The 56,142-nt window shown below is 64.0% G+C and carries 51 protein-coding genes and 2 pseudogenes (2 of these 53 only partly in view); 21 read left to right on the top strand and 32 right to left on the bottom strand.

Going from position 1 to position 56,142, the window contains the following annotated elements; all coding sequences use genetic code 11:
• A protein-coding gene (recJ, locus tag ACP2YP_RS19325; RefSeq protein WP_426426025.1) for a single-stranded-DNA-specific exonuclease RecJ crosses the window boundary here: on the bottom strand, positions 1 to 274 show its start. Its footprint begins 1,568 nt before the window's first position; only the first 274 of its 1,842 coding nucleotides appear in the window; it begins with the start codon at positions 272 to 274; its stop codon lies off the left edge, out of view.
• Positions 275 to 559: 285 nt separating this feature from the next.
• Between recJ and ACP2YP_RS19320 the strand changes: the two genes are divergently transcribed.
• Complete coding sequence (locus tag ACP2YP_RS19320) at positions 560 to 1,633, top strand: methyl-accepting chemotaxis protein (protein WP_426426024.1); 1,074 nt, start codon at positions 560 to 562, stop codon at positions 1,631 to 1,633.
• Between the two features lie 221 nt (positions 1,634 to 1,854).
• Positions 1,855 to 2,352, top strand: coding sequence for a bleomycin resistance protein (locus ACP2YP_RS19315; RefSeq protein WP_426426023.1), 498 nt, complete (start codon positions 1,855 to 1,857; stop codon positions 2,350 to 2,352).
• Here the strand turns inward: ACP2YP_RS19315 and ACP2YP_RS19310 are convergent.
• Positions 2,349 to 3,335, bottom strand: coding sequence for a helix-turn-helix domain-containing protein (locus tag ACP2YP_RS19310; RefSeq protein ID WP_426426022.1), 987 nt, complete (start codon positions 3,333 to 3,335; stop codon positions 2,349 to 2,351). The genes ACP2YP_RS19315 and ACP2YP_RS19310 overlap by 4 nt on opposite strands.
• A gap of 498 nt (positions 3,336 to 3,833) precedes the next feature.
• On the opposite strand from ACP2YP_RS19310, the gene ACP2YP_RS19305 reads away from it, so the two are divergent.
• From ACP2YP_RS19305 to ACP2YP_RS19295, 3 genes are all read left to right on the top strand, one after another.
• Positions 3,834 to 4,859 (top strand): formylglycine-generating enzyme family protein, encoded by a 1,026-nt coding sequence (locus ACP2YP_RS19305; RefSeq protein WP_426426021.1) that lies wholly within the window; start codon positions 3,834 to 3,836, stop codon positions 4,857 to 4,859.
• Positions 4,860 to 4,880: 21 nt separating this feature from the next.
• A complete protein-coding gene (locus tag ACP2YP_RS19300; protein WP_426426019.1) occupies positions 4,881 to 6,986 on the top strand; it encodes an adenylate/guanylate cyclase domain-containing protein in 2,106 nt (701 codons plus the stop codon).
• A gap of 263 nt (positions 6,987 to 7,249) precedes the next feature.
• A complete protein-coding gene (locus ACP2YP_RS19295; RefSeq protein WP_426426017.1) occupies positions 7,250 to 7,993 on the top strand; it encodes an SDR family oxidoreductase in 744 nt (247 codons plus the stop codon).
• A gap of 39 nt (positions 7,994 to 8,032) precedes the next feature.
• On the opposite strand, the gene ACP2YP_RS19290 is transcribed toward ACP2YP_RS19295, so the two are convergent.
• The 7 genes from ACP2YP_RS19290 to ACP2YP_RS19260 form a co-directional block, all read right to left on the bottom strand.
• Entirely contained in the window at positions 8,033 to 9,040 is a 1,008-nt protein-coding gene (locus ACP2YP_RS19290; protein WP_426426015.1) for a L,D-transpeptidase family protein, read from the bottom strand.
• 91 nt (positions 9,041 to 9,131) lie between these two features.
• A complete protein-coding gene (locus ACP2YP_RS19285; protein ID WP_426426013.1) occupies positions 9,132 to 10,136 on the bottom strand; it encodes a 4-hydroxythreonine-4-phosphate dehydrogenase PdxA in 1,005 nt (334 codons plus the stop codon).
• Positions 10,133 to 11,671, bottom strand: coding sequence for a tripartite tricarboxylate transporter permease (locus ACP2YP_RS19280; RefSeq protein WP_426426012.1), 1,539 nt, complete (start codon positions 11,669 to 11,671; stop codon positions 10,133 to 10,135). The genes ACP2YP_RS19285 and ACP2YP_RS19280 overlap by 4 nt, the downstream gene beginning before the upstream one ends.
• 10 nt (positions 11,672 to 11,681) lie before the next feature.
• Positions 11,682 to 12,164, bottom strand: a complete 483-nt coding sequence (locus tag ACP2YP_RS19275; protein ID WP_426426011.1) for a tripartite tricarboxylate transporter TctB family protein — start codon at positions 12,162 to 12,164, stop codon at positions 11,682 to 11,684.
• Positions 12,165 to 12,355: 191 nt separating this feature from the next.
• Positions 12,356 to 13,348 carry a Bug family tripartite tricarboxylate transporter substrate binding protein gene (locus ACP2YP_RS19270; protein ID WP_426426010.1) on the bottom strand — a complete coding sequence of 331 codons (993 nt, stop codon included), beginning with the start codon at positions 13,346 to 13,348 and terminating at the stop codon, positions 12,356 to 12,358.
• A gap of 54 nt (positions 13,349 to 13,402) precedes the next feature.
• Positions 13,403 to 14,662, bottom strand: coding sequence for a CaiB/BaiF CoA transferase family protein (locus ACP2YP_RS19265; protein WP_426426009.1), 1,260 nt, complete (start codon positions 14,660 to 14,662; stop codon positions 13,403 to 13,405).
• A 9-nt stretch (positions 14,663 to 14,671) separates the two neighbouring features.
• The gene (locus ACP2YP_RS19260; RefSeq protein WP_426426008.1) at positions 14,672 to 15,466 is read right to left on the bottom strand and encodes an enoyl-CoA hydratase/isomerase family protein; all 795 of its coding nucleotides are present in this window, start codon (positions 15,464 to 15,466) and stop codon (positions 14,672 to 14,674) included.
• A 115-nt stretch (positions 15,467 to 15,581) separates the two neighbouring features.
• Here ACP2YP_RS19260 and ACP2YP_RS19255 point away from each other — a divergent pair, with 115 nt between their 5' ends.
• A complete protein-coding gene (locus tag ACP2YP_RS19255; protein WP_426426007.1) occupies positions 15,582 to 16,247 on the top strand; it encodes a GntR family transcriptional regulator in 666 nt (221 codons plus the stop codon).
• Positions 16,248 to 16,258: 11 nt separating this feature from the next.
• Positions 16,259 to 16,360, top strand: a pseudogene (locus ACP2YP_RS19250) (glutathione S-transferase family protein); the annotation flags it as partial.
• Positions 16,361 to 16,401: 41 nt separating this feature from the next.
• Here the strand turns inward: ACP2YP_RS19250 and ACP2YP_RS19245 are convergent.
• Together ACP2YP_RS19245 and ACP2YP_RS19240 are read right to left on the bottom strand one after the other, a co-directional pair.
• A complete protein-coding gene (locus ACP2YP_RS19245) occupies positions 16,402 to 19,479 on the bottom strand; it encodes an Ig-like domain repeat protein (RefSeq protein WP_426426006.1) in 3,078 nt (1,025 codons plus the stop codon).
• A gap of 279 nt (positions 19,480 to 19,758) precedes the next feature.
• Positions 19,759 to 19,884 (bottom strand): annotated as a pseudogene (locus ACP2YP_RS19240) (haloacid dehalogenase type II); the annotation flags it as partial.
• 79 nt (positions 19,885 to 19,963) lie between these two features.
• Between ACP2YP_RS19240 and ACP2YP_RS19235 the strand changes: the two are divergent.
• Entirely contained in the window at positions 19,964 to 20,611 is a 648-nt protein-coding gene (locus ACP2YP_RS19235) for a glutathione S-transferase family protein (RefSeq protein WP_426426005.1), read from the top strand.
• Positions 20,612 to 20,689: 78 nt separating this feature from the next.
• On the opposite strand, the gene ACP2YP_RS19230 is transcribed toward ACP2YP_RS19235, so the two are convergent.
• Positions 20,690 to 21,616 (bottom strand): LysR family transcriptional regulator, encoded by a 927-nt coding sequence (locus ACP2YP_RS19230; RefSeq protein ID WP_426426004.1) that lies wholly within the window; start codon positions 21,614 to 21,616, stop codon positions 20,690 to 20,692.
• Between the two features lie 88 nt (positions 21,617 to 21,704).
• Here ACP2YP_RS19230 and ACP2YP_RS19225 point away from each other — a divergent pair, with 88 nt between their 5' ends.
• Complete coding sequence (locus ACP2YP_RS19225) at positions 21,705 to 22,580, top strand: ABC transporter substrate-binding protein (RefSeq protein ID WP_426426003.1); 876 nt, start codon at positions 21,705 to 21,707, stop codon at positions 22,578 to 22,580.
• 19 nt (positions 22,581 to 22,599) lie between these two features.
• Here ACP2YP_RS19225 and ACP2YP_RS19220 read toward each other — a convergent pair whose 3' ends face one another.
• The 3 genes from ACP2YP_RS19220 to ACP2YP_RS19210 all read right to left on the bottom strand — a co-directional run bounded on the left by ACP2YP_RS19220 (position 22,600) and on the right by ACP2YP_RS19210 (position 24,473).
• Positions 22,600 to 23,358 carry a sulfite exporter TauE/SafE family protein gene (locus ACP2YP_RS19220; protein WP_426426002.1) on the bottom strand — a complete coding sequence of 253 codons (759 nt, stop codon included), beginning with the start codon at positions 23,356 to 23,358 and terminating at the stop codon, positions 22,600 to 22,602.
• 298 nt (positions 23,359 to 23,656) lie between these two features.
• Positions 23,657 to 24,130: a hypothetical protein gene (locus ACP2YP_RS19215; RefSeq protein ID WP_426426001.1), complete on the bottom strand. Its 474-nt coding sequence runs from the start codon at positions 24,128 to 24,130 to the stop codon at positions 23,657 to 23,659.
• A gap of 16 nt (positions 24,131 to 24,146) precedes the next feature.
• Entirely contained in the window at positions 24,147 to 24,473 is a 327-nt protein-coding gene (locus ACP2YP_RS19210; RefSeq protein ID WP_426425999.1) for a hypothetical protein, read from the bottom strand.
• 102 nt (positions 24,474 to 24,575) lie between these two features.
• Here ACP2YP_RS19210 and ACP2YP_RS19205 point away from each other — a divergent pair, with 102 nt between their 5' ends.
• On the top strand, positions 24,576 to 25,508 hold the full coding sequence (locus ACP2YP_RS19205) for a LysR family transcriptional regulator (protein ID WP_426425998.1): 933 nt from the start codon (positions 24,576 to 24,578) through the stop codon (positions 25,506 to 25,508).
• Between the two features lie 9 nt (positions 25,509 to 25,517).
• Here ACP2YP_RS19205 and ACP2YP_RS19200 read toward each other — a convergent pair whose 3' ends face one another.
• The 5 genes from ACP2YP_RS19200 to ACP2YP_RS19180 form a co-directional block, all read right to left on the bottom strand.
• A complete protein-coding gene (locus tag ACP2YP_RS19200) occupies positions 25,518 to 26,237 on the bottom strand; it encodes a haloacid dehalogenase type II (protein WP_426425997.1) in 720 nt (239 codons plus the stop codon).
• 126 nt (positions 26,238 to 26,363) lie between these two features.
• Positions 26,364 to 27,365: a class II fructose-bisphosphatase gene (gene glpX, locus ACP2YP_RS19195; RefSeq protein WP_426425995.1), complete on the bottom strand. Its 1,002-nt coding sequence runs from the start codon at positions 27,363 to 27,365 to the stop codon at positions 26,364 to 26,366.
• A gap of 80 nt (positions 27,366 to 27,445) precedes the next feature.
• Complete coding sequence (locus ACP2YP_RS19190; protein ID WP_426425993.1) at positions 27,446 to 28,762, bottom strand: homoserine dehydrogenase; 1,317 nt, start codon at positions 28,760 to 28,762, stop codon at positions 27,446 to 27,448.
• A 28-nt stretch (positions 28,763 to 28,790) separates the two neighbouring features.
• Complete coding sequence (locus ACP2YP_RS19185) at positions 28,791 to 30,011, bottom strand: LL-diaminopimelate aminotransferase (RefSeq protein ID WP_426425992.1); 1,221 nt, start codon at positions 30,009 to 30,011, stop codon at positions 28,791 to 28,793.
• Between the two features lie 246 nt (positions 30,012 to 30,257).
• On the bottom strand, positions 30,258 to 30,533 hold the full coding sequence (locus ACP2YP_RS19180; RefSeq protein WP_426425991.1) for a hypothetical protein: 276 nt from the start codon (positions 30,531 to 30,533) through the stop codon (positions 30,258 to 30,260).
• Positions 30,534 to 30,786: 253 nt separating this feature from the next.
• Here ACP2YP_RS19180 and ACP2YP_RS19175 point away from each other — a divergent pair, with 253 nt between their 5' ends.
• Together ACP2YP_RS19175 and ACP2YP_RS19170 are read left to right on the top strand one after the other, a co-directional pair.
• Positions 30,787 to 32,607 carry a PHA/PHB synthase family protein gene (locus tag ACP2YP_RS19175; RefSeq protein ID WP_426425990.1) on the top strand — a complete coding sequence of 607 codons (1,821 nt, stop codon included), beginning with the start codon at positions 30,787 to 30,789 and terminating at the stop codon, positions 32,605 to 32,607.
• Between the two features lie 57 nt (positions 32,608 to 32,664).
• A complete protein-coding gene (locus ACP2YP_RS19170) occupies positions 32,665 to 33,063 on the top strand; it encodes an MAPEG family protein (protein ID WP_426425989.1) in 399 nt (132 codons plus the stop codon).
• 146 nt (positions 33,064 to 33,209) lie between these two features.
• Here the strand turns inward: ACP2YP_RS19170 and argC are convergent, their stop codons facing one another.
• From argC to ACP2YP_RS19150, 4 genes are all read right to left on the bottom strand, one after another.
• Positions 33,210 to 34,199, bottom strand: coding sequence for an N-acetyl-gamma-glutamyl-phosphate reductase (gene argC / locus ACP2YP_RS19165; protein WP_426425988.1), 990 nt, complete (start codon positions 34,197 to 34,199; stop codon positions 33,210 to 33,212).
• The gene (locus ACP2YP_RS19160; protein WP_426425987.1) at positions 34,196 to 34,861 is read right to left on the bottom strand and encodes an FMN-binding negative transcriptional regulator; all 666 of its coding nucleotides are present in this window, start codon (positions 34,859 to 34,861) and stop codon (positions 34,196 to 34,198) included. The genes argC and ACP2YP_RS19160 overlap by 4 nt, the downstream gene beginning before the upstream one ends.
• A 261-nt stretch (positions 34,862 to 35,122) precedes the next feature.
• A complete protein-coding gene (locus ACP2YP_RS19155; protein ID WP_426425986.1) occupies positions 35,123 to 37,810 on the bottom strand; it encodes a DUF3857 domain-containing protein in 2,688 nt (895 codons plus the stop codon).
• Positions 37,811 to 37,905: 95 nt separating this feature from the next.
• Entirely contained in the window at positions 37,906 to 38,436 is a 531-nt protein-coding gene (locus ACP2YP_RS19150; RefSeq protein WP_426425984.1) for a DedA family protein, read from the bottom strand.
• A 274-nt stretch (positions 38,437 to 38,710) separates the two neighbouring features.
• On the opposite strand from ACP2YP_RS19150, the gene parE reads away from it, so the two are divergent.
• The 4 genes from parE to ACP2YP_RS19130 all read left to right on the top strand — a co-directional run bounded on the left by parE (position 38,711) and on the right by ACP2YP_RS19130 (position 43,242).
• A complete protein-coding gene (gene parE / locus ACP2YP_RS19145) occupies positions 38,711 to 40,759 on the top strand; it encodes a DNA topoisomerase IV subunit B (RefSeq protein ID WP_426425982.1) in 2,049 nt (682 codons plus the stop codon).
• Positions 40,760 to 41,187: 428 nt separating this feature from the next.
• The gene (locus ACP2YP_RS19140; protein ID WP_426425980.1) at positions 41,188 to 41,973 is read left to right on the top strand and encodes an outer membrane protein; all 786 of its coding nucleotides are present in this window, start codon (positions 41,188 to 41,190) and stop codon (positions 41,971 to 41,973) included.
• 291 nt (positions 41,974 to 42,264) lie between these two features.
• The gene (locus ACP2YP_RS19135; RefSeq protein WP_426425978.1) at positions 42,265 to 42,450 is read left to right on the top strand and encodes a hypothetical protein; all 186 of its coding nucleotides are present in this window, start codon (positions 42,265 to 42,267) and stop codon (positions 42,448 to 42,450) included.
• Positions 42,451 to 42,471: 21 nt separating this feature from the next.
• Positions 42,472 to 43,242: an SDR family NAD(P)-dependent oxidoreductase gene (locus ACP2YP_RS19130; protein ID WP_426425976.1), complete on the top strand. Its 771-nt coding sequence runs from the start codon at positions 42,472 to 42,474 to the stop codon at positions 43,240 to 43,242.
• 97 nt (positions 43,243 to 43,339) lie between these two features.
• On the opposite strand, the gene ACP2YP_RS19125 is transcribed toward ACP2YP_RS19130, so the two are convergent.
• From ACP2YP_RS19125 to ACP2YP_RS19115, 3 genes are all read right to left on the bottom strand, one after another.
• Positions 43,340 to 44,110 carry an outer membrane protein gene (locus ACP2YP_RS19125; RefSeq protein ID WP_426425974.1) on the bottom strand — a complete coding sequence of 257 codons (771 nt, stop codon included), beginning with the start codon at positions 44,108 to 44,110 and terminating at the stop codon, positions 43,340 to 43,342.
• 179 nt (positions 44,111 to 44,289) lie between these two features.
• A complete protein-coding gene (locus ACP2YP_RS19120; RefSeq protein WP_426425972.1) occupies positions 44,290 to 45,546 on the bottom strand; it encodes an FAD-dependent oxidoreductase in 1,257 nt (418 codons plus the stop codon).
• A 78-nt stretch (positions 45,547 to 45,624) separates the two neighbouring features.
• The gene (locus ACP2YP_RS19115; protein WP_426425970.1) at positions 45,625 to 47,145 is read right to left on the bottom strand and encodes a caspase family protein; all 1,521 of its coding nucleotides are present in this window, start codon (positions 47,143 to 47,145) and stop codon (positions 45,625 to 45,627) included.
• A gap of 191 nt (positions 47,146 to 47,336) precedes the next feature.
• Here ACP2YP_RS19115 and ACP2YP_RS19110 point away from each other — a divergent pair, with 191 nt between their 5' ends.
• From ACP2YP_RS19110 to fabA (ACP2YP_RS19090), 5 genes are all read left to right on the top strand, one after another.
• Positions 47,337 to 48,299: a helix-turn-helix transcriptional regulator gene (locus ACP2YP_RS19110; protein WP_426425968.1), complete on the top strand. Its 963-nt coding sequence runs from the start codon at positions 47,337 to 47,339 to the stop codon at positions 48,297 to 48,299.
• A gap of 280 nt (positions 48,300 to 48,579) precedes the next feature.
• The gene (locus ACP2YP_RS19105) at positions 48,580 to 50,115 is read left to right on the top strand and encodes a DEAD/DEAH box helicase (protein ID WP_426425966.1); all 1,536 of its coding nucleotides are present in this window, start codon (positions 48,580 to 48,582) and stop codon (positions 50,113 to 50,115) included.
• Between the two features lie 128 nt (positions 50,116 to 50,243).
• Positions 50,244 to 51,311, top strand: coding sequence for a GGDEF domain-containing protein (locus tag ACP2YP_RS19100; RefSeq protein WP_426425965.1), 1,068 nt, complete (start codon positions 50,244 to 50,246; stop codon positions 51,309 to 51,311).
• A gap of 119 nt (positions 51,312 to 51,430) precedes the next feature.
• Positions 51,431 to 51,961, top strand: a complete 531-nt coding sequence (fabA, locus tag ACP2YP_RS19095; protein ID WP_426425963.1) for a bifunctional 3-hydroxydecanoyl-ACP dehydratase/trans-2-decenoyl-ACP isomerase — start codon at positions 51,431 to 51,433, stop codon at positions 51,959 to 51,961.
• Positions 51,962 to 52,080: 119 nt separating this feature from the next.
• Positions 52,081 to 52,611: a bifunctional 3-hydroxydecanoyl-ACP dehydratase/trans-2-decenoyl-ACP isomerase gene (gene fabA, locus ACP2YP_RS19090; protein ID WP_426425962.1), complete on the top strand. Its 531-nt coding sequence runs from the start codon at positions 52,081 to 52,083 to the stop codon at positions 52,609 to 52,611.
• A 78-nt stretch (positions 52,612 to 52,689) separates the two neighbouring features.
• On the opposite strand, the gene ACP2YP_RS19085 is transcribed toward fabA (ACP2YP_RS19090), so the two are convergent.
• The 5 genes from ACP2YP_RS19085 to sufD form a co-directional block, all read right to left on the bottom strand.
• On the bottom strand, positions 52,690 to 53,115 hold the full coding sequence (locus ACP2YP_RS19085; protein WP_426425960.1) for a TfoX/Sxy family protein: 426 nt from the start codon (positions 53,113 to 53,115) through the stop codon (positions 52,690 to 52,692).
• A 191-nt stretch (positions 53,116 to 53,306) separates the two neighbouring features.
• Positions 53,307 to 53,648 (bottom strand): HesB/IscA family protein, encoded by a 342-nt coding sequence (locus ACP2YP_RS19080; protein ID WP_063203306.1) that lies wholly within the window; start codon positions 53,646 to 53,648, stop codon positions 53,307 to 53,309.
• A 118-nt stretch (positions 53,649 to 53,766) separates the two neighbouring features.
• Complete coding sequence (locus ACP2YP_RS19075) at positions 53,767 to 54,138, bottom strand: SUF system Fe-S cluster assembly protein (protein ID WP_426425959.1); 372 nt, start codon at positions 54,136 to 54,138, stop codon at positions 53,767 to 53,769.
• Positions 54,135 to 55,382 carry a cysteine desulfurase gene (locus tag ACP2YP_RS19070; RefSeq protein WP_426425958.1) on the bottom strand — a complete coding sequence of 416 codons (1,248 nt, stop codon included), beginning with the start codon at positions 55,380 to 55,382 and terminating at the stop codon, positions 54,135 to 54,137. The genes ACP2YP_RS19075 and ACP2YP_RS19070 overlap by 4 nt, the downstream gene beginning before the upstream one ends.
• On the bottom strand, positions 55,379 to 56,142 hold the 3' portion of the coding sequence (gene sufD, locus ACP2YP_RS19065) for a Fe-S cluster assembly protein SufD (protein ID WP_426425957.1). It continues 541 nt past the right edge of the window; the window shows 764 of its 1,305 coding nt (coding positions 542-1,305); its start codon lies beyond the right edge, outside the window — the gene reads right to left on this strand; its stop codon occupies positions 55,379 to 55,381. Before sufD ends, ACP2YP_RS19070 begins: the two co-directional genes overlap by 4 nt.

Genomic DNA, 56,142 nt, shown 5'->3' with positions numbered 1-56,142 from the left:
ACGCGGCTCCCATCTCCGTCACCGTGAACGGGTCCGGCAGCAGCTTTCGAATGGTCGGATCGAGGAAGTCGGGCACCGCGTCGATGTCGACACCGCGCCCCGCAAGCACCCGCGCCAGCAATTCCGGCAGCTGGTGGCGCTGCACGATGGCGAGCGCCGTCGCGGCGCCGCGTGCGTCCAGCCGGTTGCGCCAGAGCTTGTCGGTGAGCGAGCGCGCCACGCCCAGGAAGGCCTGGGGCATTTCGACGGGCAAGGCGGTGGCGGGCGGCGTCATGACCGGAAGTCGACTGTTGGGAACTCGGGGCCCGGACAATCGGGGATGTCCGGTCACTGGCTGAAAGCGATTGGCCGGCAATCCCTCGGGATTTGCAACGGCCGGCGCGCACAAAGCGGTGGATGGCTGCCTACCCGGCGGGAGTGACTACCATTTAGGCATTCCGCCGAACAGGAAAATTAAGCAGGCGTTAGGTTGAATCCTAGAAAAAGACTCGTATTCGATCTGTGAGTCGTTGTTCCCAGTTCATTGCAGATCAGGCCTCATTGCCAAGGGAAGTCCCCGATGTCTGCTGCGCTGGGTCTGAAAACCAAGCCGATCACTACCGAACCCGACGACGATTCCGACATCTCCGCGCTGATCAACCGCCTGACCGCGGAGGTCAACCAGATCGCGGTCGACAAGACCAAGTCGATCCAGCAGATCACCAACCAGATGAAGATGCTGGCACTGAATGCGCTGATCGAGAGTTCGCGGGCCGGCGCGCAAGGCGCGGGCTTCGCCGTGGTGGCGCAGGAGGTACGCGGCGTCGGCCAGCAGGTCGAAACCATCGCGCGCGAGCTCGAGACGCAGCTGACGAAACGCACCGGCGATCTCGTCGCCTCGATCGAGCGCATGAGCCAGCGTTCGCGCGGCGAGCGCATGATGGATATATCGCTCAACGCGGTCGAGCTGATCGATCGCAACCTCTATGAGCGTACCTGCGACGTGCGCTGGTGGGCGACCGATTCCGCATTGGTCGATTGCGCGGCCTCGCCTGCGCCTGCCGCGGTCACCTACGCCTCGCAGCGGCTTGGCGTCATCCTCGGCGCCTATACCGTCTATCTCGACCTCTGGCTCTGCGACCTCGACGGCAACGTCATCGCCAACGGCCGCGCCGACCGCTTTCGCGTCGTCGGCCAGAACGTCGCCCACACCAAATGGTTTCGCGAGGCGAAAACCTTGCGCTCCGGCGACGACTATGTCGCCGGTGACATCGAGAACCAACAGTTGCTCGGCAACGCCCAGGTCGCGACCTACTGCGCCAGCGTCCGCGCCGGCGGCCAGGCCAACGGCGCGCCGATCGGCGTGCTCGCCATCCATTTCGACTGGGAGCCGCAGGCGCGCGCCATCGTGCAAGGCGTGCGCGTCGGCGACAACGACAAGGCGCGCGTGCTGCTGGTCGACTCGCATTTCCGCGTCATCGCCGCCTCTGACGGCCATGGCATTTTGAGCGAGCGCATCTCGCTGTCGCTCAACGGCCAGCGCTCCGGCTTCTACCACGACCGCTCCGGCACCATGATCGCCTTCCATGCGACGCCGGGCTACGAGACCTATCGTGGGCTCGGCTGGTACGGCGTCATCGTCTGCGCGGCTTAAGGCGGAAGCCGGTCTGCCCGGCTGTCCATTCCAAATCGTAGAAACAACCCCATGCACAGTAGCAGGAGGGTTGTTTTCATGATGGTTTTCGTTCCCGATCCGGCGGGACGAAAGCGAGCCCGCAATTTTCGCGTGTTGCCGTTTGACACGTCGGGCAAAACACCGGCATTCTGCGACAATGGCGTCGTTCGCAAGCGAGGCTGACGACTGGCGCCGCCGCAATGTCCAAACCTCCGCTTTCAGACCCGACCTCGCGCGCCACCTCCGACAGCACGGGAGGCGCACCACGCGACGGCTTCGCCGATCTCGTGCCTGAGCTCGGCGTCTTGAACATTCACGCCAGCCTGTCGTTCTGGCGAGACCTGCTCGGGTTCGACCTCGCCTATGACCGCCCGGACGCGCGATTTGCCTATCTCGTCAGGGGACGCTTGCAGGTGATGCTGTGCGAGCTGAATGGACGCTGGGAGACCGCAGAGATGCAGCTTCCGTTCGGACGCGGCATCAATTTTCAGATGGTCGTCGACCGCATCGCACCGATCCTGAACGCACTCGACGAAGCGAAATGGCCGCTCTACGAGCCACCAAACGAAGCCTGGTATCGGGTCGGTGATCACGACGTCGGGCAGCGTGAGTTTCTCGTCCAGGATCCCGATGGCTATTTGATCCGCCTCGTCGAACGCTTGGGGACACGCGCACCGTCGTCATCCCAAGGGCGCTAGGCTTTGGCGATCCCCTCCCCGACCTTCTGCAATGTTGCAAGTCCAAGGGTCTGCGACGGTCGCTCTCCGAACATCGCAAGGTAATATTGCGAGAACCGGCCGAGCTCGTAGAACCCCTGCTGCATGGCGACGGCTGCCACGGTCGTCGAACCGGGCGCGCTATCGCGCAGGATGGAATGAACCGCGCAGAGACGCTTGTGCCGGAGGAAGCTGACCGGACCGAGACTGAATACCTCCTGAAAGGCACGGTGCAAGGTGCGCCGCGATACGCCGAGCGCCGCGCAGATCTCCGACACATGCACCGGGCGCGTGCCGGCCTCGTCAAGATACTCCTCGACCCTGCGGATCAGCCGTCGCGCCGAAGGCAGCCAGCCGGTGTCGTCGGGCGGCAACGACGACATCACGTTGGCCGCCATGCATTCAACGATCGATCGCTTCCAGAAATCGGCGGTCGACGGCGTCAGGCTGCCATTGCGGGTGCGCAGATGCGACATGATCCGGACCAGGCGGCGCGTGGCGATCGCGCCGGTTTCGAGATCTGCCCGGAAATGGCCGCGGCTGCGCCAGGTGTCGGGGTCGCTCAGCTGCGCCTCGCCGCCAAACAGCGAGGTGACTTCGCTGAGATCGAAGCGCATCGCGGCGTAAGCCGAGGCACCGTGGAAAACGCCGTCATGCTCGAGCAGCGGCGGAATCACGAGCACGTCGTTGAGCTGCATGTCGAACGACCAGTGAGCAACGCGATCCTGGGCCGCCAGCAGCATTCCGATGATCAGCTTGTCGTCGCTGGAGACACGCTGCGTGCGCATGCCGACGTTGAACGTGCCGATGCTGAGTGAGAAATCGCCGATGCCAACGTGAGACAACGTCCCGCGCAACCGGCCGCGGCCAAGCTGCATCACGTCGACATGCGAGCCGTGGACGGCCTGGTGAAGTCCTTCGAAACCGTCCAGCTTGCGCGAATCAACCAGAAGGAATTTCCCCATGGCTGTACCCTGTTACTGAAGCGCGACAATTCTGCGGCAGGCAGCGGTAAAATACCACTACAACGCGAGGTGGGTACGACAAACCAACTTCGTGTTTTGAGGCAAACGCGATCGAAATCCTGCAGGCAAAATCTGCTGCATTGCGCTGCATTTTGAGGGATTTGCGACATGGGGCATTAAGTCTCACGGGCCGCCCGTGTGTACTGGCACAAACTGCACATCACAGCCGGCCAATCTTCGGATACCGTTTGCAACCTCAGCGATATCAATCAAATGCGCTCTGCGGGTGGCAGGGCGTACGCGGCAAAGTTTGTCGCGTGCTCGAAAGCTGCGCGCAAAGGAAAGAGATGTTGACGCAATGCCGCGTCCAACTCTCCGAGCGCCAAAAAAGAGGGGACCAGACAATGCGTCCAACGTACCGGGCAATGCGCCGTCGTCGAAATCTGCTGAAGTCGGAGCTGTAGTGCCAGGTGGAATACGCTTATCGGAGTTTCCACCATGTTGCGGGCGGATATGGATCACTGCGAGTGGTTGCCGGATGATGTGAAGACCGGCGAGATGGTCTTCATTCCCGGCGGAACCTTTCGCATGGGATCCGACCATCATTATCCCGAGGAGGCGCCGAGCCATCGCGTCGCCGTCGATGGTTTCTGGATTGATCGCACGCCGGTCACGAACCGGCAGTTCAAGCAATTCGTCAACGACACCGGCCATATCACTGAAGCGCAGATCGTTCCCGACCCGAAAGACTATCCCGGCGTGCTGAAGGAGATGCTCTACGCGGGATCGCTGGTGTTCTCGCCACTGCCGCGCATCACCGATCTCACCGATTGGAGCCAGTGGTGGTCCTTCATGCGCGGCGCCAATTGGCGCCACCCTTACGGGCCGGGCAGCAACATCAGGGGCCTCGACGACCACCCTGTCGTGCACGTCTCCTATAGCGATGCGGCGGCCTATGCCCGCTGGGCCGGCAAGGATCTGCCGACCGAAGCCGAATGGGAATTCGCCGCGCGCGGCGGCCTCGAGGCTGAGGAGTTCGCCTGGGGTGACGCGCTGATGCCCGGCGGGAAGCACATGGCCAATATCTGGCAGGGTAACTTCCCTGTCCAGAATCTCGGCGAGGATGGGTATGAGCGCACCTCGCCGGTCCTGGCCTTTCCGCCGAACGGCTACGGCCTCCACGACATGATCGGCAATGTCTGGGAGTGGACTGCTGATTGGTGGTCGTCAAAGCGCGTCGCCGATGCAAAAAAAACCTGCTGCATTCCCCAAAATCCCCGCGGCGGCCGCGAGGACGCAAGCTACGACCCTCGCCTCCCCGACATCAGGATTCCCCGCAAGGTCCTGAAGGGCGGCTCGCATCTCTGCGCGCCCAATTACTGCCGCCGTTACCGTCCCGCCGCGCGCCATGCCGAGCCGGTCGACACCTCGACCAACCATGTCGGCTTCCGCTGCGTTGTACGCATGGCGCTCGTCATTCACCGCGAACAAGAAGGATCTGAACCGATCGCTCGAAAGTACTGACGGAGGCATCACGCAGCCCCGATGACCGGAGAAAAAAACAGCCAGCGGCAATTTCGCATCGACTTCCAGACATCGATCATCACGGTGTTCGTGGGCGTCGTGCTGCTCGTGGGCCTGACCCTGGTCTATCTCAGTTTTGAGCGCGTCACGTCGATCACACGTACCGCAGCCTCCGGCTTCATCGAGAAGGTCGCGCAGTTGGGCGCCGACCACGTCGACGAGCAGTTCAAGGACGTACGCGACAATCTCGACATCCTATCCGGCCTGCCCGCGATCCAGGAAGCCGACATCGCCGACAATGCGCGGCTCTACAGCCTGATGGCGGCGATGCTGCGCAACAATCCGCGGCTGTTCAATCTCTACGTCGGCTACGACGACGGCTCGTTCGTCGAGATGGACGTGATCGACCGCGCCAGGCCGGCGTTCCGGGCGGGGCTGAAGGTCGATCAGGATGCGGCATTCCGGCTGGTCGTGATCTCGCACACGGCCGGCAGCGCGCCAGTCACGCAATATCTGGCGGAGAACCTGATCCAGGTTGCGGAACTCGCGGGGCCCGCCGGCTATGACCCGCGGCAGCGGCCCTGGTATGTCGAGGCGTTCAAGAACGACAGGACGCTGTTGACCGGGCCTTACGTCTTCTACGCCACGGGCGAGCCCGGCTACACGCTGCGAACGCCGCTGAAAGAGGGCCGCCGCGGCGTCGTTGCCGGCGACGTGCTGCTGAACCGGTTCGAGGACATGCTGGCGGAGCAGAGGCTCGGCCAATCGGGGCTCGCCTTCCTGTTCAACGATGCCGAGCGCATTGTCGGCCATCCCGAGATGAGCCGCCTGATGACGGAGATGCCGGAGCGGCAGGACGATCTGCCACAGATCGGGGCGCTCAAGCTGCCCGCGCTGGTCCCGATCATCCGCTCCTGGCGCGACGGCGGGCCGGCGCAGCAATTCTTCGACGATTCCGCGGGCCGGACCTATATCGCGGCAGTCCGCCGGCTCGATACGGCCGGGTCGGCCAATGTCCGGCTCGCGATCGTCGCGCCGCTCGACGAATTCTACGCCCGGATCATCAACGAGCGCCGCACGCTGTTCGCGCTGGCGCTGGCCTTCGTCGGCGCCACGCTGCCGTTCGCGTTCTGGCTGGGGTCGCGGATGGCAGAGCCGCTGCGCAAGCTGGTCGAGGAGACCGACGCGATCCAGCGCTTCGACATCGCGGAACGGCCCCGCATCCATTCCGCCATCGCCGAGATCGAGGAGCTCGGCCGCTCGGTCTTCACCATGCGCAACGTCGTCAGTAGCTTTGCGAGCTTCATTCCGCGCCCGATCGTGCGTCAGCTGATCGAGACAGGTTCCTCGATTCGTCTCGGCGGCACCAGGCGCGAGGTCACGGTGCTGTTCACTGATGTCGCCGACTTCACCGCCAAAACCGAGCGGGCCGATCCGTCGCAGGTGATGATCTACACCTCGCGCTATTTCGCGGCGCTCTCGGACGAGATCATGCGGCACCAGGGCACGGTCGACAAATATATCGGCGACGCCGTGATGGCGCTCTGGAATGCGCCGGCGGACGATCCCGATCATACCCTCAACGCCTGCCGCGCCGTTCTCGCATGCCTTGCGGCAAACGACGCGCTCAACAAGAATTTTCGGCGCGAAGGCTGGCCGCCCTACGACACGCGCTACGGCCTGCATGTCGGCGACGCCGTGATCGGCAATGTCGGCTCCAGCGATCGGATGAACTACACCGCGCTCGGCGCCACCGTGAACCTGGCCGCGCGGCTGGAAGGCCTTAACAAGAATTACAGCACGCGCGTGCTGGTCAGCGCCGCCGTGCGCGCGCGTGTCGGCGATGCATTCCTGTTCCGCAGCGTCGACAGCATCACCCCGAAGGGATTTGCCGGGCCGGTAGAGGTCAGCGAGTTGCGCGGCGAGCTGGCGCAGGCCAGTGAGGCCGAGATCATCATGTGCCAACGCTGGGACGAGGTTTTTGCCGCGATCGCGCAGGACGGCGCGGCCGACACCACCCTGGTCCGGCTCTCCGGCTTCCTGCACGATTATCCCAAGGACGGCATCGCGCAGTTTCACGCCCGGCGTTTTCGCGCGGCGGCCCGGAATGCGGGAGCTGCGGCATGAGCCCGGAGGTTGGATAGAGATCACCTTGGCTGCGGGAAACTGGCGGGACGATCATTCGGTCGAGCCAAAGGGAATGCTCCCTTACCAATTTTTCTCGGAACGCACGTCTCCTGAGCATTTTCCGGCAAGTCCGGCGGGTTACAGGCAAGAGCGTGCCCGGCAACTCTGTTAGGATGCATCTCGCATCACGTTTACCGGCGTGAGAGCGTGGGCATCCGTTGGATTCGGTCAACTCACGTTCCGAAAGGTTGAGGAGACGTGCCATGAAGATTGTCGTGATCGGCGGGACCGGGTTGATCGGATCCAAGCTCGTGGCGAAGCTCAAGCAGCAGGGCCATGAGGCCATCGCGGCCTCGCCGAAGTCCGGCGTGAATGCCGTGACAGGGGAAGGCCTCACCACAGTGCTGGCTGGCGCGGATGTGGTCGTCGACGTCGCCAATTCGCCATCCTGGGAGCCTGCCGCCGTGCTCGAATTCTTCGAGCGTTCCAGCAAGAACCTCGTCGCTGCCGAAGCCAAAGCTGGCGTCAAGCATCATGTCGCCCTGTCGATCGTGGGGACCGACCGCTCGCCCGACATCGCCTATTTCCGTGCCAAGCTCGCACAGGAGACCATCGTCAAGGCTTCTTCGATCCCCTACTCAATCGTCCGCGCCACCCAGTTCTTTGAATTCCTCGGCGCTATCGGCGAAGCGAGCGCGACTGACGGCAAGATCGTCGTTCCATCGGCGCTGTTCCAGCCGATCGCGTCCAACGACGTCGCCGATTGCCTCGCTGAGGTCGCCACAGGGCGACCGCTGAACGGCACGATCGATCTCGGTGGTCCCGAGAAGGCTCCCTTCAACGAGTTCGTCGCGCGGCGCCTGAAGGCGGCCGGCGACAGCCGCCCTGTGATGGGAGACCGTACGGCGCAGTATTACGGCGCCCCCATTGACGACACTTCGCTGATCCCGCTCGGCGAGGCGCGGCTTGGAAAAACGCCGCTCGCAACCTGGCTCACGAGCGTCTGAGGATCTGTCTTCCGGCCTTCGCGACCGGCGCTGGCATCATCAGCCGCCTTCCACGAACGCGACCGGCGTCCCTTTCGCGACGCTGGCTGCGACGCGTTCGGCGTCCCAATTGGTGAGACGCACGCAGCCGTGCGATTGTCCCTTGGAGATATTTTGCGGCGACGGCGTGCCATGGATGCCATAGCCGTCGGCGGACAGGTTGATCCAGATCGTGCCGACCGGATTGTTCGGGCCGGGCCTGATCTTGAAGGGTTTTCGGGAATGAACGCCCTTGAAGTGATAAGCGGGATTGTAGCGGTAGGTTGGATTTGGATCGATCTCGGTGACCTTCAGCGTGCCTGAGGGCGACGGCTTCTCCTCGCTTCCGACGCTCGCCGGATAGAAGCCGATCAGCGCATTCGACTTGTCGAACAGTTTCACGGTCTGCCGCTTCTTGTCGATCTCCACCCTGTCGGCCTTGGCAGGCGCAGCGCTTCCTCCGTCACTCGTATCAACGACGGCGATGGTCTCGCCGGCACGGTCGAAATGGCGTCCGGGATTGAGCGCCGCCAGCAGCTGTTCGCTCATGTGAAACTTCTCGGCCAGCGCTTCGCGCGGACTGGTGTAGCCGAGTTTCGGAATGTCCTTCATCTCCTCCATCCTGGCTGGAAGCTTGTGCAGGAACGGGCCTGCGACGTCCTTGTCGGTGATGGTATAGGTCGCCGTCGGCCGCCGGTCGTCCGCCTGCAGCGCCTTCCAGACATCGTCCGTCAGCTCATCCGAGCTCGGCAATTGCCGTGCTTCCGCGTAGGCGCGCAGCGCCTTCTTTGCGTTCTCCCCGAATTTGCCGTCGATCTCGCCCGGCGAGAAGTGGGCCCTGTCCAGCAGCACCTGCAGACGCACGCCCGCCGGGGTCGGCTTCTCGTTCGACAGGGTCTTCTTCGAAGGCTCGGCGGAAGCGATCGCGGCCGCGTCCATTCCGGCGGCGAGCGCTGGTGCGGCCGTCAGTGCGAAGAGCGTGACGGCGAAGGCGATTCTCACTGCGGCGCGTGGCACCTGCTCGGCCATGTTCCAGCTCCGACGTGGAGAGGTTCGTCGGGTGGCAACTCGGCTCCGCGGCGGAAGTTTCCAGTTTTTCCTGACAGCGCGCCGGCCCGGATCAGCCGACCCGTCGCCCGGCCATCTCCGCCGCAAGCAGCACTGCGGCGCGGCTGGCGCCGGTCGATGCGACGCCCTGGCCTGCGATGTCGTAGGCGGTGCCGTGCGCGGGCGTGCAGATCGGAAACGGGAAGCCGCCGAGCAAGGTGACGCCGCGATCGAACCCCATCAGCTTCATCGCGATCTGGCCCTGGTCGTGATACATCGTCAGCACCGCATCGAAGGCGCCGGCCTTGGCGCGCAGGAACACGGTGTCGGCGGGAAACGGGCCTTCCACGGCAATGCCGTCGCGCTGGCCGGCTTCCACCACCGGCGCGATGACAGCGATCTCCTCCCGGCCGAAATTGCCGCCGTCGCCGGCGTGCGGGTTGAGGCCTGCGACCGCAATGCGCGGTCGCGCGAAGCCGGCATTGCGCATGCAGGCATCGGTCAGCGTGAGCGCTCGCTGGATTCGTTCGCTGGACAGTTTGGCCGCGACATCCCTCAGCGGAATGTGCGAGGTGACCCGCGCATTCCAGAGCTCGCCCAGCACGTTGAATTCGCTGGCCGGCGTCTTGAGCCCGGCGACCTCCGCGGAGAACGCGATCTCATCGTCATAGTCAGCGCGGGCATACCGCATCGCCTGCTTGTTGAACGGCGTGAAACAGACGGCATCGACGCGGCCGTCGTGGGCGAGCTCGAGTGCTTGGCGATAATTCGTCAGGGCAAACTTTCCGCCGGCAAGGGTCGCAGTCTTTGGCTCGACATCCCTGGGATCGAGATGGCCGAGATCGACGAACAGCGCATCGCCTTTCGCCGCACGAAAATCACTCCCCTGCTCCACCTTTGTCAGCCCCGGCGCGACGCCGGCAACACGTGCGCCCTCATCGAAAATGCGGCGGTCGCCGATCACGACGAGACGGCTGCGAGCACGAATCTCGTCCAGCGCCACGAGTTTTGCCGTCAGCTCCGGGCTGATGCCGGCGGGATCTCCCATCGCGAGAGCAATGAGCGGCTTTGCGGTCATATGATCACCTTTTCCTGGGCTGTCGTCTCAGTGGCGGGAGATGCTGGCTTGCGAAAAGGCCGCGCGAGCTGCAACACCAGCGGAAGCAGCAGCAGCGCGATGCCGGCCACCACCAGGCACGTCACCAGCTTGTTGGCAAAGAAGATCCCGAGCGATCCCTTGGACATCAGCATCGACTGCCGGAACGCATCCTCGGCCTTGTCGCCGATCACGATCGCGAGCACGAGCGGCGCCAGGGGATAGAACAGCTTCTTGAAGAGATAGCCGACGATGCCGAAGCCGAGCATCATGACCACGTCGAGATAGGAGTTCGACACCGAATAGGCGCCGACGACGCAGATGATCACGATCAGCGGCGCGATGATGACGAACGGAATCCGCATCAGTGCGGCAAAGACCGGCACGGTGAGCAGCACCAGCACGACCGCAACGATGTTGCCGACATACATCGAGGCGATCAGGCCCCAGACAAAGTCCTTCTGGTCGACGAACAGCATCGGTCCGGGATTGAGGCCCCAGATCATTAATCCGCCCATCATGACGGCCGCGGTCGCCGAGCCGGGAATGCCGAGCGAGAGCATCGGCAGCAGCGCGCTGGTGCCGGCGGCATGATCGGCGGTCTCGGGCGAGATGATGCCCTCGACCTCGCCCGTACCGAAATAGCGGCCGCGCCGCGAGAAGCGGCGGGCGATGCCGTAGCTCATGAAGGATGCCGCGGTCGGGCCGCCCGGCGTGATCCCCATCCAGCAGCCGATCGCAGCACTCCGCAGCAGCGCGACGCCGTGGCGCGGCAGGCGGCCGACCGCGCGGAACACCTCGCGCCAGTCGATCTTCGAGGAAACGGCACGGGCATGAAACTCCTCCTCGACGGCGACGAGCAGCTCGCCGATGCCGAACAGGCCCATCACCGCGACGACGAAGTTCACGCCCTTGACCAGCTCGTCCACGCCCATGGTGAGGCGGACGCTGCCGGAGACGGTGTCGATGCCGATGGCGGCGATCGCAAAGCCGATCGCGAGCGCCACCACGGTCTTGATCGGCGCCGCGCCGCCCATGCCGACGAAGCTGGCGAAGGCCAGGAAATAGACCGCAAAATACTCCGCCGGCCCGAAGGCAAGCGCGACCTGAGCCACCCATGACGCCAGGAAGGTGATCAGGATGACGCCGACCAGCGCGCCGAACGCCGCCGAGCCGAAGGCGGTGGCGAGTGCGGTGGTCGGCCGGCCGTCGCGCGCCATCGGATAGCCGTCGAAGGTGGTGGCGACCGAAGACGGCTCGCCCGGGATGTTGAACAGGATCGAGGTGACGGATCCGCCGAACAGCGCGCCCCAATACATGCTGGAGAGCAGGATGATCGCCGACACCGGCTGCATGCCGAAGGTCAGCGGCAGCAGCAGCGACACCCCGTTCGGCGCACCCAGCCCCGGCAGCACGCCGACGAGGATGCCAAGCAGCACGCCGACCGCCATCAAGGCCAGATGCGGCACGGTGACCGCGACGGTGAAGCCGTGCAGGAGTTCTGAGACATTGTCCATCGGGCGCTCCCTAGAACCCGAGTGCGGCGGCGAGCGCGCCGTGCGGCAGGCTCACCTGGAACATGCGCTCGAATACGACGTAGAGGGCGAGCGCCGTCGCCGCCGCCGTAACCGCCGAACGCACGACGGATTGATGCCGGGGGATCACGAGCACCGCGAAGACGTAAGCCGCCGACGCCAGATACATCCCGAGCAGCGGGATGGCGGCGACGAAGATCGCGGCCGGCACGAACAGCCCCGCCAGCCGCCGCAGCTCGATCGACGTGATCGCGATGGGCACGCTCGCCAGCGAAGCGGCCGGCACGACGCCGCGCGCCAGATTGTAAAGGCTTCCAGCGGCGATGATGATGCCGGTCAGGAACGGGAATGTGCCGGCATCGACCCCCTCGCTCGACCAGCCGATGCCGTTGTCCAGACTCTGGACCACCACCGCGACACCGAAACTGCCGGTGAGGATGGCCGTCGCAAGTTCAAGGGCGCGTCGCGAGATCATCGAAGGCTCCGGCGAACACCAGGCATTTGCTCAGTCCTCGTCCTGAGGAGCGCGCTTTGGCGCGCGTCTCGAAGAACGGCTCCAGGCGACATCGCATCCTCGGCCATCCTTCGAGACGCCCACCTCCGGCGGGCTCCTCAGGATGAGGACAATGGCTGCGGTCGGCTGCGCGACCGAAGGCCATCCAACCCTCACTTGACCAGCCAGCCCTGCTCGCTCGCGACCTGCTTGAGGTGCTCGAGATCCTCCTTGATGAACTTGTCGAAGTCGGCGCCGGTGAGGAACGTGTCGATCTGGGAGCTCTTCTCGATGTAGTCCTTCCATTCCGGCGTCGCCTGCACCTTCTTCATGAGGTCGACATAGTAGGCGGCTTGCTCCGGCGTGACCTTGCCGGGCAGCCAGACCGTGCGCGGCTGCTCGTATTGCTTGATGTCGATGCCCTGTTCGGCACAGGTCGGCACGTCGCCCCAGCCCTCGGTCGCCGTGATCTTGGGACCCTGCGGCAGCCGCTTCGGGCTGAAGGCGCACAATGGGCGCTGCGTGCCGCCGCGCCACTGGCCGAGGCTTTCGCTGGGATTGTTGACGTGGGAATCGATGTGCCCGCCAGCGAGCTGCACCGCGGCCTCGGCGCCGCTCTTGAAGGGGATGTAGGTCAGCTTCACATGGCCGGCCTTCTCGATCATGCGGGTCAGCACCTCGTCGGTGTCCTTTGACTGCGCGCCGCCCATCTTGAACTCGCCCGCTGCGGCCGCCTTCAGATAATCCCCTGCCGTCTTGTAGGGTGCGTCCTGCTTGACCCAGAGCAGGAACTCGTCCTGCGCCATCGCCGCGATCGGGGTGAGGTCGGTGTAGTTGAAGGCGACCTTGGAGACGAGCGGCTGCTGCCAGGCGTTCGAGGTGCCGAAGATCACCTTGTAGGGATCGCCGGCGGAGGCTTTGACGTATACGTAGCCTTCGGCGCCGCTGCCGCCGCCCTTGTTGACGACGACGATCGGCTGGTCCGTCAGCTTGTATTTGGTGATGATGTTCTGCACCGCGCGGGCGATGTTGTCGGTACCGCCGCCGGGGCCGGCGGTCGCCACGAACTCAATCGGCTTTTGCGGCTGCCAGGCCGCGAACGCCGGCGCGTTGCCTGCCAGCACGGCCGCATTGACGGACAACAAAAATAGAGACGTCCCACGCATGATTTCCTCCAACTGATTTTTCTGTTTTGTTTGATCAGTCGTCTCGACGTCCGTTCAGGCGACGCGTTCCCTGCGCTCCCTGGATGCCGAGACGATGGCGCCTTCTTGTTCGAGCGCTTCGATTTGCTTTTCGTCGAACCCGTGCTCGGCCAGCACCTCGCGCGTATGCTCGCCATAAACGGGCGCACCGGACACGACCTTGCCCGGCGTCTCCGAGAACTTGACCGGCAGTCCGATCGTCTTGACCGGGCCGAGCGTGGAATGCTCGACCTCGACGACCATCTCGCGCGCCAGCGTCTGCGGATCGCTCAGCGCCTCCAGCATGTCATGCACGGGGCCGCACGGCACGCCCTTCTCGTCCAGCGCCGCGAGCCAATGCGCGCGCGTCTGGGTGCGGAAGCGTTCGCTCAGGACGGCTTCGAGCTCCTTCAGATTCGCCATGCGGTCGGCGCCGGTGACGAAGCGCGGATCGGCCGCGAGCTCGCTTGCGCCGAGCGCTTCCAGCATCAACAGCCAGTGTTTTTTGTTGGCGCCGCCGACCACGAGCCAGCCGTCCGAGGCTTCGAACGCCTGATATGGCGCGTTGAGCGGATGGGCCGAGCCCATCGCGCGCGGCGCCGTGCCGGCGGCCAGCGCGATGGTCGATTGCCAATAGGTCTGCACGAGCGCTGCCTCATAGAGCGAGGTCTCGACCCACTGCCCTTCCCCGGTCTTCAGGCGATGCGTGTACGCGGCAAGGATGCCCATGCTCGCTAGCAAGCCCGCGGTAATGTCGGACAGCGGCGGGCCACATTTCACCGGCGGACCGTCCGGGCGTTCGCCGGTAAAGCTCATGATGCCGCTCATGGCCTGCGCGACGAGGTCAAACCCGCGGCGGTGCTTGTAGGGACCGGTGCGGCCGAAGCCCGACAGCGAGCAATAGATCAGCGCCGGAAACTTCTTGTGCAGCTCCTCGTAACCGAAGCCGAGGCGCTCCATCGCGCCCGGGGCAAAATTCTCGGCCAGCACGTCGGCGTCCGCGATCAGCCGCCGCAGCACCTCCTTGCCGCCGTCGGTCTTCAGGTCCAGCACGATGCCGCGCTTGTTGCGGTTCATCATCAGGAACGAGGCGGCCTCGTCGCCGATCTTTGGCGGTACCGAGTGGCGGGTGTCGTCGCCATTCGGCCATTTCTCGATCTTGATGACGTCGGCGCCCATGTCGGCGAGCATCAAGGTGCAGGTCGGTCCCGCCATGACGTGGGTGAGATCGATGACCTTGAGGCCGGCGAGCGGACCTGCGCGGCGTGAGGTGGAATGCGATCGATCGCTTTGCATCGGGGCGTCCTATTGACCGCGCCACTGCGGGGCGCGCTTGCTAAGGAAAGCATCGAGCCCTTCGCGAAAATCCTGGCTCGTGTAGCACATCAGGATGAGGTCTTCGCCCTCGTCCCGCGTCAGCCGCCGTTGCAGGCGAGCCACCGCCTGCTTGGTCGCGTTCAGCGTCAGCGGCGCATGGCTGGCAACGAGGCGCGCGACCTCGTCGGCACGCGTGTCGAGTGCTGTGAGATCGTCGACGACCTCGCCGAGCAGCCCGACGCCTGCGGCCTCCGCAGCATCGACAAGGCGGGCAGTGAAGATCAGGTCCTTGACCCGCGCCGCACCGATCAGCGCCGTGAGACGGCTGACATTGGACATCGACAGGCAATTGCCGAGCGTGCGGGCGATGGGAAAGCCGATTTTTGTGCTGCGGGTGCCGATGCGCAGGTCGCACGCCGCCGCGATACCCGCCCCGCCGCCGGTGCAGAAGCCGTTGATCGCAGCGATCGTCGGCACGCGGCATTGCTCGAGCGTGGTCAGCACCCGGTCGATGCGGTTCTCGTAGTCGATGGAGTCCTGCGGCGTTTTGAATTCGCGGAACTGGTTGATGTCGGTGCCCGAGGCAAACGCCTTGTCGCCGGCCCCGCGCAGCACCAGCACCTTGATGGTGCGATCCTCGTTAGCCTGCTCGCAAATGGCGGCGAGCCGCTCGTACATGGCGAAGGTGAAGGCATTGCGCGCCTGCGGACGGTTGAAGGTGATCCGCCCGATGCCGTCCTTGCATTCAAAAACGAGGTCGTCCGCCGCTACGCCCTGGTCCATTTCCTCGATCCCCAATGTTTTTGCATTTTTGAATGCAACATTTGGGAATTTCAAGATATAATTGTCCAACTTTCGTCTATTGGATCATTTTTGCATTCAAAACTAGAGATATCCCATGCTTCATGAAGAGGTCGTCGGCCGCATCCGCGACATTCTGCTCGACGGCGAGATCCCGCCGGGCGCGCGGATCCCCGAGCGCGAATTGTGCGAGCGGCTCGATATCTCGCGCACGCCGCTGCGCGAAGCGCTCAAGGTGCTCGCCGCCGAGGGGCTCGTGCAGCTCCTGCCGCATCGCGGCTCGCGCGCGGCAAAACTGACCGACAAGGACATGCGTGACCTCTTCGAGGTCTGCCAGGGTCTCGAAGCGCTGGCCGGCGAGCTCGCCTGCGAGCGCATCACCGACGCCGAGATCGGCGCAATAGCCGCCGCGCATGCGGAGATGGTGCAGCATTATCGCGAGGGCGATTTGATCCAGTACTATCGCGGCAACCGCGCCATCCACGAGGGGATCGTCAATGCGGCCGGCAATCCCGTTCTGACAGGGCTCTACGCCTCCGTGACCGCGCGCATCCGCCGCGCGCGCTACGTCACGCCGATGACGCCGCAGCGCTGGGCGCTGGCCGTCAGCGAGCACGAAGCCATCCTGAACGCGCTGCAGCGCCGCGACGGCGCCGGCCTCTCCCACATTTTGCGCGCGCATCTGCGCCACAAGCGGGAAGAGGTTTTGCGGGCGGGCTTTGCAGAGACGGAGGCGAGCGAGCCCACGCTGAGAATTGCGTAAGCTGACGGTTTATCATGCGCTACGTGGATGAAGCGTTTGAAGGTCCCAGGCTTCAGCCGAAGGAGCCGAGGGAACGCGCGCGTTGCAATCAGATCATCTCGATCGTGGACAGCTTACGCCTACTGGCCTTTGGTGAGAAGGTGAGATCGCTTTGTTACTGCGCCCCGAACGGAATCGATGCGCGGGCGCGGTAGGTCCAAAGCCCGAAATTGCCGCCGAGACCTGCGCGCTCGGCGCCGAGCGCAAACTGTCCACCATTGGCAAAGCGCGCCGTTACACCGCCGAGGGCGCGCGCCGACCAGCCGTCGAGAACATAGATCGTCGGGAGCGGCCCGAGCGCCAGGATCTGCGCGGCATCGTCCCGGTTGAAATAATAATCGCCGTAGACGCCAACATAGGGCGCGATTTCGGTGCCCGGCGATATCGCGAACGGATAGGCGACCTTTGCCCCGGCACTGGCGCGGCCGGTGGAGAAGTTGCGCCCCGCCTGCTGCGTCCCCAGCGTGTCGGTGTAGGCGTCTTCATGCTCCCACAACGCGTAGACGCGCAGCGACGGCTCGATCTGCCATCGCATCGCTTCATAGGTCCCCGTAAGGCCACCGGTGGCGAGCAGCCGGTGGCCGGAAAAATTAGCTGCGGCCAGGCCCGCGGAGCCGTCATAGCCGATCCCTGAATAGGCGACGCCAGCGTCCAGGCGCAAATTGGCGGCGACTAGCCAGCCGAGATACGACCCCACTGTCCAACCATCGCCCTTCAGCCGACCTTGGAGCGCGTCGGAGCGATAATCGAAGGTCTCGAAGCCGCCAAGCGCTCCGACGGCGAGAACCGGTGTTGCTTTCCACGTCAGGCCCGCGAGCAGGTTGACCTGATTTCCATAAAGGGTGGGAGCTGCGGCGGGCGCGCCGAGCGCCGGCGCGTACCAGTGGTCGAGCACGGCGCCACGCACCTCCGCCCAGCCGAACCAGTCGGATGAATTCCTCCTCAGAGGCGGTGCCTTGCCAGGGGCTGCGTAGGCCAGGGCGTCGAACGCGTTACCGACGCGAGCCGACGGAGAGGTGCTAGAGCGCGCAGGTGAATCCGCCGAGAAGGCAGCCGCCCTCGACGGCAATCCGGCATCCGTCCGTGCCCCAGCTCTTCCCTCCTCCACATCCGAAGGATCTGCCGCGAAATTGAAACGCACGCCACCGCCATTCATCGTCACGAATGAATTGCTGCCGCCGAACGCCTCGTTGAGCGCGCCCGTCATCGCTCCGCTTATGGCCTGGCCCGAGACCTGCGCAACGACCGGCGCTGCAATGACCTGCATTGCCCGCAGCTTCAGGCTGTCCAAGGGATCGTCGACGGCCTGCTGAAGCACGGCCGAACCGCTCGGAGTGAAGCCTCCGGCGCCGCCATAGCTCGCGGTGATCGAATGCGAGCCACGCGTCAGGGCAGACGTCGTGAAACTGGCCGTGCCGCCTGCGAGCGCGGCCGTGCCGATCACCGCCGCCCCATCCTTGAACGCAACCGTTCCCGTCGGCGCTCCTGAACCGCTCGTCACGGTCGCGGTGAAGGTCACGGGATCACCGAACCGGCTCGGATTGCTGCTGGAGGTGAGCGTCGTCGTGGTCGAGCCCGTCACCGTATCGCTGTCGGTGGCGCTGTTGTTGCCGGGATTGGGATCGGTCACGCCGGCAGGTACCGTCACAGTCGCGGTGTTGCTCAATGTGCCGCTGGCAGACGCCGAAATCGTCGCCACGAGCGTATAGGTGATGCTGCCGCCCGCAGGAAGGCTGACCGTATCGCTAATGCTGCCGGATCCGGACGCCGTGCAGGTGCCTCCGCCCGCTCCGACGCAGGTCCAGGTGGCGTTCGTCAGTGCCGCCGGCAAGGCATCGGTCACCGTTGCGCCTCTCGCAGCGTTGGGCCCGGCGTTGCTCGCGACGATCGTGTAGGTCGTGGTGCCGCTTGCCGTCACATTGCTGGTGCCGTCGGTCTTCGTGATGCTCAGGTCGGCCTGCACCGCGCTCACCGTATCCGTGTCGGTGGCCGAGTTGTTGCCCGGGGTCGGATCGGTGACGCCGCCAGGCGCCGTCACGGTCGCGGTGTTGCTCAGCGTGCCGCTCGCCGTAGGCGAGATGGAGGCGCTGACCGTATAGGTGACGCTGCCGCCGGCCGGGAGATTGACGGTGTCGTTGATGTTGCCGGTGCCCGATGCCGTGCAGGTGCCGCCGCCAGCCCCGACGCAGGTCCAGGTGGCTCCTGTCAGTGCTGCAGGCAAGATATCCGCAACCGTCGCGCCGGTCGCGCTGCTGGGGCCGGCATTGCTGGCCGTGATGGTATAAGTGGTCGAGCCGCCGGCCGTAACGCTGGTGACGCCGTCCGTCTTGGTGATTGCGAGGTCGGCGGCGTTGGCGACGGTATCGGTATCGGTTGCCGAATTGTTGCCCGGGCTCGGATCGGTGATGCCGCCGGGAGCCGTCACGGTCGCGGTGTTGCTCAGCGAGCCGCTTGCCGAACCTGAGATCGACGCGCTGACGGTGTAGGTGACGCTGCCGCCGGCCGGGAGGTTGACCGTGTCGTTGATGTTGCCGGATCCCGATGCTGTACAGGTGCCGCCGCCGGCCCCGACGCAGGTCCAGGTGCCAGTGAGAGATGCAGGCAGCGTGTCGGCGACCGTGGCGCCGGCCGCGTTGCTGGGGCCGGCATTGCTCGCGGTAATGGTGTAGGTGGTGGAGCCGCCGGCCGTGACGGTCGTGACGCCATCCGTTTTGGTGATCGCAAGATCGGCTGAGCCGACGATCGTGTCGGTATCGGTGGCGGAATTGTTGGCCGGGTTCGGATCGAAAACGCCAGACGACACGGTGGCGGTGTTGCTCAGCGTGCCGCTGGCCGAAGCCGAGATCGAGGCCGTGACCGTATAGGTGACGCTGCTGCCGGCCGAGAGGTTAACTGTGTCGTTGATGTTGCCGGATCCCGATGCGGTACAAGTACCGCCACCAGCGCCGACGCAGGTCCAGGTGCCGGTGAGAACTGCAGGGAAGGTGTCGGAGACCACGGCGGTTGCAGGATTGGGGCCGGCGTTGCTGGCGGTGATGGTGTAGGTAGTCGAGCCGCCGGCCGTGACGGTGGTGACACCGTCAGTCTTGGTAATCGCAAGGTCGGCCGTTTGTGCAGAGGCTGAAACGGACTGGATCAGTAGGAGTACGGCAGCGACGATCGAGCAAAGGAAAGCCTTTCCCAGGAGCCGCACCTGATCACCCTTCAAGCAATTTTGTCGATACGAAACATTTGATGACGCCGCAGCAGGCAGCGCCGAACAGCAGCAACTTAGCGAAATGAAGCAGCAACGAAAACCTCACGTTGCAACCCAAATTCACATCCTCGCAGCACGTTGCAAATGGGCAACAACATTGTCATCGCAGGGGTCCTGCGGTGTCTTCGACCTTGCTGCGACGCCGGAAATTCCGTTGCTTTCGGCGATCTCAATCGGCCCATGCAATGCAGGCCGCGAACATCGGCGGTCAGACGTCTAGCAGCCGAGCTTGTCGGCGATGCCGCCAAAATCCTTGGCGACGATGTCCCAATTGCCGGTGGCCTCGAAATCGACCTTCTGCAACGGACCGTACTCGGTCGGCCGCGCGACGAAGGCGGTCTTCCGGGTCCTCGCCCGAAGTTGCGGGGCCTTGTAAGCTGGGAAGGATCAGACCATCCTGATCGTGACGGGTCAGTGTTGCATGGCGACCGAACTGCACGGCTACCAATATAGCGTCTATTCGTGGATCGCCCGGCTGGCGCTCCATGAAAAGGGCGTGGCGTATGATTGGATAGAGGTAAATCCCTTCGCGGAGGATATCCCTGCAAGCTATCTCGCGATGCATCCCTTCAAGCGCGTGCCCGCGCTAACTCACGCAGGGTTCGTCCTCTATGAGACAGGCGCCATTACACGCTACGTGGATGAGGCCTTCGAAGGTCCCAAGCTTCAGCCCGTGGAGCCGAGAGAACGGGCACGCTGCAATCAGATCATGTCGATCGTCGACAGCTACGCCTACTGGCCTCTGGTCAGGCAGGTCTTCTCGCACGGGGTCCTCAGGCCGCGCATGAGCCGACCGATGGATGAGAGTGAGTTTCAGAGAGGCCTCGAAGCCGCGCCAAGGGTGCTCGCCGCGTTGGAGAGCACCGCTGGCGAGGGTCCATGCCTCTGCGGCAATCAATTGTCCCTGGCTGACATCCATCTGGCGCCGATGGTCGGCTACTTTGTGCTGGCCGACGAAGGCAGAGCGCTTCTTCAGAAGTACCCCAGGCTCGGCGAATGGTGGTCGGAATTCTCCAATAGATCCACGTTCGTCGCGACAACGCCGCGATTGCCGCCTGCCCTGCGGTAACCATCGTCGCTTCTTTTGGCGCTTCCCTCGGTTCAACTGGCCTGCGCATCGACGAGCGCGCGCACGCGTCCTCGCCTGCTAGGCACGATTGCCGAACAGATCGAGCGTGATCGACCGCAGCCAGCGGTGAGCGGGATCGCGATGATAGCGTTCATGCCAATATTGCGCGATCTCGATCCGCGGCAATGCGACCGGTGTCCTGAACACGGTCATGCCGAGCGGCTTGGCGACGATGGCGGCGAGGTTCGCGGGCAAGGTCGCGACGCCATCGGTTTGCGAGGCCACGATCGCGCCCGCGATGAAGCTCGGCACCTGCAACAGGATGTTCGTGCGCGCGATCGCACGCGTCAGCACGCGCTGGGTCTCGAGATGGGCTGCATGGCCGGTCTCGGACGCCGTGATCAGGATATGCTTCTCGTCGAGAAATCCCCGGCGCGTCCGCGCCTCTGCCGGCCTGGGATGACCTCGCCTCACGACGCTGGCGTAGCCGTCCGAAAAGAGCCGCTGCGAGCGAAGGTGCCCTGCCGCCCGCGGCAAGGCGCCGAGCGCAAGGTCCGCCTCCCCCGATTCGAGCTTGAGCGCAAAGTGCCGGGAATCGAGCGGGATGGCGCGCACCTGAACGCGCGGTGCGAGTTCGGAAAGACGCGCGACCAAAGGCGGCAGGAACCGCACCATGCCGACGTCGGTCAACAGCAGGCTGAAGGTTTTCTCGGATTTCTGCGGGTCGAACGGTAGCCGCTCCTGCCACAACCGGTCGGCCATCTCGAGCAAAGCGCGGATTTGCGCCGCCATCTCGATGGCGCGCGCCGTCGGCTGCACGCCGCTGCCACGGCGCACGAACAGCGGATCGTCGAAGCGCAGCCGCAAGCGCGCCAGGAGCTTGCTGATCGCCGGCTGCGTGGTCTCGAGGCTCACGGCGGCGCGCGTGATGCTGCCCTCGCGGATCAGCGCATCGAGCACGCGCAAGTCGCGAAAGTCGATCCCGGAAGATTCCATTTTCGACATATGAAACATTCCCTCTTAGCCATGGATTGAGCTTCGCCGTTTGCTATCCTGCAGTCAATCGAACGGCCACGTGGACACGGAGGACGCCATGACCAAATTCGTGATCGAGTCGCATTTCCGCCTGCAGGAATGGGTGGCCGAGGAGAAGGGCTACTTCCGCGACGAAGGGCTCGATTATGAGTTTCGCGAGCTGATCCGCTCGACCGAGGGCCAGCACCACAACAAGGTCAATGAAGGCGCCTTCCAGAGCATCGAGAAGGGCCGCAAGGCCGACGTCAGCTGCGCCTGCCACTGGACCGTCAATGTCGCCGCCTCGAACGGCCACGCCAAACTCTACGCCGACGTCTACTCGATCGCGCCTTCGGGCATCTTCGTTCCCGCGGATTCGAAGATCCGCACGCCTGCCGATCTCGCCGGCGTGCCGATCTCGGTCGGCTTCCAGTCAGGCAGTCATTATTCGACGATCCAGGCGCTCGAGCCGTATCTGGCGCCCGGCCAGATCAACCTCACCTTCGAGGACGGCATGCTGTTCCGCCGGATGGAGTTGCTGTTCGAAGGCAAGAGCCAGGCGGCCTCGCTGTTCAACGGTCCCTATTATTTCGCCGAGCAGCTCGGCTATCGCAAGATCATCGACACGACGTTCATGATCGCGTCCATGATCAACGGCGATCCGGCGCCCGAGGACATCAAACGCTACTTCCGGGCGCTGAAGAAGGCCCAGCGCGACATCGACCTGCGGCCTGAGCTTTACACCCGCTACTACAAGAACGAATTCCCGGAGCGTTTTCACGCTTCGATGGATACCAGGCGCTGGGGGCCCGGTGAACGCATCGTGTTCGAACCCTATTCGCGCGAGATCTACGAGCAATCTTTCGAGTGGATCGAGAAGCACGGCATCTTCAAGGACGGCACGATGGGCGACGGCAGCTACGACAAGGCGACGGTGGCGTTCGGCAGGATTTGAGCGTCGGCGCCATGGTGTCTCACGCGAGATAGCCGGAAATGCCGTCCCACAGCAGCTTCGCCGCTGTCACGACCAGCAACCCGTAGCAGGCCCGGTAGATCTGCTGCTGGTCCAGCTTCCCGTGCAGCCGCCAGCCGAGCCAGACGCCGGAGGGAATGGCGAGCAGGCAGATCGCCATCACCATCCAGACGTTGCCGGCCGGCCGCACCAGCAGCAGCCACGGCACCGCCTTGGTGGCATTGCCGACAGTGAAGAACATGCTCGTCGTCCCCGCATAGACCTCCTTGGTGAGGCCGAGCGGCAGGAGATACATCGCCAACGGCGGTCCGCCTGAATGCGCGACCATCGTCGTGACGCCCGAGGCCAGACCGGCAGCCACCGCCTTGGGCGTCGAACGCGGACGGATGGTCACCTTGGGATCGCTGAAAAACCACAAGCCGACGAAGATCAAGGTCACGACCGCCATCACGATTGCGACGGCGCGGTGATCCAATACGCGAAACAGGACATAGCCGAGACCGATGCCGACCACGAGCCCGGGCAACAGCGGCACGAGATCCGGCTTCGACCAGGTCGAGGGCTTCCAGTAGCGCAGCGCGAACAAATCCATCGCAATGAACAGCGGCGCCAGAAGACCGCCGGCCGTCACCGGATCCATCACGAACGACAGCAGCGGAATGCCGACGATGGAGAAGCCGCCGCCGAACGCGCCCTTCATGAAGCAGATCAGGAACACGCCGGCAAAGGCGATGAGAATAGTCGAGACTGTCAACTCCACCTGCTCGTCTCCAAATTCGTCACCGTCACGATGCTCCGGACAGCGCGATCAGTCCGCCCGTGAACTTGGGCGCGGGTTGTCCTTGCTGCCAAAAAACACGCCGGGCAGCGCTGAGGGCACTCCAAAGGTCAGTCCGAGGAACGCCAGAAACAGATCGAAAAAACTGAGGTGCATTGTCGTCGCTCCGCTGCCACCGAGCACGCCCGGTGCAATTTGCTGTTTGGCCGAACAATGATCCGATATGTCGTTCGGAGCAATAAGAACATTGAACTCGGTGCAATTCGATCGGGCTTTTTGACTAAACGGCTACTTTGTCAAAACGCTTGGAAGCAGCGTTCCGTCGCTCGAGTGCCTGGACCGAATTTGCGAACGCACGCACCAGAACGCCTTTGCCGATGCTGCCGAGCACAAGGCCCAGAATCCAGCCTTTGAGATTCTTGCCCTCGCGCACGACAATCACGTCGATGTCGGTCATGCCGTCAGTCCGGCGCAGGAACGTATAAATGTGGCCCGAGGCGCCTCCCCACACATTGGAATCGGTCGTGGTCAGGACAACGCGGTTGGGATTGGACCAGTCGTAATGCAGCCGCTCCCAGATCCCCCGCGAGCCTTCCGTCACGTCGGCATCGGTGAGGCCGAGATGATGAATCCTGAGATCTTCATCGGCGCTGTTGCCAAAGAGTTTTGAACGGCCGGGCCCGAAGTGGGTGAGCCCGGCGATATACTCCCTGGGTGTCAGGGTGGTCGTCGCATGAAGGCGGATCGTGGACATTTCTCGCTCCCGGATTTCAGTTGGAGATCGCGCTCGTCTTGCGGACGAGCAAGGTGTCGCCGCTCCGGCTGATCTCGAGCGCCCTCGCCTGCGCCGGTGTCGAGAGAACCACGCGCTGACCGGGCGCCAGCACCGACACAAAGCGGATCGGAGTGCCCGCCTCGCCCTGAGCAAGCGTGGTGACGACGCGGAATCCGTCCGGCTCGACCGTGTAGTAGGCGACGCCGGAGAGTTCGCCGAGATCGATGCTCTTCGCCTCGATCGGCCGCAGGCCGTTGGCGTGGGCACCCCCAAACGAGGCAATGGTCAAGACGGCGGCGAGAAGCGTGTTGCGGATCGACATACGACCCTCCTTTGGCTTGGGCGATGAGCGGGACGCTCGTCAGCTCCCTTGCGGCAGGAGATGGTCGGCCTATGTCTATTGATCAAACAGATGGGGTCGATAATGGGCATCGATACTGTCAATCTCGGTCGTATCGACTTGAATCTGCTTGTGCATCTCAGCGCGCTGCTGACCGAACGCAGCGTTACGCGGGCGGCTGCCCGCGTCGGCATCGGCCAGTCGGCGATGAGCCACAACCTCGCGCGCCTGCGGGAGTTGTTCTCCGACGAACTGCTGACGCGGGGGCCCACGGGGATGCGCCTCACGCCGCGTGCGGCGATCCTGCTCGATCCGGTGCAGGCGATGCTGGCGCAGGTCGAAGCGCTCGTATCGCGCGAGCAGCCGTTCGATCCCGCGACGGCGGTGCGGACCTTCAGGTTCGGACTGCCGGACAGCATGGAAATCCTGTTCATGCCGGCGCTGCTCGCGCGCATGCACGAGGTCGCACCCGGCATTCACCTCAGGCTCTACAATCTCGATGCCTCGCGGCTGCTCGATGATCTCGATTCAGACGAGATGGATATCGCCATCGGCTATGACGCCTTCCAGCAGGGGCAAGTCCACCACAAACGCCGCAAGCTCTTCAGCGAGAGCTATGTCTGCATGTTCAATGCCGAGAAGACGGGGATCACGGCCCCGATCTCGCTTGAGGACTATGTGCGGCTTCCTCACGTGCTGACCAGCCTGAGGCCCGGGCGCAGCGTGCGCGGCATCGTCGACGAAGCCCTGGACAAGCTCGGGCTGACCCGCTCGATCGCGCTTACGACGCCTCGCTTCCTGACCGTCCCGTGGCTGGTCGCGCGCGCCCCTGTCATCGTCACGATGCAATCGCGGCTGGCGCGCCGCTTCGCCGCCGAACTCGGGCTGAGCCTCAGCCCCCTCCCGGTGGAGCTGCGCGATGTCACGGTGTCACTGCTGTGGCATGCGTCTTACGATCATGACTCGGCGCACACCTGGCTGCGCGAGCAGGTAATGCAACTTGCCGCCGAGCTGTGACGGCGCGCCTCAACAGCCGAGCTTGTCGGCGATGCCGCCAAAATCCTTGGCGACGATGTCCCAATTGCCGGTGGCTTCGAAATCGACCTTCTGCAACGGACCGTACTCGGTCGGCCGCGCGACGAAGGCGGTCTTCAGGCCGTACTTCTGCGCGGCGGCGAGATCGCCATTGTGCGCGGCGACCATCATCACCTGCTCTGGCTTGAGGCCAAGCAGCTTTGCTGCGCCGAGATAGGTTTCGGGATCGGGCTTGTAGTGCTCGAACAGCTCGGCCGACATCACGAGGTCCCACGGCAGCCCTGCGAATTTCGCCATGTTGGTGAGCAGCGCGACGTTGCCGTTCGACAGCGGCGAGATCACGAACTTTGTCTTCAGCCGGGTCAGGCCGGCGACGCTGTCGGGCCAGGGATTGAGGCGATGCCAGCCCTTGGTGAGATGATCGAGATCGGCCTTGGTGAGGCCCTTGATGGCAAATTTCTCGACCAGTTTTTCCAGCGAGCGGCGGTGCAGATCATCCAACATGACGTAGCCGCGCTCGGGATGCTCGCGCACATCCTGCATGGAAACGACATACATGCCGCGCCAGCCATCGACCAACGCGGTCCAGTCGGCGCTGATGCCGCGGCCCTTCGCCCACCACATGAAGTCGGTGATCAGGCTGGTGCGCCAGTCCACGACGGTGCCGAACACGTCGAAGATGAGGGCTTTGACGGCGGAGAGATCGGACATGTGCGCTTCCTCAATGCTCGTCATTCCGGGATGGCCCGCAGGGCCAGGCCCGGAATCCATAACCCCGGCTGGTGGTTATGGATTCCCGGCTCGCGACTTTGTCGCGCCCCGGAATGACAGACTTTCTTAATCCAAATGGAACTTCGCGAGCTCGCGATGCTCGGCCTTGATGTAGCGCACGGTGCCGGTGACGGAGCGCATTACCACCGTCTCGGTCTCGATCACGCCGTCCTTGCGGAACTTGACGCCTGAGAGCAACGAGCCCGTGGTGACGCCGGTGGCCGCGAACAGGCAGTCGCCGCGCGCCATGTCCTCGATGCCGTAGATCATCTTGGGATCGTTGACGCCCATCTTGGCGGCGCGCTCGCGCTTCTCGTCGGAATCGAGGATCAGGCGGCACTGCATCTGTCCGCCGATGCAACGCAGCGCCACGGCCGCAAGCACGCCTTCCGGCGCACCGCCGGTGCCGAGATACATGTCGACGCCGGTGTTATCGGGGTCGGCGCAGTGGATCACGCCGGCGACGTCGCCGTCGGTGATCAGGCGCACGGCAGCTCCCGTCGAGCGCACGCTCTCGATGATGCTGGCATGGCGCGGACGGTCGAGCACCAGCACCGTGATGCCATCCGGCTTGACGCCCTTGGCCTTGGCGAGACGGTGGACGTTGTCGGCGGGCGAAGCATCGAGATCGACGACGCCCTTGTCGTAGCCAGGGCCGATCGCGAGCTTCTGCATGTAGACGTCGGGGGCGTGCAGCAGCGTGCCGCCGTCGGCCATCGCCATCGTGGCGATCGAGCCCGGCATGTTCTTGGCGCACAGCGTGGTGCCTTCGAGCGGGTCGACTGCGATGTCGACCTCCGGGCCGGCATTCATGCCAACCTTCTCGCCGATGAAGAGCATCGGCGCCTCGTCGCGCTCGCCCTCGCCGATCACGATGGTGCCCTGGATCGGCAGCTTGTTGAGCTCGCGACGCATCGCGTCGACGGCGGCCTGGTCGGCGGCCTTCTCCTGCCCGTGCCCGCGCAGTCGCGCCGATGACACCGCCGCCCGCTCCGTCACGCGCACGATCTCCAGCGTGAGAATGCGCTCGAGCAACGCTTGCGGCGGCACTGAAATATGGGTCGACATCGGCTCACTCCTTCGAAACGTTTGGGACGGAAGTCTCCGTCCGCATCAACTCGTAACACCCACAGTTCGTTCGAACCGTGTCAGTTCTTCTCGATTCTAATGACCTGCGGCCGCCCGCTGATCACCTTGTCCTTCTGCACGGCGGCGAGCGCGCGGCGCACCGCGTCCTCATGCGTGGCATAGGTGATCAGGATGACGGGCACGGGCACCGCCTTGCCGTCGGCCGGTGCGGCGCCGCCATTGGGATGGCGCTGCACGATGGATTCAATCGAAATCTTCTGCTCCGCGAGACGGGTCGCGATCGCAGCCGCGGTGCCCGGGAAATCGCGCGCCAAAAGGCGGATGTAGTAGCCGCCCTCGTGCCGCTCCATCGGCGCCTTTTTGGTGTCGTGCAGCTGCGCGATCGGCCGGCCGAACGGATTGGCGCGGATGCCGCGCGCAACATCGGCGATATCGGCGACGACGGCGGATGCGGTCGCAGCACCTCCGGCGCCGGGACCGACCAGCGTGATCGGCGGAATGCCCTCGCCATCGATGGTGACCGCGTTGGTGACACCCATCACCTGCGCGATCGAGGAGGATTTGGGAACCATGGTCGGATGCACGCGCTGCTCGATGCCCTTGGCGGTGCGAACGGCGACGCCGAGCAGCTTGAGCCGGTAACCGAGATCGTCAGCGGCGCGCAGATCTTCCGGCGCGATGGAGGAGATACCTTCGACATACACCGCGCTTTGAGCAACTTTCGTGCCGAAAGCGAGACTGGCGAGAATGGCGAGTTTCTGCGCGGTGTCGTGGCCGTCGACATCGAAAGACGGATCGGCCTCGGCGTAGCCGAGTCGCTGCGCATCCTTGAGGCACTCGGCAAACGACAGGCCCTCCTGCTCCATCCGGGTCAGGATGTAATTGCAGGTCCCGTTGAGGATGCCGTAGACGCGCTCGATGCCGGTTCCAGCGAGACCTTCGCGTAACGTCTTGATGACAGGGATCGCAGCGCCGACCGCTGCCTCGAAATTCAGCGCGCCGCCATGCTTTTCGGCGGCCTTGGCGAGCTTAAGACCGTGCTTGGCGAGCAGCGCCTTGTTGGCGGTGACGACCGACTTGCCGGCGCTCAGCGCCGCTTCGACTGCCGACAGCGCGGGATCGCCGGCGCCGCCCATCAGCTCGACGAAGCAATCGACCTCGGGATGCGTCGCGAGCGCCATCGGATCCTTCGCCCATTCAACGCCGCGCAGGTCGATGCTGCGTTTCTTGGCCTTCGAGCGCGCGGTGACGGCGACGACGCGGATGCCGCGGCCGCTGCGGCCCGCGAGCACGCGCGCCTGTGTTTCAATCAAACGGACAACTTCGGCGCCCACGGTGCCGAGCCCCGCTATGCCCACTTTCAGGGGTGCAACCATGATGCTTTAGTGAACCTGCAGAAGAGAATTAGCGCCGATTGGCGAGCGGAACGACGTTGTGCAACGTTTCGATGCCGCTTTCAAGGAAGCGGCGCACGCCGCGCGCGGCCTGCCTGATCCGTTGCTCGTTTTCCACCATGGCGATGCGGACATATCCTTCACCATGCTCGCCGAAGCCGACGCCGGGCGAGACCGCGACGCCGGACTTCTCCACCATCAGGGTCGCAAACTGCATGCTGCCGATGCTGCGGAATGCTTCCGGCAGCGGCACCCAGGCGAACATCGAGGCTTCCGGCGGCGGAATCTCCCAGCCGGCGCGGCCGAACGATTCCACCAGCGCGTCGCGGCGCTTGCGATAGGTGTCGCGCATCTCCTTGATGCAGTCGTCAGGACCGTTCAGCGCCGCGGTCGCGGCGACCTGCACCGGCGTGAACGCGCCGTAGTCGAGATAGGATTTGACGCGGGCGAGTGCTGCGATCACGCGCTCATTGCCGACCGCAAAGCCCATGCGCCAGCCAGCCATCGAATAGGTCTTCGACATCGAGGTGAACTCGACGGTGACGTCGATGGCGCCGGGCACCTGAAGCACCGAGGGCGGCGGGTTGTTCTCGTCGAAATAGACCTCGGCATAAGCGAGATCGGACAGGATCAGGATCTCGTGCTTCTTCGCGAAGGCGACGAGGTCCTTGTAGAAGTCGAGGCTCGCGACATAGGCGGTCGGGTTCGAGGGATAGCAGACCACGAGCGCGAGCGGCTTCGGGATCGAATGCACGATCGCCCGCTCCACCGCCTCGAAGAATTGCGGGGTCGGCTCCGACGGCACCGAGCGGATCACGCCGCCCGCCATCAAAAAGCCGAAGGCATGAATCGGGTAGCTCGGGTTCGGACAAAGGATGACGTCGCCCGGCGCGGTGATCGCCTGCGCCACATTGGCAAAGCCCTCCTTCGAGCCCAGCGTCGCCACCACCTGGGTATCGGGATTGAGCTTCACGCCGAAGCGGCGGTCGTAGTAGCCGGCCTGGGCCCGGCGCAGGCCGGGGATGCCGCGGGAGGCCGAGTAGCGGTCGGTGCGCGGCTTGCCCAGGGTCTCCTTGAGCTTCTCCAGCACGTGTGGCGGCGCCGGCAGATCCGGGTTGCCCATGCCGAGATCGATGATGTCGGCGCCGGCATTCCGCGCGGCCGCCTTGGCCCGGTTGACCTGCTCGAACACGTAAGGCGGAAGGCGGCGGATGCGGTAAAACTCGTCCATGGCTCTCTGGGCTCCGGGCAACCGGTCAGGACAGAATCGATGGCCGATGACCACCCTTCGAGGAGATCTCGTCCTGCGCTCAAAAATCGCTCAAAATCAAATACTTGTAGCGACTTTCGGCGACGTGGACTGAACTCCTTCGCCCTGACTCTCGGCTGAATTGAAGTCTTTTTAGCACGGAGTGGCGGGGGCGCCAGCGATTACCTTGCGCCCTGCGATGGCCGTCCCGGGCCTAATTGGCGGTCCTCACTTGGCGTCCTTGGCGGCGACGGCCTGGCGGTCGCGGGCGGCCGCAAGCTCGGCCTCGATCTTGGCGCGCTGGTCGGGCGGGATGATCGCCTGATCACGATCCGGCGGCAAATCATGCACTGGCAGATAGGCACCGGGCTCCCTGGGATGAGCCGGCGTATCGGCGGCCGACATGTCCGCGAGCTGGCTCGAACAGCCGCCCAGCGCAAGCGCCGCCGTCAGCAGCGCGCAGCATGCAAGCCGCGACTTTTGCAGGTCCCACAACGCAAACACCTGGGAATTCCCCTACTCGTCCCAATGCAAGGCTGCGGGAGCTTAACCCCACAACCTGCCCAAGCTCAAACCATTGCTGCCCACAAATGGTACGAGCGAGAAATCATCCAAGGCCCACAGCGAGAGAGGTGCATTGCAATTGTGACAAAAGCAAGAAACCCTCTCGCAGTGCAGCACATCTTCGCGCGTGTTTGACGCGAAACCAGCGAGCTTCGCGGTGACGAATACGGAATGAATCGTTACTGTCATCTTCATGAGTACCGCCACGACCGACACGCCCAGATCCGGGACAAAATTTGAAACGAAGTTCGATGCGGAAGCCTTCGCGATGAATGTCGCCCGGGCCATGGAGAGCGGCGGCAAGGCGCTCGCCGCGTATCTGAAGCCGCGCGAAACCGGCGAGGTGCAGGACCGTCCGCCGGCCGAGCTCACTGAGGTCGTCAAGACCTTCACGTCGGTCGCCGAATACTGGCTGTCGGACCAGTCGCGTGCGTCCGACCTCCAGACCAAGCTCGCCAAGGACTATCTCGATCTCTGGGGCTCGGCGGCACGGCGGATGGCCGGCCAGGAGGCTCAGCCCGCAATCGCGCCCTCGCCGCGCGACAAGCGCTTTGCCGATCCGGAATGGAAGTCGAACCAGTTCTTCGATTTCATGATGCAGCTCTATCTGCTCACCACCAAATGGGCGCAGGAGCTGGTGCACGATGCCGAGGGGCTCGATCCGCAGACGCGGCGCAAGGCCGAGTTCTACATGCAGCAAGCCACCAACGCGATCTCGCCGTCGAACTTCGTGCTGACCAATCCGGAGGTGCTGCGCGAAACGGTTGCAAGCAGCGGCGAGAACCTCGCGCGCGGCCTGACGATGCTGGCCGAGGACATCGCCGCCGGCAAGGGCATGCTGAAGATCCGCCAGTCCAATCCCGACAACCTCGTCGTCGGCGTCAACATGGCGACGACGCCGGGCAAGGTGATCTACCAGAACGAGATGATGCAGCTGATCCAGTATGCTCCGACCACGGAGAGGGTGCTGCGCACGCCGCTCTTGATCGTGCCGCCCTGGATCAACAAGTTCTACATTCTCGATCTCAAGCCGGAGAAGTCCTACATCAAGTGGTGCGTCGACCAGGGCATCACCGTATTCGTGATCTCATGGGTCAATCCCGACAAGCGGCTCGGTGCCAAGAGCTGGGAAGACTACATGAAAGAGGGCGTCCTCACGGCGATGGACGTGATCGAGAAGGTCACCGGCGAGATGAAGGTGCACACCGCCGGCTATTGCGTCGGCGGCACGATGCTCGCGACCACGCTGGCCTGGCTCGCCGAGAAGCGACGCCAGCGCGTGACCTCTGCGACGTTCTTTGCCGCCCAGGTTGACTTCACCCATGCCGGCGATCTCCTGGTGTTCGTCGACGAGGAGCAGATCGCAGCCCTCGAGCAGGACATGAAGGCGTCCGGCGTGCTCGAAGGCTCCAAGATGGCGATGGCCTTCAACATGCTGCGCTCGAACGACCTGATCTGGTCCTACGTGGTCAGCAACTACCTCAAGGGCCAGCAACCGAGCGCGTTCGACCTGCTGCACTGGAATTCCGACGCGACGCGGATGACCCAGGCGAACCATTCCTATTATTTGCGCAACTGCTATCTGGAGAACCGGCTGTCGACCGGCACCATGGTGCTCGACAACACGCTGCTCGACCTCTCCAAGGTCATGGTGCCCGTCTACAACCTCGCCACCCGCGAGGACCACATCGCGCCGGCGGAATCGGTGCTGTACGGCTCTCAGTTCTTTGGCGGGCCCGTGAAATACGTGCTGTCCGGCTCCGGCCACATTGCCGGCGTGGTCAATCCGCCGGCCTCGAACAAATATCAGTACTGGACCAACGACAACATCAAGGACGTCAACGTCGCGCAATGGATGAAGGGCGCGGTGGAGCACAAGGGCTCGTGGTGGCCGGACTGGCGCGAATGGCTGGGCGGGCTCGATCCGGAGGAAGTGCCTGCGCGCAGTGTCGGTACCGAGGCGTTCCCGCCGATCGAGGACGCCCCGGGCAGCTATGTCAGGGTTCGCGCATAGCGCCGCGGCGCGCGCTTTCGTATAAGGTACGACATCGATTTTGGAGGGGACCGGGTTATGACGCGTGAATTGTTCTGGCTGACCTGCACGGTGATCCTGACCGGGATCCTCTGGATTCCCTACACCATCAACCGCTGCCAGGTGCGTGGGCTCGGCGGCGCCATGGCCAACCCGTCGCGCGGCGACAAACCTCAGGCCGAGTGGGCGAACCGGTTGATGTTCGCACATGACAATGCGGTCGAGAACCTCGTGCTGTTCGCCCCGCTGGTGCTGATCCTGAACGCGATCGACTATTCCTCGAATTGGACGGTGCTCGCCTGCGTGGTCTATTTCTGGTCGCGCGTCGCGCATCTGATCGTCTATGCGCTCGGCATTCCGGTGTTCCGCACCCTCGCCTTCACCGTCGGCTTTCTCGCGCAGGCGGTGCTGGCACTGGCGATCTTCAAAGTGGTTTAGAGCACTTTCCACCGTCATTGCGAGCCAACGGGTCCGCGCGAAGCGCGGCCCGATGACAGGCTCCGTGAAGCAATCCAGTCCGTTTCCGGGGGACAGTCTGGATTGCTTCGTCGCTTCGCTCCTCGCAATGACGACGAATGGAGTCCCTACTCCTCCGGCAGGCCCAGCATCAGCCGCATGTTCTGCACGGCTGCGCCTGACGCACCCTTGCCGAGATTGTCCAGACGGGCGACCAGCACTGCCTGGTGATACTTATCGCTGGCGAAGACGTAGAGCTCAAGCCTGTTGGTCTCGTTGAGCGCCTCCGGCTCGAGCTTGCCGCCCTCGCTCTGAAGCGGCATCGCCGCGACGTATTTTGAACCCGCGTAGCGCTTGGCGAGCGCGGCCTGAAGGTCGGCGCCGCTGGGCTTGCCCGGCAGCGCGTCGAGCTGGAGCGGGATCGAGACCAGCATGCCTTGCCGGTAATTGCCGACCGAGGGAATGAAGATCGGCCGCCGCGTCAGGTTCGAATAGAGCTGCAGCTCCGGCAGATGCTTGTGCTCGAAGCCGAGGCCATAGAGCTCGAACGACGGCGCGCTGCCGTCTTCAAAGCTCGCGATCATCGACTTGCCGCCGCCGGAATAGCCGCTCACCGCGTTGATGCTGATGGGATAGTCAGGCGGCAACAGGCCGGCATCGACGATCGGCCGCAGCAGCGCGATGCCGCCGGTCGGATAGCAGCCGGGATTGGAAACCTTCTTCGCGGCCTTGATCTTGCCGGCCTGGTCCGGCGCCAGCTCCGGAAAACCGTAGGCCCAGTCCGGCGCGACCCGGTAGGCGGTCGAGGCGTCCAGCACTTTCGGTCCCGCAGCGCCCATGCTGTCGATCAGCGCGACCGTCTCCTTGGCGGCATCATCAGGCAGGCAGAGGATGACGAGATCCACCTCCGCCATCAGCGCCTTCTTGGCCGCGGGATCCTTGCGCTTGTCGTCGGCGATGGTCTTCACCACGACGTCGTTCTGGAGCTTGAGCCGCTCGTTGATGCCGAGCCCGGTGGTGCCGGAGCCGCCATCGACGAAGACAGTGGCGGGCTTCTTCGCCGCACCGGAGGTCGGGGCTTTCGTGGTCTCAGCGAGGCTGGTTTCGGAAAGGCTCATGGCACGCTCCTTTCGAGCTTGTTCGTGTCGTCTGCAAAAACCTGCGGCCTTGCCTGCCGCATCAACTGTGAAATCTGCTTCGCGTCGGCATCGCCGTCGCCCAGTGCATTCGCGATCGCCGCATAGTCGGCGTCCGATTTGTGCTGGTTGAGCTTGAAGCTGCCTTCGACCTCTTCAACCGTCATGACCAGTCCCACGATCGCCTTCTTCAACGTCTCGAACCGGCCCGCCGTCATCTTCGCCGAAGTCCACGGCGTCTTCGGCAACAGCCAGCTCTCGAACTTGTCGCTGAGCGTGTCGATCTGCACCGCAAGCTCGTCGTCCGACAACAATCTCACCGGGCCGCCCAGATGCACCGACTGGTAGAGCCAGGTCGGCACCTGATCCGGCGAGACGTACCAGTCGGGCGATACATAGGCATCGGGGCCGTTGATCGCGAGCAGCCAGGACGTCGCGCCGTCCGCAAGCTTTACCAGCGGATTGTGACGGGCGACATGAAAGGCGGCCTGCGGCGTGCCGTCGGCGGCGTAGGTCAAATAGAACGGCAGCGGCGACGCGACCGGCTTGTGGCCGTCGAAGGCGCACATGGTGCCGAAGCCGCGTTGGCCTGCGAATTTCAGGCTCGCGGCGCGATCCGGCTTGAAAGAGGGTGGCGTGTACATCGTAGTCTCCTGCTGGGGCTCCTTGGGGGGCCGCCGGATCAGATCGCGCTGACAGGAGAGAGAATGCCGCGGATCAGGTCCAGCGGCAAAGACGATGATCTCAAACGCGATCGACCGCCCAAACCGCAAGAATGCGGCGGCGGCGACGGGCGAACAGAATGGTCGCGGCGTTGATCATGGCGCGGCTATAAGGCCAAATCGGCCTAGCGTCAAGGTTTTGGAATTGGCGTGGCCAGCTGGGCCGCCGCGGCCAGGCCTTCGCTACCATCTGGCCAGGCTGAGATGGCTGAAGAGCGTGCTCCAAAAGGAACCGCCGCGGGTTAGCTCGTGCAAATGCGCGCGCGCCTGCTCGTTTCCGAGATCGGACGCCTTGCTGTACAACTTGATCGCTTGCCCGGTATCCTTCGGCACACCCGTGCCGCTCTCATAGGCCCACCCCAGATTGTATTGGGCCAAGCCATCGTTCTGCTCGGCGGCCTTGCGCAGCAATGATATGCCTTTGGCGAAATCCTGCGGCACGCCTTCGCCCTTGATGTGCAAGAGGGCGAGATATGTCTGCGCGAGCGTCAAGCCCTGATCGGCCGCCTTCGAAAACAGAACGAAGGCCTGAGAGAAGTCCTGCGGAATGCCGCGTCCGTCCCGGTACATCGCCCCAAGGCGGGACTGGCTATAGGCATTCCCCTGCTCCGCCGCCTTGCCATACCATTCGGCGGCCTGCTTCTCATCGCGAGCCGTACCCAGACCCATCTCGTAGACGTACGCAAGGTTTTCCTGGCCGTAGGCATCGCCCTGTTCGGCTGAGAGGCGAAACCATTTGATCGCCTCGGCGGTATTGCGCTTCGTTCCAATTCCGTCCCGATACATTGTTCCGAGATAAGACTGGGCACGTGCGCTGCCGATTTCGGCCAGCGGCTTCAACCGCTCCATCGCGCGTTCAAAATCATGCGCAAGATATGCGCTCATGCCCTCCTTGAAGTCGGCGCTGACGTCGAGGACCGAGGATCCCCCTTTCGGAGTCAGCCCGATCAGCCCGTACTTGAACTCGTCGAGCTTATCGAACCCCTTCTCGATTGCCGGACCGAACTCCGCCGGGCAGACCGGCGCATCGAGCGTCAGGCGAATGAGGGCATTGGAGCGAACGGTTCGGCCCTCGACATCGATGGTTCCGCTCACCTCGATCCGACCGTGGACTGCTCCGTAGCCCGTCCTACCTTCGAACGTCGCCGAATAGGCGACAGGGGCCGGCTTCTCGTAGAAGAAGATGTTTTCTGGAACCGTGAGCGACGCGACCTCCCGGTATTCCATGGGCCGACATATAAAGGGCCGCCCGTTGGTCTGACGGGCGACCAGCCGCAGGAGCGATCGCCTTGGATCAGTTAGAGGAAGCATCCTGACGCGCGTAGGCCGGTCGAGATCGAGGCCTTTGCTGATCTGAAAAGTCGACGTGATGGCGTAGTCATCGGTGAGCTCACGCGGATTTGGATAGCTATAATCGCCGGTGCCGGTCAGACCAGCCTGCTCGATCAGCTTCCCGGCGGCCAGCCGCCGGTCTGCCTCATCCAGTCCTTGTGCGACCACACGCCCCAATTGCGCACCGACGCCAGTGCCAGACAGAATCGACCGCGCGTCGCGTTTTCCGTCGCGACCAAGAACGTAGTCCGTCTCCGCAGCCAGCCGGAAACGCGCCGGGTCGACCATGGGGATTCGCCCCAGCGTGCCCTTGTCGATGTTGAGGACAGGCTTGCCGGCGAGGTCTGGAGGCAGCGAGCCAAAGGCGAAGAGTGATGCGGTCGGATCGAGATATTGGTCGATCTCGGGGACATAGGCGATTGCGTGATCGAAATTCGGCGTGGCGACTTCGGTGAGCGTGTACCTCGCGTCCGAGTTCACTGCGACCAGATTGGCTTCTATGCCTTGGGCGGCAAGCAAAGCCTTGAACAGTGTCGCATGCGCCTTGCAATCACCGTAACGCGCCGCGAGCACGGCCGAAGCGGGTTGCGACGTCCAGCCGCCGTCCTCAAGCCCAATTCCGACGTAGCGGATGTTGCGCGCCACCCAATTGTAGATGCGCTCGATCTTCGCGCGTGAACTGGTAACGTCGCCCACGATCACGCGCGAAAGCCTCGCGATCCTCTCGTCCGGTCGCGCCATGGGCGCGTTGCGGACGTTCAACATGGTCGCGAAAGCGGAATAGTCGGCAAATGTGCTAATTTCGAAACGTTCCGCGTATGTGAGAGTCTCGTCGTCGATCTGGCGGGGTCTGGGCGCGTCGTGCCGGAATCGCACGCGATGGACGATCCGATCGTTCGCTCTCTCTTCGATGTGCTCGACATTGCGCAATGCGATCCGCAGCGGCCTGGATGCCGGTCCGTCGACGATCACCTCGAGCAATTCGGGCGGTTGGCTTGCCGGCTCGCCCCAGACGCGCGCAAACTCGCCTGGAAACCGAGCCTGCTTCGCCTTGTAGACCAGACGCCCGCGGATGCTGTCGCCGGGAGCAACATGCGGAAAAGCGATGATCCTGTCACGAACCTCATCGAAATAGGGCGACGAGGAATCTGTCGATGCCGGTTGATCGCGAACAGCCCGTTCGTCGACCGTAACCACGCTGCCATCTGCCCTGAGAGTGGCAAGCGCCGTGGACGACAGATCGTCGAAATAACTGTTGTACTGAAAACTCTGCTGCGCGATCGCCTCAGCGCCCTTCTCGTCGAGCGCCTTGATCTCGAACTCGAAGACCTCGGTGCGCAGCCCCGCCTCATCGAATGTAAGGGTATAGCGTGCCACCGTTCGCCGCCAACCCGGATCAACCCAACCGGGCTTCGTATCCGCGGCAGGTGCTTCAACGGCATACGATTTCGGGCATGGCGAGGAAAGGAGCAAAACCGCCAGGAAAACCGAACAAACTCGTAGGATCATGTCCCAAGCACCCGCCAGCGAGATCGGCACCTCAACTAGCAGGCGAAAATTACCAGCCGCACACTCGAAAAGAACGCCTTTTAAGTTTCTTCTGCGTCATGGAGCTCAAGCCGTCTCGGGCACGCTCAGATCACCCGCCAAATCCATTCCATGATCTTCGCGATCACATCGCCAAACAGCAGGAGCGCCGCCGACCAGACCAGCGCGGAGACGAAATTGGCGGCCTGAAAGCTCCAGTAAGGCATTTCGAAAATGCCGGCGGCAAGCGGCACGGAAGCGCGCAACGGGCCGAAGAAGCGGCCGATGAAGATGCTGGGCACGCCCCAGCTGCGCACGAAGGCCTCGCCCCTGGGCAGGATTTCCGGATAGCGCGAAAGCGGCCACATCTGGGCGACCTGCTCCTTGTAGCGGAAGCCGAACCAGTAGGAGACCCAGTCGCCGAGGGCAGCACCGATCGCGCCGGCAATCCAGACCGGATAGAAGTTGATGCCGCTCGCCCCGATCAGGGCGCCGATGGCGACCAGCGCTCCCCAGGCGGGGATCAGCAGCGAGATGAAGGCCAGCGATTCCCCGAACGCCAGCAGCAACACGATCGGAGCAGCCCAGGCCTGGTGAAGGCGCACAAAATCGGCCAATGCGTGCGCATACTGCTCCATTCCAGAATAGCCTTCCCGCCCCGCCTCGGGGTCCTGCCAGATGGAAAAGACTGGTAAGCCAAGGGCTTGTGTGACATCAAGTCACAAAAGCCGGCTCCGGCGGGACAGCAGCGTCAAATTGCCGGGACTTGGTTAGCTTGCGGCGTAAAATCGCCGGCATTAGCTCCCACCCACAGCGCCCGGCCGGCGCTGCGGTAACCTTTCGAGACCAGAAGTGGCATAGTCGGCCCAACCGATTCGCCGCTTGCGCGGCCCTCAAAACGCATCAAGATATATGTCCAAGCAGTTGAAAACAAAAAGCAAAGACGATTTGTTCGACACCAACGAACCGAAAACGCGTGCCGCCGCCGCGAAGGCAGCCCCGCGCGCGAGCGGTGGCGAGGCCGATTATACGGCCGCCGACATCGAGGTGCTCGAGGGCCTGGAACCGGTCCGGCGCCGGCCCGGCATGTATATCGGCGGCACCGACGAGAAGGCGCTGCATCACCTGTTCGCCGAAGTCATCGACAACTCGATGGACGAGGCGCTGGCGGGGCACGCGACCTTCATCGGCGTCGAGCTCTCCGCAGACGGCTTCCTCACCGTCACCGACAACGGCCGCGGCATCCCGATCGATCCGCATCCGAAGTTCCCGAAGAAGTCGGCGCTTGAAGTCATCATGTGCACGCTGCATTCGGGCGGCAAGTTCGACAGCAAGGTCTACGAGACCTCGGGCGGTCTGCACGGCGTCGGCATCTCCGTGGTGAACGCCCTCTCCTCGCGGCTCGAGGTCGAGGTCGCGCGCGGCCAGAAGCTGCATCGCATGACGTTCGAGCGCGGCCATCCAAAGGGCAAGCTCGAGGATCTCGGCAAGGTCAACAACCGCCGCGGCACGCGCGTGCGGTTCAAGCCCGACACCGACATCTTCGGCGCCAAGGCCGCGTTCAAGCCGCAGCGCCTGTTCAAGATGACGCGCTCGAAGGCCTATCTGTTCGGCGGCGTCGAGATCCGCTGGAATTGCGCCCCCGAGTTGCTCAAGGGCGTCGAGGATGTTCCGCCGGAAGCGACCTTCCACTTCCCCGGCGGCCTGAAGGACTATCTGGCGGCGGCGATCCATGCCGACACGCTGGTGCATCCAGACATCTTCTCCGGCAAATCGGGGCGCAACGGCGCGCATGGCGCCTGCGAATGGGCGGTGGCCTGGACCGCGGATGCCGACGGCTTCCTCTCCTCCTACACCAACACCGTGCCGACGCCCGATGGCGGTACGCACGAATCCGGCCTGCGCAGCGCGCTGTTGCGCGGCCTGAAAGATCACGCCGAGCGCGTCGGCCAGGGCAAGCGCGCCTCGTCCATCACCTCGGAAGACGTGATGGTGGGCGCCGCCGTGATGCTCTCGGTGTTCGTGCGCGAGCCTGAATTCCAGGGCCAGACCAAGGATCGTCTCGCCACCGCCGAAGCGCAGCGCATCGTCGAACAGGCGATGAAGGATCCGTTCGACCATTGGCTGTCGGGCAATCCGAACATGGCCAACCGGCTGCTCGACTTCGTGATCGACCGCGCCGAGGAGCGGCTGCGCCGCCGCCAGGAAAAGGAAACGGCGCGCAAGACGGCCGGCAAGAAGCTGCGCCTGCCCGGCAAGCTCGCCGACTGCACCGACGCCGGCACCGAAGGTTCCGAGCTCTTCATCGTCGAGGGTGACTCGGCCGGCGGCAGCGCCAAGCAGGCACGCGATCGCAAGACGCAAGCGGTGCTGCCGCTGCGCGGCAAGATCCTCAACGTCGCCTCAGCCGGCAAGGACAAGCTAACGGCGAATGCCCAGCTCTCCGATCTCGTGCAGGCGATCGGTTGCGGCCAGCTGCTGCATTATCGCGAAGAGGATCTGCGCTATCAGCGCATCATCATCATGACCGACGCCGACGTCGACGGCGCACACATTGCTTCGCTGCTGATCACCTTCTTCTACCGTCAGATGCCGAAGCTGATCGATGAAGGGCACCTCTTCCTCGCCGTGCCGCCGCTCTACAAGCTGACGCACGGATCGAAGTCAGTCTATGCGCGCGACGACAAGCACAAGGAAGCGCTGCTCAAGAGCGAGTTCAACGCCAACGCCAAGGTCGAGGTGAACCGCTTCAAAGGCCTGGGCGAGATGATGCCGGCGCAACTCAAGGAGACCACCATGGATCCGAGCAAGCGGACGCTGCTCAAGGTGGTGCTGCTCGCCGACGATCGCGACACCACGGCGGATTCGGTGGAGCGCCTGATGGGTACCAAGGCCGAAGCGCGCTTCGCTTTCATCTCCGACAAGGCCGAGTTCGCGAGCGAAGAGCTGCTCGACGTCTAATGCGGCGATTTCGGCTGAAAAGCCCGGCCCAAGGCCGGGGCTTTTTCATTTGTGGTGGCGTTGCAGCCATTTACTGGCGATTGATCCGCGGGAATCTGCATCGCCTGGAGCGCGCCTCGGCCAACGACTCACAGGTCCAGTCAGCAAGCCAAGGGCTGAGACAGGATTGCCTCCGTTTCGGACAAAGGCGAATTCCTAACGAAAACCCACCCCGGCGAAAGATCCAACGCCTCACTTAATGTATTGAAATTACGTCGCTTTTAGCGGACTCAATGACGGCACCTCAAAACCCGGCTGGCGGGCGTTTTCCGGCGACTGTGCCTGCCCTGCAACAGCATTTCGGCGAGAACCGTCTATAGTTCGGGCATCAGATCACACGGACTTCAGAGCGCTCGCGCCTGCTACGGACCAAGGTTGGGGATTTTACCATGAAGAAGATTGTACTCGCACTGACCGCGGTCGCGGCGATGACCGGTTCGGCTTCGGCGGCTGATCTGGCGGCCCGTCCCTACGTCAAGGCTCCGATGGCGGCTCCGGTTGCCAGCTGGACCGGCTTCTACATCTTCGGTGGTGGCGGCGGCGGCCTCTCGAACTCCGACCAGTCCATCCAGTCGACCGTCGGCGCGGTTCCGCTGACCATCACCCAGCGTCAGGGCGGCTCGGGCTGGTTCGGCACCGTCGGCCTCGGCTACGACTGGCAGTTCAGCGGCACCTGGGTCGCCGGCGTGTTCGCTGACGGTCAGTTCGGCAGCATCCGCTCCACCGTGCAGGATCCGATCCTCGGCATCACCGGCAACCAGAAGCTGGAAGACTCCTGGGCCGCTGGCGTGCGCCTCGGCTGGCTGGTCGCTCCGAACGTTCTCTCCTATGTCAACGGCGGTTACTCTGGCGCCCACTTCGGCAGCACCGGCTTCACGACGCTGGGTGGCGCTCCGACTGGAGTGCACCTCAGCGGCTACAACCGCAACGGCTTCTTCGTCGGCGGCGGCGTCGAGAACAGCCTGAACATCTTCGGCATCTCCTCGCCTGGCTGGTTCATGAAGACCGAGTACCGTTCGGCCTTCTACAACGCCAAGACCCGGGACGAGATCTCCAACGTCACCAACCTGCCGACCGGCGTGGACAGCATCCGCGCCAACAGCTGGAACCAGACGATCTCGACCTCGCTGGTCTACCGCTTCAACTGGACCGGCCCGGTCGTCGCCAAGTACTGAGCTGATAAGCACTGATCTGAACTCAACTTCAGACGTCAAAACCCCGGCATCGCCGGGGCTTTTTCGTTATGGGTTCATCGTGTGACGCAGGCGTAGCCCGCGACCAGTGCGGCCGCAGCCGCGGTGCCCAGATTCATCTTGCGCGCGGACATGCGTCCTCCCCGCAGCCTGCGCCCGCAGCCATTGTATCCGAACCGTAGCTGCGGCTAGTCTTGCGGGAAGTTTTCGCGATCCGCAGCGATCTCTAGTGCCGCAGATCGCGACAGAAGCAGTCCAATGGGGGAGGAATGCATGCGCAGATTTCTGCTTGTAGCAGGCCTGTCTGCCCTCGCTGTCGGGCTGCTCTGGATCGGACAGGGTACGGGTATCGTCGCATGGCCCCGATCGAGCTTCATGGTCAACCAGCTGCAATGGGCCGGCTATGGCGCCGCCATGGCAGGCTTCGGGCTGGTGCTGATCTGGCAAAGCAACCAATAGAAGAAACCAGGACGTGAAAGCATGACATCCAACCGGTTCGATCTCCGCGGCAAAGTCGCGATCGTTACAGGAGGCAATGGCGGCATCGGACTCGGCCTTGCCCACGGGCTCGCCGACGCCGGCGCCGATATTGCCGTGGTCGGACGCAACGAAACCAAGTCGGCTGCGGCCGTTGCCGATCTCAAGGCCCGCGGCGTGAAGGCGATTTCCGTCATCACTGACGTCACCGATAAGGCCGCGGTCGCAGCGATGATCGACCGTGTCGTCAGGGAGCTCGGCCGCATCGACATCCTGATCAACAACGCCGGCATGAGCATCCGCAAGCCGCCGCACGAGCTCGAGCTCGACGAGTGGAACAAGGTGATCGACACCAACCTCACCAGCGCCTTCGTCTGCTCGAAGCTCGCCTATCCGGCGCTGAAGGCGTCGGGCAACGGCAAGGTGATCAACATCGGCTCGATGATGTCGATCTTCGGCGCGAGCTTCGCGACCGCCTATGCGGCAAGCAAGGGCGGCATCGTGCAGTACACGCGCGCCTGCGCCAATGCCTGGGCGCCCGACAACATCCAGGTCAATGCGATCCTGCCGGGCTGGATCGACACCGATCTCACCCGCGGCGCGCGGAAGCAGGTGTCGGGCCTGCACGAGCGCGTGCTGGCGCGCACGCCTGCGGGGCGCTGGGGCGACATCGACGACTTCGCCGGCATCGCCGTGTTCCTCGCCTCGCCCGCCTCGAACTTCGTCACGGGCACTGCGATCCCCGTCGATGGCGGGTTCTCGGTGATGGCGTAAGCCGTCGCCGCTTCGCACGCAAAAAAGAAGCCCCGGTCGAAGCCGGGGCTTTGAATTTGTCGGCAGATTTTTTCTTTGCTGATTGGCCGTTTGTTGCTCAGTAGCGGGCGATGGCCGGCGCGTCGAACTTGTAGCTGGCGCGGACGACGGCCCACTGGATGTCGCGCGGCTTGGCATCGAACGTGTAATTGCCCGAGGTGCCGCCGAGCTGATAGGTCTGGCTGCCGAAGGCCGCGTAATTGTACTCGAGGCCGACGATCCAGTTGCGGGTGATGCCGTATTCCCAGCCGGCGCCCACGGTCCAGCCGTTGGCCCAGTGGGTCTGACCGCCGTTGCCCGTCGCCGGGCCGACCGTGTCGGTCACCGACAGGCGGTTGTTGACGCCAGCATAGCCGCCCTTGATGTAGAACAGGTTGTTCTGAACCGCGAAGCCGGCGCGACCGACGACGGTCGCAAGAACGTTCGCACGCCAGGTGAACACGTCGTCGCCGGCACCGAAGACGGTGTTGACGACCGTGCCCTTGTTGTTGAGGCCGGAGATCGTGCCTTCCATGCCGAACACGTAGTTGTTGGCCTGCCAGTTGTAGCCGATCTGGGCGCCGCCCATGATGCCGGTACCACGCTGACGGTAGCCCTGGCCCGGGGTCAGATCGCCGAACGGCGCACCGACGCCATTGTTGATGAACTGCTCATTGGTCCAGGCGCCACCGATGTGGCCGCCAACATAGAAGCCGGTCCAGTTGAACAGCGGCTCGATATAAGCGGGCGCCTTGGTGTAGGGACGCGCGGCGAGATCGGCGGCGGAAGCGGCGCCGGTCGAAACCAGTGCGGTCGTGCAGGTGAAGGCAGCAATCAATTTGTTACGCATGGTACACCCCGTGTCCTTTGATGGGCGCACGCTCACACGCAGTTCTTACTTAAATTTGAATCAAGAAAGTTAAGGCGGCGGATAGGCGCATCGCGGTCTTTGAATCCGCACGTGCTGTTGCACGAACGCAACGCAAAGCGCGCGATTTAACGCGACATTATCCCTACCGAATCCCTGCGCTACGACGCCGGCGCGCCCTTCGAATGCACATGCTCGGGCCGCACGCCGAGCGCAAGGAAGCGCGCCGGGATGCCCTGAAGCCATGGCAACACGGAGATCAACTGCAGGAGCAGCGGCACCTTGAGCGGCCGATCACCGCCCTTCAGCGCGCCGCTGATGATGTGCTTCTGCACGATCACCTGCATCGCCTGCGTCATCTTCACCGGGAACTCGCGCCGACCCTGCACGGCATCGAGTTCATCCTGCGATGGACAGCCGTGCATCAGCCTGTCCGCGAGCAGGTTGGCGGTCGCGACCGCATCCTGCACGGCAAGATTGACGCCGACGCCACCGACCGGTGACATCGCATGCGCGGCGTCGCCGATGCAGAGCAATCCGGGTCGCGTCCAGCGGCCCAGACGGTTGATCGCGACTGTCAGCAATTTGATGTCGTCAAAGCTCTTCACGTCGGCGATCCCCTGCTTGAGGACTGGCGCCATGCGCACGACGTCGTCGAGCAGGGCCTGCAACCCCTTCGCCTTCACCGCATCATACTGTCCCTTGGCGATGACATAGGCGCATTGCCAGTAATCACCGCGATCGAACGTGACCATCATCTTGCCGGGCTCGATCCGCGCAAAGAGGTTTTCGGTCTCGTCCGGCTTGCGGCCGGCGCGGAACCAGAGCACGTCCATCGGCGCGCCGATCTCCTCGACGCCAAGGCCTGCCCGCTCACGCACCGTCGAATGCCGGCCGTCGCAGGCAATGGTGAGATCCGCCTCGATGTCGACAATGCCGTCGGGCGTCTTGGCGCGCACGCCGGCGATGGTGTCGTCGCGGCGGATCAGGTCGACGGCCTCGGTGCTCATCAGCACCTCGAGCGAGGCGAAGCGTCGGCCCGCCTCGCGCAGGAAATTGAGAAAATCCCACTGCGGCATGAAAGCGATGAACGGGTACTTCGTATTCAGCCGGCTGAGATCGGCGATCCGCACCTTGGTGCCGCCGAACAGACCGTCCATCTTCTGCAGGCGCTGATGCGGCAGCTTGAGGAAGCCGTCGATCAGGCCGAGCTCGTCCATCACCTGAAGCGTCGAGGGATGCACGGTGTCGCCGCGAAAATCGCGAAAGAAATCGGCGTGCTTCTCCAGCACCACGACATCGATGCCGGCGCGCCCCAGAAGGTAGCCGAGCATCATGCCGGCCGGTCCGCCGCCGACGATGCAGCAGCGAACTTTTCGGACGCGTGGTGCAGACCGATCTGACGCGACTATTTCCATGACCCGACCTCACTGCTGCATCGCCCAGCGATTGTAGCGCCGGCGAGCGTCGGGAACATGTTTAATCTGAGAAAGCGCTCAATTGTTGCTGCGGTTCGCCGTGCGGAAGCTTTTGACCTCCGACACGCTGCCGTCGCGGTAGGTCAATTCGACCGACATGAACTGCGTAGCTGGAGGCAGCTTCTCGTAGAGCAGCATGCCGGCTGTGATCGCCGAGGGATCGCGGAGGTCGCAAGGCGGCAGCTTCAGCACCTTGTCCGGCACCGCCGTATCGATTCCGATCCGCACCTCGCGGATCGCGCAGCGGTACGACACCAGATGGGAATAATAGACCAGGAGCCCGTTAAACTGACGAAACGACAGCCAGCTCGTGGCGGTCATGTCGAGGATCTTGCGCTGGTCGCGGATCAGCGCCGCTTCGGGATCGAACTTGATCGGGAACGGGCCCTGCATGTCGCCGGACGCGTCGACGTAACGGACCTCGATGGTGCCGGCCTGCGCATCCGGAGGCAGCTCGATCGACGGGTTCGGCATCCGCTTGCGCGTGCGCGGATCGAGCGCGTCGATGAAGCCGGTCTCGCGGAAATCACCGCTGCCGGCCATGCGCCAGGACACCCCGAGGGTGGGATCGGCGAATGAGAACGTCACGCTCCAGCCGCCATTGTGGCGCGAAAAGCTTGCGATCGGCGCGTTGGTGGTCTCCTCCTTCGGCACGCGCGGCACCGAGACCGGCGGCAGCGCCGCGACCTTCTGCGGCGCCGGATCGGCCGGACGCGCCGCGGCCGCCGCATCCTTCGCCGCGCCGCTGAGGAAGACGTCGTCGACCATCTGGTCGAAATAGACCGGCACCTGCTTGTGCTTGACGGTATCGGCCATCTCGCTGACCAGGCGGCGCGTGTGCTGTGCGACCTGCACGAGGTTCTCGCCGGGCTGCAGCAGCTCCTTGGCGAAGGTGCGCGTGAACACAGAATTGGGGTTGGCATCGTCGTTGGAGAGGCGATCGAGCGCGGTCTGCCGCGGGCCTGCCGAGAACACCGAGAACACGCCTTCGGGCAGCTGCGTCATCGGCGCAAGCCCACCTCCGCCGGCGACCGCGCGCGTGCCGCTACGTTCGAACGGATTGTTGCGGCAGGCGTCGAACACCAGGATCGAGGTGCGCGCCTTCTTGTTCTGGAGGCGCTCGACGACACGATCTGCGAGAATGGAAGCGTCGCGCACCAGCTCTTCCTGGCCTTCAGTCGCCGCCGGCACGTCGGTCGGCAGCAGATAGTTCTGGCCTGCGATCTCGAAACCGTGGCCGGCGTAGAAGAAGAACGCGGTGTCGCCGGGCTCGATCGCCCGGTCGAAGGCGAGCAGCGTCTCGGCGAATTGCTGACGGTTCTGGTTTTCGGCGACCATCACGGTGAAGCCGAGTTGCCTCAGCGTATCGCCCATGGTGCGGGCGTCGTTGACGGCCTTCAGGAGCTTCGGCACGTTCTTGTAGTCGTTGTTGCCGACGACGAGCGCGACACGCTTTTCGGCATGTGCGGCACTGGCGAAACCGCCGAGGCTCGCCGCCAGCCCAAGCGCTGCCAGAATTCTGAAAACCCGACGCATCATCATGCATTCCCGCTGCAGAACGGCTCCCCGTTGGCTCCTTGCGAAACCTTACGCCGTTGATGTGATAGTCGGTCCAGCGGTAACGGCGGTTCAACCGGTCCAACCATGCGGTTCCATGATCCGGCCTATGGCAGATTCCCGTGGAATCTGCTTTTTCTCGGGCGGAATTCCGTTCGAGACGAGGGGCTGCCGTGTTTCGCTGGTGCACCGACGAAGTCGAGCCGCACGATCGCTTCGATTTTTGGCGCGAGGTGCGCGCCAAGGGGCTGTTCGGGGTCACGGCGGAGCTCGAGCGCGAACAGCGCGCCGACTTTTACGGGGAATTCTCGCTGAGCCAGGTCGGCAACGGCGCCCTCGTGGAGCTGAAGGCCTCGTCCTATGCGGTCGAGCGCAGCCAGGCCGATATCGGCTACGCGCCGGGTGACAGCATCTGCGTCTACCAGCAGCTCGGCGGCGGCGGTTGGTTCGGCGGCATGCGCTCCAGCGATTTCGCGATCGCCAATGGCGGCTTTGCCACCAGCCATACCGACCTGCCCTACCGCACCAGGCCGCTGGGCGATTCCGGCTTTCATCTGCGCATTCTGAAGATCCCCGTCAGCGGCCTCGCGACACAGGACAAGCGCACGCGCGAGCTTGCACCCAAGGTCTTCAACGATCCTGCCCTCGCACCCCTGCTCGGTGCCTGCTTTGCTGATCTCGGCGAGGCGGCCGCGAATGAGGGGTCGTCCGGCGCGGTCCCGCTGGTGCAGGCGCTCGGGCATCTGGCACTGATCGAGCGCGGCATCGTCAGGCCGGGCAGCCGGCGCGGACAGGCCGCGCTCCGGACCGCCCGCCTCTCGATGGCGCGGCGCCTGATCGCACGCCATCTGCAGGACCCCGATCTGGCGCCGACGCGGGTGGCCGACCTGCTCGGCGTCTCCGTGCGCCATTTGCACATGCTGTTCGAGGTCGCCGACCGCAGCTTCTCCCAGACCGTGACGGAAGAGCGGTTGAAGCAGAGCCGCCGCTTGTTGCGCGAAGCGCCGGAGCGGTTGATCGCCGACATCGCCAGCGCCTGCGGTTTCGAGAGCCTGGCGACCTATTACCGGGTCTTCAACGCCGCCTATGGCATGGCGCCCGGCGATTTCCGGGCCCAGGCCGCAATAGCGCGTTAACCACTGGGCTGGCCGCCACGGCGAAAAGCCCAACCGCGCCCGCTATTTGGGCAAAAACCTGAGGGTTTTTAGGGCCTTCCCGCGCCTGCTCCATTGACTTTGGCCGATTCCCCCCTATGTTCCGGGTCGACGCGGCTCAGATCGAAAAGCGATTCCTGAGCCTTGCGCTTTGTTCGCGTGAGTCAGCACCCCCAGCTTCTTTGAGAGCGCGCCGTTTCGGGGTGGAACGCGACAGCCTTTTTACTCTCGATTCCGAACGGCGGTTTCGACCAGAGGCTCAATGTCCTTTTCCAATCTCGGACTATCCGAAAAAGTCCTCGCCGCAGTGGCGGCCACCGGTTACACCACCCCCACCCCCATCCAGGAACAGGCGATCCCCCACGTCCTCGCACGTAAGGATGTGCTCGGCATCGCCCAGACCGGCACCGGCAAGACCGCGGCCTTCGTGCTGCCGATGCTCACCATCCTCGAAAAGGGTCGCGCCCGCGCACGTATGCCGCGCACGCTGATCCTGGAGCCGACCCGCGAGCTCGCAGCGCAAGTGAAGGAAAACTTCGACCGCTACGGCGCCGGCCAGAAACTCAACGTCGCCCTCCTGATCGGCGGCGTCTCGTTCGGCGACCAGGATGCCAAGCTGACGCGCGGCGTCGACGTCCTGATCGCAACGCCCGGCCGCCTGCTCGACCATACCGAGCGCGGCGGCCTGCTGCTCACCGGCGTCGAGCTGCTCGTCATCGACGAAGCCGACCGCATGCTGGACATGGGCTTCATCCCCGACATCGAACGCGTCTGCAAGCTCGTCCCCTTCACGCGGCAGACCCTGTTCTTCACCGCGACCATGCCGCCGGAAATCCGGCGCATCACTGAAACCTTCCTGCACAACCCGCAGAAGGTCGAGGTCTCCAAGCCCGCCACCACCGCGGTCACCGTCACGCAGTGTCAGGTCCCGGCCGGACGCGAGGCGCATGAAAAGCGCGAATTGCTGCGACGCCTGTTGCGCGAGGCCAAGGATCTCCAAAACGCGATCATCTTCTGCAATCGCAAGCGCGAGGTCGCCGTCGTTCACAAATCGCTGCAGAAGCACGGCTTCAGCGTTGGCGCCTTGCACGGCGACATGGACCAGTCGGCCCGCACGGCGGCGCTCGAACAGTTCCGCAAGGGCGAGCTGCCGCTGCTGGTCGCCTCCGACGTTGCCGCCCGCGGCCTCGATATTCCCGAAGTCAGCCACGTCTTCAATTTCGATGTCCCCCACCATCCTGACGATTACGTCCACCGCGTCGGCCGCACCGGCCGCGCAGGCCGGTCCGGCATGGCGATCTCGCTCGTGACGCCGCTCGACCAGAAGTCGATGGTGGCGATCGAAAAGCTGATCGGCCAGAGCATTCCGCGCGCCGAAGGCGACTACGAGGTGCAGGCCGATAGCGGCGAGCAGAGGGATCGCCCGCGCGAGCAGCGCGGCCGTGAGCGTTCGCGCGGCGGCCGCGGCAAGCCACAGCGCGGCGGCCGTGACCGTGAGCGCAGCCACGAGCCCCGCGAACCGCGTGGCGAGGCAAGACTTTCAGGCGAAGCACGGCCGTCAGCCGAAGCACGGCCCGCCGGCGAAGCGCAGCCGGCACGTGAGGCAAGGCCTCCGCGCGAAGCCAGGCAATCCTCCGAGCCGCGTGATGGCTCGCGCCAGCAGGCCAACAATTCGCACGTGCCGTCCATCGGCCGTCCCGAGCCGCGCCGCCAGCGCGAAGCCGATACCGAGCCCGGCGATCACTCGCATCTCCCGGCGTTCCTGCTCCGACCGGTTCGCTCCCCTGCCGGGGCCTGAAAACACGATACACGCCTGAGTTGAACGGTCGACCGTTTACCGACCGTTCATGATCGTCCGTTAGCCTACGAACATAATTTAAGCATTGCTGCGGTCGGCTGCGCACCGACCGCTGTGGGGTATGTTCTGTGGTCAAGGTTCTCGATGAACACGAACGCACGATGGCGTTCGCCGAGGTGGCGCTCGGTCAGATCCGGTCGCTGAAGCAAACCGCAATTCCCCGCAATTACGAGATCTGGTACGTCTACGCGACCGGCTACAACGCTCCGCTCAACAAGATCATCAACGAGACGCTGGCACGCAACGGCAAGCTGACCGAAGCCGATCTCGAGCAGATCTACGACACCTATCTCTCCCACATCAAAACGACCGACCGCATCGACAAGGTCGGTGCGCGCGTCATCGGCGAGATCGACGACGTGATGACGGTCTTGAGCGACGCGCTCAGCATGACCGGCGCGTACGACACCAGCCTGTCGGGCGCGACCGAGCAATTGTCCTCTGCCAAGGGCCGCGATCAGGTCAAGGCGATCGTCGAAGCGCTGCTGCGTTCGACCGGCGAGATGCGCGAAACCAACAAGGCGCTGGAAGACCGGCTGACGCTATCGAAGAACGAGATCAGCAATCTCCAGCAGAGCCTGGAAGCGATCCGCGCCGAGAGCCTGACAGATCCGTTGACGGGCCTCGGCAACCGCAAATATTTCGACCGCATGATCGGCATGGCCGTGCAGGGTGCGCTCGCGAGCGGCGAGCCGCTGTCGCTCCTGCTGCTCGACATCGACCATTTCAAATCGTTCAACGATTCCTACGGCCATCTCACCGGCGACCAGGTGCTCCGGCTCGTCGGCATGTCGCTGAAGCAGACCATCAAGGGCCAGGACATCACCGCGCGTTACGGCGGCGAGGAATTCGCAGTCGTGCTGCCCAACACCGCGCTGCGCCAGGCCCTCACCGTCGCCGATCACATCCGCCGCGCCGTGATGGCGAAGGAATTGAAGAAGAAGTCGACCGGCGAGATCCTCGGCCGCGTCACCATCTCCGTCGGCGTCGCCATGCTGAAGCAGGGCGACGACACCGAAACGCTGATCGAGCGTGCGGACGCCTGCCTCTACGCCGCCAAGCGTAACGGCCGCAACCGCGTGATCTGCGAAGTCGACCCAGAATACGAGGTCGAGACCCACAATCGGGTGGCGTGACGCGACCGGTCGCCGCCGTGACATTTCACTTTCATGCAGCCGTAATAGGCCTGAGCGACATTTCGAGCACGTGACGCGCAATCGACGCTCGACCGATCGCGATCGAAAGGCCCAGCGTCTTGCCCCATCCACACGACTTTCACACGCCGCAATCCTCCTACACCGGGCTAGACCTGGTTCGGGCCAGCGACGGCGGTTTCTTCGGCCCGGGCAACGCGCAATTGCCCGCGCCGCCCTTGCTGCTGATGGATCGCATCCCCGAGATCAGTCGGGACCGCGGCGAGTTCGGCAAGGGCCACATCGTGTCCGAGCTGGACGTGACGGCCAGCCTCTGGTTCTTCGAATGCCACCTCCCCGACGACCCCGTGATGCCAGGATCTCTCAGCCTGGACGCGCTGTGGCAAATGGTCGGCTATTGGCTGGCGTGGTCGGGCTCGCCGGGGACGATCCGGGCGCTGGGCGTCGGCGCCGTCAAGTTCAGGGGGCAGATCACGCCGGACGTCAAATGCGTGCGCTACGAGGTTGCGATGCGCCAGGTGAAGCGCGGCAGGCTAGCCCTCGGCGTCGCGGACGGCCGCGTGCTCGCCGATGAGACCTGTGTCTATGTTGCACGGGATCTGAGGGTCGGCCTGAGCACGTCCGCAGCCTGACATGGCCGCGGCAGAGTCTGTCCGCTCGCGTGCTTGACATTGCTCCGGGACGGACGACATCTGAGGCTCTATCGTCGGCCCCGTGCATCTGACCGCGCACCCACAGAGGTTCTGTCGCCTTGCCAAACCCGCATGATTTTCACAGGCCGCAACCGTCCTACACCAGGGACGAGCTGCTGAGATCGAGCGACGGCGGCTATTTCGGTCCGGGCAATGCACAATTGCCGGCGCCGCCGATGCTCATGATGGACCGCATCACCGAGATCAGCCTGGACGGCGGCGCGTTCGGCAAGGGCCATATCGTCGGCGAGCTCGACATTGTGCCGGACCACTGGTTCTTCGATTGTCACTATCGCGGTGACGCGATGATGCCGGGAAGTCTCGGCCTGGATGCGATGTGGCAGATGGTCGGCTACTGGCTCGGCTGGTCGGGCTCACCGGGCAAGGGCCGCGCCATCGGCGTCGGCGAGGTCGAGGTCACGGGCGCCATCACGCCGGAGACGCGATCCGTGCGCTACGAGGTCGCCATGCGCATGGTCCGCCGCGGCAAGCTGGTGCTCGGAATTGCCGACGGCCGTGTGCTTGCCGACGGGACCTGCGTTTTTGTGGCGAAGGATATGCGGGTTGGCCTGACCAAGGCCGCGGAGTGAAGCTCCGTAGTGTGGGCAAAGGCGCATCGCGCCGTGCCCACCATCTCTCCAACGTCGCTATTCTGAATGGTGGGCACGCTACGCTTTGCCCACCCTACGAACCGCCTTCTTGGCTGCTTTCTTGGCCGGCCCCCTCGTGGCAGCAGCCTTCTTCCCCGCTGCCTTCTTCCCTTTCGGACGCTTCTTCACCTTGGCGCGCTGGGCGGCGGCGAGCGCTGCCCTCGCCCATCGCGCCAGCTCCTCGGAATCGTCGAACAGGCGCGCCGGCAGCTCCCAGTAGGAGTTCACCAGCACCGTCTTGGCGCGGGTCGAATACTGGAACGGTTTTGAGCCTTCCGCTTCAAAGTCCGGGATGGTCACCTCGTCGGCGCGGAAGAACAGGCCGGCGCGCAAGGCGAGCGCGAAGTTGATGCCGTCGGCGGAGATGCCGTAGCCGGAGAACATCTTGCGGATGGCGACGGGGCCGAAATCGGCGAACAGGTCGATCAGGAATTCGCGGTCCATGGGCACTCTCTCGTGCCCCGGACGCAGCGCAGCGTGTCATTAGCGCGTTTACGCGCGTCTTCGACCTGCTATGGCGCTGCTGAGCCGGGGCCCAGCCGTCTTGCACCAATGACTATAGCGTAGGTCCCGGCTCTGCGCAGCAGCGCAAGCGCGCTGCAGCGCGTCCGGGACACAAGAGTGTTGGGAAGACGCTACCCGTCGATCTTGGCCGGGCGCAACTCGACCGACTCGCCGCAGCCGCAGGCGGAGATCTGGTTGGGGTTGTTGAAGACGAACTGGGCCTGCATTTTGTCGGCCTTGTAGTCCATCTCGGTGCCGAGCAGGAACAGCACGGCCTTGGGGTCGACCAGGATCTTGACGCCCTTGTCCTCGACGACCTCGTCGGTCGGGCGGACATCATGGGCATATTCGACCGTATAGGACTGACCGGCGCAGCCGCCGTTCTTGACGCCGACGCGCAAGCCGACGATCTCGGAATCCGCGCGCTGGGTCAGCTCGCTGATGCGCTGGGCGGCGGCATCGGTCAACCGCATCACCTGCGGACGGGGCCGCTTCGGCTTCGGAGTGGATGCTGGTGTCGAGCCTGACGATATCTGGGTCATATCAGTGATGTGGTCCGTTGCGGAGCGAATTCAATATCGAGGTTACGCGTCACCACATGTTGAGGACGAGACGGGCCTCGTCGCTCATGCGTTCCGGCGACCAGGCCGGCTCCCAGACGACCTTGACGTCGACCACGCCGACGCCGGGGACGCTGGCGACCGCGTTCTCGACCATGGTCGGCAGTTCGCCGGCGGCCGGGCAGTTCGGCGTCGTCAGCGTCATCTGGACGTCCACCGAGCGGTCGTCCTTGATCTCGACCTTGTAGATCAGGCCAAGTTCGTAGATGTCGGCCGGGATTTCCGGATCGAACACGGTCTTGAGGCCGGCGATGATCTCGGTGGTGAGACGCTCGGTCTCCTCCGGCGGCAGCGCCGAACGGGTCTCCATCGGATTGGCTTTGATTTCGGCCGTGTCACTCATGCGAACAAATCCCGCGCCTTCAGCAGCGCCTGTGCCAGATGATCGACTTCTTCCCGCGTATTATACATGCCGAACGAGGCCCGGCAGGTGGCGGTCACGTTGAACCGCTCTAAAAGCGGCATCACGCAATGGGTGCCGGCACGGACCGCAATGCCTTGACGGTCGATCACGGTGGCGACGTCATGGGCGTGCGCGCCCTTGAGCTCGAAGGAGATCACCGGGCCCTTGCCCCGCGCCGTGCCGATCAGCCTGAGCGAGTTGATCTCGCGCAGCTTCTCCTGGGCGTAGGCGGTCAGATCATGCTCGTGCGCGGCGATGCGCTCCTTACCGATCGAATTGACGTAGTCGATGGCGGCGCCAAGGCCGACGGCCTCGACGATCGCCGGCGTGCCGGCCTCGAACTTGTGCGGGGGATCGCCATAGGTGACGATCTCGCGCGAAACCTCGCGGATCATCTCGCCGCCGCCGTTATAGGGGCGCATCGCGACCAGATGGTCGTACTTGGCCCAGAGCACGCCGATGCCGGTCGGCCCGTAGACCTTGTGGCCGGTGAAGACATAGAAGTCGCAGCCGATGTCCTGGACGTCGACCGGCAGATGCACCGCGCCCTGGCTGCCGTCGACCAGTACGGGAATGCCGCGCGCGTGCGCGATCTTCACGACGTCCTTGACCGGCACGATGGTGCCGAGCGCGTTCGACATCTGCGTAATCGCAACCAGCTTGGTCTTCGACGTCAGGAGCTTCTCGAACTCGTCGATGAGGAAATTGCCCTCGTCGTCGACCGGTGCCCACTTGATCACGGCACCTTGGCGCTCCCTCAGGAAATGCCACGGCACAATGTTGGAGTGGTGCTCCATGATCGAGATGACGATCTCGTCACCTTCCCCGATGTTCGGTCCGCCCCAGGACGAAGCGACCAGATTGATCGCCTCCGTGGCGTTGCGGGTGAAGATGACTTCCTCGGTACGGGCAGCGTTGATGAACTGCGCAACCTTGGTGCGGCCGCCCTCATAGGCTTCGGTTGCAGCGTTGGCGAGATAATGCAGTCCGCGATGCACGTTGGCGTATTCGGATGTATAGGCCTGCGTCATGCGGTCGAGCACGGCGCTCGGCTTCTGGGCGGACGCCGCATTGTCGAGATAGACCAGCGGCTTGCCGTAGACCTGCATGGCGAGCGCCGGAAAATCCTGGCGCACGCGCGCAACGTCATAGGCGCCGTTCTTGACTGCGGGATGCGTGCTCATGACCGGCGCTCCAGCCAGCGCTCGGCAATGCCGATCACGTGCTCGCGCAAGACATCATCGGCGATCTGCTCGATAGCTTCGCCGACGAAAGCCTGGATCAGCAGCGCCTGCGCCTGCTTCTCGGGCAGGCCACGCGCCTTCAGATAGAACAGCAGGTTTTCGTCCAGCGCGCCGGCGGTGGCGCCGTGGCCGCAGGAGACGTCGTCGGCAAATATCTCGAGCTCGGGCTTGTTGTCCGCCTCGGCTTCGTCCGAGAGCAACAGTGCACGGGTCATCATCTTGCCGTCGGTCTTCTGCGCATCGGGACGGACGATGATGCGGCCCTGGAACACCGAATGGGCGCGATCGTCGATCACCGCACGGAAGACCTCGCGGCTGACGCAGTTCGGCACGGCGTGGTCGACCACCATCGTGGTGTCGCCATGCTCGGTCTTCTGCAGCAGGTTCACGCCGTTGGCCGAGAGCTCGCTGCCCTCGCCCGCCAGCATGATGAAGCCCTGGAGGCGGCTGACGGCCGCGCCGGTGGTCATGTTGAAGAAATTGAATTTGACGTTGGCACCAACCGTCACGAAATGCGAGGTCACGTTCAACGCGTCAGGCGCATCGTCCATCAGGCGGATATGCGCGACATCGGCGTTGTCGCCGACCGAGACGATGACGGCGTCGTTGACCTGATAGGCCTTGGCGCCAGCCGCAACGAAGCTCTCGACGATTGTGGCGCGAGCGCCCTTCCCGATCGCGATCTGCGACCGGGTGAAGG

Source organism: Bradyrhizobium genosp. A, assembly GCF_049949275.1.
Classification (GTDB): Bacteria; Pseudomonadota; Alphaproteobacteria; order Rhizobiales; family Xanthobacteraceae; genus Bradyrhizobium.
Note: the sequence above shows the minus strand (reverse complement) of the source record. Positions and strands in the feature narration are given on the sequence as shown.

What these genes read in the sequence shown, in the direction of transcription:
- ACP2YP_RS19215 (WP_426426001.1), bottom strand. Translation starts at nt 24,130, where the DNA reads ATGTCCACGATCCGCCTTCATGCGACGACCACCCTGACACCCAGGGAG.
- ACP2YP_RS19150 (WP_426425984.1), bottom strand. Translation starts at nt 38,436, where the DNA reads ATGGAGCAGTATGCGCACGCATTGGCCGATTTTGTGCGCCTTCACCAG.
- ACP2YP_RS19320 (WP_426426024.1), top strand. Translation starts at nt 560, where the DNA reads ATGTCTGCTGCGCTGGGTCTGAAAACCAAGCCGATCACTACCGAACCC.
- ACP2YP_RS19085 (WP_426425960.1), bottom strand. Translation starts at nt 53,115, where the DNA reads ATGGACCGCGAATTCCTGATCGACCTGTTCGCCGATTTCGGCCCCGTC.
- ACP2YP_RS19080 (WP_063203306.1), bottom strand. Translation starts at nt 53,648, where the DNA reads ATGCGGTTGACCGATGCCGCCGCCCAGCGCATCAGCGAGCTGACCCAG.
- ACP2YP_RS19115 (WP_426425970.1), bottom strand. Translation starts at nt 47,145, where the DNA reads ATGATGCGTCGGGTTTTCAGAATTCTGGCAGCGCTTGGGCTGGCGGCG.
- ACP2YP_RS19280 (WP_426426012.1), bottom strand. Translation starts at nt 11,671, where the DNA reads ATGGACAATGTCTCAGAACTCCTGCACGGCTTCACCGTCGCGGTCACC.
- ACP2YP_RS19075 (WP_426425959.1), bottom strand. Translation starts at nt 54,138, where the DNA reads ATGAGTGACACGGCCGAAATCAAAGCCAATCCGATGGAGACCCGTTCG.
- ACP2YP_RS19160 (WP_426425987.1), bottom strand. Translation starts at nt 34,861, where the DNA reads ATGTACACGCCACCCTCTTTCAAGCCGGATCGCGCCGCGAGCCTGAAA.
- ACP2YP_RS19290 (WP_426426015.1), bottom strand. Translation starts at nt 9,040, where the DNA reads ATGGCCGAGCAGGTGCCACGCGCCGCAGTGAGAATCGCCTTCGCCGTC.
- ACP2YP_RS19265 (WP_426426009.1), bottom strand. Translation starts at nt 14,662, where the DNA reads ATGCAAAGCGATCGATCGCATTCCACCTCACGCCGCGCAGGTCCGCTC.
- ACP2YP_RS19230 (WP_426426004.1), bottom strand. Translation starts at nt 21,616, where the DNA reads ATGTCGAAAATGGAATCTTCCGGGATCGACTTTCGCGACTTGCGCGTG.
- ACP2YP_RS19105 (WP_426425966.1), top strand. Translation starts at nt 48,580, where the DNA reads ATGTCCTTTTCCAATCTCGGACTATCCGAAAAAGTCCTCGCCGCAGTG.
- ACP2YP_RS19260 (WP_426426008.1), bottom strand. Translation starts at nt 15,466, where the DNA reads ATGGACCAGGGCGTAGCGGCGGACGACCTCGTTTTTGAATGCAAGGAC.
- ACP2YP_RS19225 (WP_426426003.1), top strand. Translation starts at nt 21,705, where the DNA reads ATGACCAAATTCGTGATCGAGTCGCATTTCCGCCTGCAGGAATGGGTG.
- ACP2YP_RS19125 (WP_426425974.1), bottom strand. Translation starts at nt 44,110, where the DNA reads ATGCGTAACAAATTGATTGCTGCCTTCACCTGCACGACCGCACTGGTT.
- ACP2YP_RS19205 (WP_426425998.1), top strand. Translation starts at nt 24,576, where the DNA reads ATGGGCATCGATACTGTCAATCTCGGTCGTATCGACTTGAATCTGCTT.
- ACP2YP_RS19255 (WP_426426007.1), top strand. Translation starts at nt 15,582, where the DNA reads ATGCTTCATGAAGAGGTCGTCGGCCGCATCCGCGACATTCTGCTCGAC.
- ACP2YP_RS19285 (WP_426426013.1), bottom strand. Translation starts at nt 10,136, where the DNA reads ATGACCGCAAAGCCGCTCATTGCTCTCGCGATGGGAGATCCCGCCGGC.
- ACP2YP_RS19185 (WP_426425992.1), bottom strand. Translation starts at nt 30,011, where the DNA reads ATGGACGAGTTTTACCGCATCCGCCGCCTTCCGCCTTACGTGTTCGAG.
- ACP2YP_RS19275 (WP_426426011.1), bottom strand. Translation starts at nt 12,164, where the DNA reads ATGATCTCGCGACGCGCCCTTGAACTTGCGACGGCCATCCTCACCGGC.
- ACP2YP_RS19305 (WP_426426021.1), top strand. Translation starts at nt 3,834, where the DNA reads ATGTTGCGGGCGGATATGGATCACTGCGAGTGGTTGCCGGATGATGTG.
- parE (WP_426425982.1), top strand. Translation starts at nt 38,711, where the DNA reads ATGTCCAAGCAGTTGAAAACAAAAAGCAAAGACGATTTGTTCGACACC.
- ACP2YP_RS19270 (WP_426426010.1), bottom strand. Translation starts at nt 13,348, where the DNA reads ATGCGTGGGACGTCTCTATTTTTGTTGTCCGTCAATGCGGCCGTGCTG.
- ACP2YP_RS19140 (WP_426425980.1), top strand. Translation starts at nt 41,188, where the DNA reads ATGAAGAAGATTGTACTCGCACTGACCGCGGTCGCGGCGATGACCGGT.
- ACP2YP_RS19190 (WP_426425993.1), bottom strand. Translation starts at nt 28,762, where the DNA reads ATGGTTGCACCCCTGAAAGTGGGCATAGCGGGGCTCGGCACCGTGGGC.
- ACP2YP_RS19170 (WP_426425989.1), top strand. Translation starts at nt 32,665, where the DNA reads ATGACGCGTGAATTGTTCTGGCTGACCTGCACGGTGATCCTGACCGGG.
- ACP2YP_RS19070 (WP_426425958.1), bottom strand. Translation starts at nt 55,382, where the DNA reads ATGAGCACGCATCCCGCAGTCAAGAACGGCGCCTATGACGTTGCGCGC.
- ACP2YP_RS19310 (WP_426426022.1), bottom strand. Translation starts at nt 3,335, where the DNA reads ATGGGGAAATTCCTTCTGGTTGATTCGCGCAAGCTGGACGGTTTCGAA.
- ACP2YP_RS19210 (WP_426425999.1), bottom strand. Translation starts at nt 24,473, where the DNA reads ATGTCGATCCGCAACACGCTTCTCGCCGCCGTCTTGACCATTGCCTCG.
- ACP2YP_RS19295 (WP_426426017.1), top strand. Translation starts at nt 7,250, where the DNA reads ATGAAGATTGTCGTGATCGGCGGGACCGGGTTGATCGGATCCAAGCTC.
- ACP2YP_RS19300 (WP_426426019.1), top strand. Translation starts at nt 4,881, where the DNA reads ATGACCGGAGAAAAAAACAGCCAGCGGCAATTTCGCATCGACTTCCAG.
- ACP2YP_RS19120 (WP_426425972.1), bottom strand. Translation starts at nt 45,546, where the DNA reads ATGGAAATAGTCGCGTCAGATCGGTCTGCACCACGCGTCCGAAAAGTT.
- ACP2YP_RS19135 (WP_426425978.1), top strand. Translation starts at nt 42,265, where the DNA reads ATGCGCAGATTTCTGCTTGTAGCAGGCCTGTCTGCCCTCGCTGTCGGG.
- ACP2YP_RS19200 (WP_426425997.1), bottom strand. Translation starts at nt 26,237, where the DNA reads ATGTCCGATCTCTCCGCCGTCAAAGCCCTCATCTTCGACGTGTTCGGC.
- argC (WP_426425988.1), bottom strand. Translation starts at nt 34,199, where the DNA reads ATGAGCCTTTCCGAAACCAGCCTCGCTGAGACCACGAAAGCCCCGACC.
- glpX (WP_426425995.1), bottom strand. Translation starts at nt 27,365, where the DNA reads ATGTCGACCCATATTTCAGTGCCGCCGCAAGCGTTGCTCGAGCGCATT.
- ACP2YP_RS19315 (WP_426426023.1), top strand. Translation starts at nt 1,855, where the DNA reads ATGTCCAAACCTCCGCTTTCAGACCCGACCTCGCGCGCCACCTCCGAC.
- ACP2YP_RS19175 (WP_426425990.1), top strand. Translation starts at nt 30,787, where the DNA reads ATGAGTACCGCCACGACCGACACGCCCAGATCCGGGACAAAATTTGAA.
- ACP2YP_RS19235 (WP_426426005.1), top strand. Translation starts at nt 19,964, where the DNA reads ATGGCGACCGAACTGCACGGCTACCAATATAGCGTCTATTCGTGGATC.
- ACP2YP_RS19130 (WP_426425976.1), top strand. Translation starts at nt 42,472, where the DNA reads ATGACATCCAACCGGTTCGATCTCCGCGGCAAAGTCGCGATCGTTACA.